Here is a 56,544-nt window from a genome sequence, read left to right as displayed (position 1 = left end):
TACTTCTCCAAGTTGATTCCCTCCATGAATCTGTTGAAAACCAACACCGGATCGCAAATATCCAGAAAATCTGAAATATATAGTGGCAAAATTGCCTGTTTTGGTTTAGAATAATTAGTGGTTGAATTTTTCATTGGTTATGTAAATTTTACCACAAAAGGAGGTCCGCTGACTCGAAAGAGTCGGTGGACCTCCTTTGTTATTTGGGTCTGTGTTATTTCACAGCCCCTTCTTTTCCATTATGAAGGATTACGCTTGTTTTTTATAGACAATAGAGGCTACGCCCAGGAGGATTAAGACCATGCCCAGGGCAATATTCCAGGTCAGCACTTCGCCCAGGCAGAGCACACCGCCCAAGACGCCGATGACCGGTACGACGAGGACGGCCACACCGGCCTTCGCCGCTTCCATATGCTGCAGGATATAATTCCAAAGGAAAAAGCCTGCTGCCGCTGCCAGAAGACCGTTGTAGAGGAGGGCTGCTATACTCATAGGCGTCCAGATAACTGTCGTCTGGCCGCTTCCTTCGGCCCAGAGAAAGAGGACGACGGCGCCAATGGCCATCTGCCAGGCCGTACATTGTAACACATCGCAGGCCGTCAATTTGAGCTTCAGGATCACGCCGGCAATAGCCCAGCCCAGGGCGCCGAGCAGGACGATACAGATAGCCTGGAAATTTGCGTCAAAATGGACATTCATGAGCAGGCACAGGCCGGCCATGGCCGTCGCGATGCCCAGGACCTTGCGGCGCGTGAGCCTTTCGTTCAAAAAGAAATGGGCCAGAATAGCCATAAAGACGGGCATCGTATAATTAAGGACTGCTACCAGGCCGGCACTGAGACTGACGATGCCGATCTGCATGGCCGCATTGTTCAATACGACCTGGGTCATGCCGGAAAGGAAAATCCAGGGCCAATACTTTTTTTTCGGAATCAGCAGATGCCGCCAGGCACAGACGGCGAGCAAGACGAGCGCACCCAGAACGGCCCTGTAGGAAACGAAGAGCACCGGCGGAAAAAAGGCCGTCGACAGTTTCATGACGATCCAGTTAAAGCCCCAAATAAAATACAGCAGCAGTAATGCCTTAATCATGTAGATCACGTCCCGTTTGATGTAGTAGGTAGTATGGAGAATACGTTTATATTATAGCATGGACAGCGGGAAAAGTTTTGCCTGTGCCACCGGGAATTTTGCGGTATAATAGAAGCAATAGCATCCATTCCTATTAAAGGAGATAAAAGACATGACACAGCATGTAACCTATCATACCCTCGTCGTAGAAGGAGCCCCTGTTTTTTACCGCGAAGCCGGCGATCCGTCGCTGCCCAAGCTGGTCCTTTTCCACGGCTTTCCTACGTCCAGCTCTATGTTCCGCGAGCTCATACCGCGCCTGGCCGACGCGTATCATATTATTGCGCCGGATTATCCCGGCTTTGGCCAGTCCGGCGATCCCGACAGGAAGACCTTTGCCTATACCTTCGATCACCTGGCCAAGGTCATGGAAGCCTTTCTCGTAGCGAAGGGCTTTACGGACTTTTCCATGTACGTCTTCGATTACGGCGCACCCATCGGCTTCCGCCTGGCCCTCTGGCATCCGGACTGGATCCGGGCTATCATCAGCCAGAACGGCAACGTCTATGAAGCAGGTCTTGGCGAGAAATGGGAGGCCCGTGCGGCCTATTGGGCCGAGCCGACGGCGGCACTGCGCGAGCAGTATAAGGCTGCCTTTCAGGCAGACGCCGTTATCGGCCAGTACACAGGCGGCGAAGTGCCCGGTTCCGTAAGCCCCGATGGCTATACGCTGGACCTGGCAGCTATGGCCAAGGCCGGACGGGACGAAATTCAGTCGGACCTCATTTGGGATTACCAGACCAACGTCCGTCTCTACCCGGCCTTCCAGCAGTACCTGCGGGAAAACCAGCCGCCCGTCCTCTGCGTCTGGGGCAAGAACGACCCGTCCTTCCTTCCCGCCGGTGCCGAGGCCTTCAAAAAAGATGTGCCCCGCGCCCAGGTGGAACTCCTCGACGGCGGCCATTTTGTCCTCGAAACGCATGGGCCGGAAATAGCAGACAAAATCCGTCATTTCCTGTCCCAGGTACTACATGAATAAGGAGCTGATTGTACGTGAAGTGTGTTGTTTTATTGAGCGGCGGCGTCGATTCGACGACCTGCCTGGCCATAGCCCTGGCCAAATATAAAAAAGAAGAGGTCCTGGCCCTGACGGTCTACTACGGCCAAAAGCACGATAAAGAGCTGCAGGCAGCCAGGGCCGTTGCGGCCCATTATGGCGTAGAGCAGCAGGAAATCAATCTGGCCCAGGCCTTTTCCTATAGTAATTGCTCGCTCCTCCAAAAGAGCGACCAGGCCATTGCCCATACGTCCTATGCAGACCAGCTGGCCGCCCAGGGCGGCGCAGGGACGGTCGCTACGTACGTGCCCTTCCGCAACGGCCTCTTCCTCTCCTATGCCGCAGCCGTTGCCGTCAGTGTCGGCGCCGAAGTCATTTATTACGGTGCCCATGCTGACGATGCCGCCGGCCGGGCCTATCCGGACTGCACGCCCGAATTCGAGACGGCCATGAACACGGCCATTTACGAAGGCTCCGGCCGCACGTGCCACCTGGAGGCACCGCTTCTGGCGTGGAACAAAGCCGGCGTCGTCAAGAAGGGCCTTGAACTGGGAGCTCCCTACGAGCTGACGTGGAGCTGCTACGAAGGCGGCGAAACGCCCTGCGGCGTGTGCGGTACGTGCCGCGACCGGGCAGCTGCCTTTGCGGCCAACGGCGTAGCCGATCCGGCCCTTACCAAGGAGGCTAAGGCATGAGCAAAAGGAGAATTCTCGTCTGCGCAGCCCTGGCAGCCGTCCTTGGCATGGGACTCATGACGCCCGGCACAGGCTATGCGGCAGTGAGCGAAAAAAATGATTTCTACCAGGCTGTGAACGAAAAGGTCCTGGCCGAAAAGAAGATCAAGCCTACGGAATCGTCGTGGTCGTGGTTTCAGGAACGGAACCGGGAAAACAAGGAGTTCCTGACGAAAAAAATAGAAGCCCTTGCCAAAAAGCAGGGCACCTACAGGGAAGGGTCGGAAGAACAAAAAATAGCCGACCTCTACCAGTGCATTACGGACCAGAAAACGCGCAACGCTACGGCGCCGGCGTACTTACAGAAACTCGTAGCGCCCCTGCAGGCGGCCAAGACGCCGGCTGAACTGACAGCGGCTGTGTGCGCCCTGCACGACCGGTATGGCATCGACGTCCTCATGGATATGTCCGTCCAGCGCCTACCCGACAAGCGCCGCTATATTGCCCGCTTTGAAGCGTCCGGCCCGGTCCTTTCCCGCTACGATCTGGAAAAGGAAGCCCAGCCAGGTGCCTGGCAGGACTATCAAACGTATGTCGCTAACGTCCTTACGGCCGGCGGCCTGGCTGAGGATGCTGCCGTCACGGCGGCAGGCCGTATTTTTGCCTTCGAGCAAAAGCTCGGCCCGACGCTTTTGACGAGCGAAGAAATGAACGATATTATGGTCCAAAACCGGCAGGTCTCGCAGCAGGAATTTATTGCCATGACGCCCCATTTGGACGGTGAAGCCTTGCTAAAGGCCTGGCACCTCGAAAAAGAGCAGACCCTGTATCTGGCCGATCCGGCCTATTTGCAGGCCCTTGATGCGGCCTATACGGCAGACAATCTGGACCTCTTCCGCCAGTACTTTACGTTCCGCGTCTATCACCAGCTGGCCCCGTATAGCGATATTCCCCTCCGCGATTTGCGCCAGCACTACCAGAACCACCGCTATGGCATCCGCGCCAGCCGCACGGAAAAAGAACAGGCCTCGTACATGCTCCAGTCCCTCATGCCCTATGAACTGGGCCAAATCTACCTGAAGGAACGCTGCACGCCGGAAACGCAGGCAGCCGTCCGGCAGATCATCGATGAAGTCCGTCAGGTCTACCGCAGCCGCCTGGAACAAAATACGTGGCTCACAGCCGCTACGCGGGCAAAAGCCATAGAAAAGCTCGACGGCCTGCGCGTCTTCGTCGGCGGCCCGGCTGCGGATGACAAGCCGCTCATTGAAGATATGCACGCTGTCGTACCGGAAGGGAAGGGCGGCGACTTGCTTACCAATATCCTGCAAAACGAAGCCTGGGCAGCCAAGGAAGAGGAAAAGCTCGTGGGGACAGACTTCAATCCCGATAAATGGTACGCCTTTAATCCGCAGGACGTCAACGCTGCCTACATTTCGGATAACAACAGCATTACCATTCCTGCCGGCATCCTGCAGGCTCCCTTCTACGACAGCCACGCATCGCGCGGCACCAATCTGGGCGGTATTGGCGTCGTCATTGGCCACGAAATTTCCCACGCCTTCGACCCGAACGGCAGCCATACCGATAAGGACGGCAATCTCATTGACTGGTGGACGCCGGCCGACTACGCGGCCTTCCAGAAGCGGGCTTCTGCCTTTGCGCCCTATTATAGCCGCTACCAGCTGGCGCCGGGCCTCTACGAAAACGGCCAGCTCGTCATGAACGAAGCCATTGCCGATTGTGGTGGCCTCTCCGTAGCCACGGCTATTGCCGGCACCGATGAAAGCGTACGGCGCGATCTGTATAAGAGCTTTGCCGCCATCTTTGCCTCGAAATATACGGACCAGCTCCTCTATCAGCTGGTCAAACTCGATCCGCACCCGAACGGCAAGGCCCGTGTCAACGGCGCCCTTTCTTCGACAGAGGGCTTCTATAAGGCCTACGACATCGTCCGCGGCGACGGCATGTACGTAGGGCCGGACCAGCGGGTCAGCCTCTGGTAAGCATATTTTGCAGAATACTGACAGTTTTATGCTTGCATTCTTGTGGTCGATACGATACAATCACAATGAAAGAAGGTCTTATCTTAGGGTAAGGCCTGCTCCCCAAGTGGGACAAAAAACGTACCCCTGGGACGAAAAATGAAAAGCTTAGTCTACGATCTGGTATTGTAAGGAGGATCTTATGAGAAAGTACATCGCACTCATTGCGCACGATGCCAAAAAAGACGCCATCGTCGCATTGTCAACTACATTTAAAGCTGTATTATCCCGCTATCCTCTCGTGGGAACAGGCGAAACGGGGCTCCGCATCGAAAACGAAACGGGCCTTTCCGTCCAGAAAATGCAGCCCGGTCCTATGGGCGGTGACCAGCAAATCGGCGGCATGATCGCATCGGATCAGGTCCTGGCCGTCGTCTTCCTGCGCGATCCCCTGACGGCGCAGCCGCACGAACCAGACGTATCGGCCTTTCTGCGCCTTTGCGACGTCCACGCCGTACCGGTGGCGACGAATGTAACCAGTGCCCGCATCCTTCTGACCGTGTTGGATACGCAGCCTGACTTGTTTTAATGTAGCGAAAAGGAGTCATTACCTATGTATAAAAAGACAAAAATCGTATGTACCCTGGGCCCTAGCTCGAATACGCCGGATATCCTGGCAAAAATGATTCAGGCCGGCATGAACGTCGCCCGCTTTAATTTCTCCCATGGATCCCATGCAGAACATAAACAGCGCATCGAAATGGTACGCAACGTAGCGCGCAACCTCAACGTTCCCGTCGCCCTCATGCTCGATACGAAGGGGCCGGAAATCCGCCTGGGCCTCTTCAAAAACGGCTCGGTAGAGCTCGTCGAAGGCCATGAATTTACCTTGACAGCCCGCGACGTCGAAGGCGATGAAACCATTGCCTCCATGAGCTACAAGGACCTGCCCAAGGAAGTCAAAGCCGGCGACCACATCCTCCTCTCGGACGGCCTGGTCAATCTCGTCGTCACGTCTGTCGAAGGCGACGACATTCACACGAAAATCCTCAACAGCGGCAAGATGAGCGACCGCAAGCGCGTCGCCGTGCCGGGCATTGCCATCAACCTGCCGGCCGTATCGGAAACGGACGAAGCGGATATCGAATTCGGCATCCACATGAACATGGACTGGATCGCCGCTTCCTTTATCCAGCGCGGCAAAGACGTCCTCACCATCCGCCGTATCCTGGAAAATCATGACAGCCACATGAAGATCATCTCCAAGATCGAATGCAAGGCTGCTGTCGACAATATCGATGAAATCATCAGCATGAGCGACGGCATCATGGTAGCCCGTGGCGACCTCGGCGTAGAAGTGCCGGCTGAAGAAGTACCGACCCTGCAGAAGCTCCTCATCCACAAATGCCAAATGGCAGGCAAGCCCGTCATTACGGCAACGCAGATGCTCGAATCCATGTGCAGCAATCCCCGTCCTACACGGGCTGAAACGAGCGACGTAGCCAACGCTATCCTCGATGGCACCGACGCCGTCATGCTCAGCGGCGAAACGGCCGGCGGTCTCTACCCGGTAGAAGCCGTACAGACCATGGCCCGCGTAGCTACCTATACGGAAAGCCAGTTCCCGCCCCGCGCCTATGTAGATGAAAATGCCGGCTCGGCAACGACGACGGAATCCATCGGCAAGGCCACTGTAAAGATTGCCCAGGACCTGCACGCTGCAGCCATCATCGCCTCGACCGAACGGGGCGGCACAGCCCAGATGGTGTCCAAATACCGTCCGACGTGCCCGATCATCGCCGTTTCGACTCATGAAAATATTGTCCGCCGCCTGCAAATGAACTGGGGCATCCAGGCCATTTTGGGCCAGGAAGGCAATACGACCGATGAAGTCGTCGACAACGCCATCTATGCCGCCTTAGATGCAGGCATTATCAAGGCCGGCGACCTCGTCGTCCTCACGGCCGGCGTACCTGTAGCCAAGGCCGGCTCGACCAATATGATCCGCGTCCAGGTCGTCGGCGACGCCCTCCTGCGCGGCACCGGTATTGGCCGTAACTCCGCTATCGGCTCCGTCTGCATCGGCACCAGCCTGGCAGACCTGCAGAAGAACTTCAAGGACGGAGATATTCTCGTCGTCCGCGCTGCCGGTACGGAATACGTAGACTATATGAAACGGGCCAGCGCCATCATTTCCGAAGAAGCAGGCCTGACCAGTGAATCGGCGATAGTCGCCATTACTTTCGGCATTCCGACCATCGTCGGCGCTGCCCATGCAGCAGACCTCCTGGAAAACGGGGAAGTCGTCACAGTCGATGCCGGCAGAGGCACTATTTTCCGCGGCAAAGCTAACGCCCGCTGATATATCATACAAAAAAACGGTTTCTTTCCTCAAAAGGGGAAGGAAACCGTTTTTATTTGTCTGAAATCAGAAGCAGACACTTTCGCCGTCTTCGGGCATGACGTAGTTTGTGACCTGCCGTTTGGCCAGGAGACCGCGCATGGTATAGCGTGTAATGGAGGCGTGGGAAACATTATCCATGTGCGTAATGAAAATCGTTGCGTCCGGTACGGTGGCAGCTACACAGGCGACGTCTTCGTCGTTCATGATCAGGCGGCCGCACGTGCTTTCTTCAGCAGCACAGGCGTTGACCGTGACGACGGCCGGCTGGAAACGGCGCAGCGTAGCCTGCACGTCCGGATACCAGATCGTATCCCCGCTGATGTAAAGTGTTTTTTCCTGCGCTGCCGTCAGGACGACGCCCATGGTGTTGCCACACGGCACCAGGGTGCCGTGGCGGGATGGTACGCGGGTCAGTGTAATAGCGCCAAAGGCAGTACCTGCAGCCGCTACGATGCGGACGTCTGTAAAGCCCGATTTCCGGCAAATGGCTGCGTCTTCTTCGTCCTGGACGAAGGCCGGCGTCCCTTTGTCCAGGGGCGCGCCGACAGTGCCATCGGCGGCGAGATCGATGTGGTCGGCATGGAGATGGGTAAAGATATAGCCGTCGACGCCGGCGAGGATATCCGTTACCGGCAGGGGCAGGTCAAAAATCGGCATGGCAATCTGCATCTTTACCGGATCCGGTACCTGGTAGGCGTGGCCGGGAATATCGGCCATGGCACCCATACCGCCTTTTTTTACCAGCCAGGGATCGACGAGAAAGGTCTTGCCGGCGTACGTGATTTTGTTGGTTGCATTGCGGATCTGCTGTATTTCCATCATAGTTCCTCCTAACGTAAATACTATACATATTGACAAATAATGAACACCTTGTATAGTATTTAGTATAGCGCGCGAGAGAATGCAATGGACAGATAGCGGGAACTGTCACGTTCCTGCACAGATAGAAAAAATTGTCTGAAATGAGGTGCTCATGATGGAAGAAAAAATACGCAAGACAGACCGGCGCAGCCGTTATACGTGCCGGGTCATTAAGGAAACACTGCTGGCCCTATTGAAGGAACGGCCTTTTACCAAGATCAACGTCTCCCAGCTTTGCCGTGCGGCCGATTTGACGCGGGGGACCTTTTACCTCCATTACCGCGATCTCTACGACGTCCTCGACGATGTTCTCGAAGAAGCCCTGCACCTGACCGAAGGGGATTTCACGGAAAATGAATTTTGGCAGCTCCTGGAGCTCGTCGAACATGATGCGGCAGCCCTGCCGGAACGGCTCCTGCAGCAGTATTCCCTCCTGCCTGTGTGCCAGCGCGTAACGGACATACCGGCCTACCGCGTCCTCTTTTTGGATGAAACCATTGCCTTGTACGTCCTGCAGTTTATTTTTCGCCGTGAAAAGAGCCGCTCCCTGCCGTTTTTGGAAAACTATTTGCACGTAGATGAAGCCATGGCCGAGCGTATTTTTCTCTTTTTCGTCGCCGGCGCCTTTGCCGTCAACCAGCACGGGAAATGGCAGAAGGATCCGGCCTGGTATGAGTTTCAAAGCCTCATCCTGCAGATGTTCAGCCGTATTCCCAAGGGAAACGAATAAGCAAAAAAACACCCCAGCCGTGTGACTGGGGTGTTCGTATACCGGGCTAAGGCTTAGCCGAGGATTTTCTTCAGGTCTTCTTCCGGAGTGCTGATCGGAGTGATGTTGAAGTTGTCTACGAGGTACTGCAGAACATTCGGGGAAAGGAATGCCGGCAGGGACGGTCCGAGGTAGATGTTCTTCAGGCCCAAATAGAGGAGGGTAAGGAGGATGCAGACAGCCTTCTGTTCGTACCAGGAAAGAACGAGGGTGAGCGGCAGGTCGTTTACGCCGCAATCGAAGGCTTTAGCCAAAGCGACAGCAACCTGAATAGCGCTGTAGGCGTCGTTGCACTGGCCCATATCCATGATACGCGGCAGGCCGCCGATGGTGCCGATATCGAGGTCGTTGAAACGATATTTGCCGCAAGCCAGGGTCAGGATAACCGTATCCTTCGGTGTCTGTTTTACGAATTCCGTGTAGTAGTTACGGCCCGGACGTGCACCGTCGCAGCCGCCTACGAGGAAGAAGTGTTTGATCGCGCCGGCTTTGACAGCGTCGATGACTTTGTCAGCTACGGAAAGAACCGTGCCGTGGCCGAAGCCTGTCATAACCGTGGAGCCGCCGTTGATGCCTGTGAAGTGCTGGTCTTCACTGTAGCCGCCTAATTCGAGGGCTTTGTTGATAACCGGTGTGAAGTCTTTGTCTTCGCCAATGTGTGTCAGGCCGGCATAGGAAACGACTTCCGTCGTGAATACGCGGTCTGCATAGGACGGACGGGGCGGCATGAGACAGTTCGTCGTGAAGAGGAACGCGCCGGGAACGTTAGCAAATTCTTTCTGCTGGTTCTGCCAAGCTGTACCGAAGTTGCCTTTCAGGTGTTTGTATTTCTTCAGTTCCGGATAGCCGTGGGCCGGGAGCATTTCGCCATGTGTATAAATGTTGATGCCCTTGCCTTCGGTCTGTTTGAGGAGCAGTTCCAGGTCTTTCAGGTCATGGCCTGTAACGACGATGAACGGTCCTTTTTCGATGGTCATGGAAACTTCCGTCGGAACCGGTGTGCCATACGTGGATGTATTGGCTTCGTCGAGCATTGCCATGCAGGCCAGGTTGGCTTTGCCTGTTTCCATGACGATCGGCAGGAGTTCTGCCATGCCCCAGTCTTCGCCGAGAGCAGCCAGGCCTTTTACGAAGAACGTATCGACTTCTTCGCTGGTCTTGCCGAGCATCAGTGCATGGTATGCATAAGCAGCCATGCCGCGCATGCCGAAGAGGATGAGGGATTTGAGGGAACGGATATCTTCGTTGGCATCCCAAATCTGTTTTACATCGTAGTCGGAAGCAGCGCTGCCGCCTAACGCAGCTGTTTCTGCATGTACTTTGTCCAGCATAGCCTGGATGGTTACGACATCGAAGTCAACGTTCGTAATCGTTGTGAACAGGCCTTCGAGGACGATGCGGTACGTATGAGCCGTAGCCGTTGCCGTCTTGCACGTACGTGCCAGGCCGATCAGGGCACCTGTTAATTTGTCCTGCAGGGCTGCAGCTTCTGCGGATTTGCCGCATACGCCGGCGCAACCGGTACAACCGGTACCGCGGGCTGTCTGTTCACATTGAAAGCAAAACATCTGTTGTTCCATCTTCATTACCTCCTGATGATCTATTCGTTAATTAAAAGAGAAAGCGTTCTGTAAGCGCAGTTCCTTACTGCTCTTACAGTATAGCCTGTAGAAATAATAAAGTCCGTTGCATATACAACAGCAGCAGATTTTTTCTATGAGTATATTATATCATATAATTGAATTTGTGATATGATGTGATTATAATGAAAGGGTGATCAACATGACCTGTAAAGAAAAAAAGGCCCTGCGCCAGGCTGTGCAGCAAGGTGTGCGGCAGCTGCCGGAGGACTATTGTAAAGCCGCTGATGCGGCCATTTTCGAGCATATCCGCGCCCTGCCGGAATACGCCGCCGCCAAGACCGTATTCGTCTTCGTCGGTATGGACTGGGAAATCCGTACGCAGCCCCTGATTGAAGACATGCTGCGAGCTGGGAAAATCGTCGGCGTCCCCTTATGCACAGGCAAGCGGACCATGGAAGTACGCCGCATTACGGGTATGGACGACCTGGAAAAAGGCTTCTACGGCCTGCTCGAACCGAAAGCCCATACAGCGCTCCTCCGTCCGGACGAAATCGATTTGGGCCTCATCCCCTGCTGTACCTGTACGGCTGGTGGTGACCGCCTGGGCTACGGCGCCGGTTTCTACGACGTCTATCTGGCCCAGAGCCACTTCCTGCGCGTCGTCCTCTGCCGCAGCCGCACCATGTCAGAAACAGTGCCTGTAGAAGAACACGACCAGCCGATGGACGTCGTCATTTCCGAAACGGGCATCAGACGCACAGGCCGCAACTCACGCTGAAAATAGGCAAGTGCCCAAGCGGGCAGGCGCCTGTTTCACTATATAATAGGGTAGAAAGAGGGATTTATATGACAAAATTTTCGAAACGCTGGTCTGATCCGGCACTGGTAGAAACGTGTGATGTCATGGACAGACTGTTTCAGCCCATGACCGCCGCCGATGGCATTGCCTTCAGCATTGGCTCACCGGCCCAGGAAGCCCTGCCGGTCGATGCACTGCGGGAAATCTCGCAGGACGTGTTCCGCCGTGACGGACGAGGGGTAGAAGCATTGGCGTACGGCACGAAAATGGGTATCCGCGATTTGCGCGAAATTATTGCCGCCCAGCTCTTAGCACCTAAGGGCGTACAGACGACGGCCGACAACATCCTCATCACGGCCGGCGGCCTGGAAACGATGAAGCTCATGTGCGACGTCTTCCTCGACCCGGGCGATGTAGTCCTCGTCGAATCGCCGACCTTCGTCCACTGCGTCATGATCTTCCAGATCTTCAATGCCGTCTGCATTCCCTGCCAGATGGATGACCAGGGCCTGATCCTGGAAGACGTAGAAGCAAAAATCAAAAAATACCATCCTAAGATGATTTATACGGTACCGACCTTCCAAAACCCGACAGGCGTCACTCTGGCCCAGGATCGCCGGCAGAAACTGGCCGAATTGGCAGAAAAATACGATATCCTCGTCCTCGAAGACGATCCCTACCGGGATATCCGCTTTAAAGGCAAGGACCTCTTGCCCATCAAAGCCTTTGACCAGACCGGTCACGTCGTACTGGCCAACAGTTTCTCCAAAATCTTCTCGCCCGGCAGCCGTCTGGGCTACGTCGTCGCACCGGACGATATTATGGAAAAGATTTCCTACGCCAAAGTGGCGACGAACTCCCATTCCAGCAAGATATCGGAAGTCCTGGCGGCAGAATTCTTCAAACGGGGCTACTTCCCGGAACACCTCAAACGCATTTGCGCCCTCTACCGGGAACGCTGTGCTGTCATGATGGACGCCATCGACACGTATTTCCCGGCCGGGACGAAGCATACCTATCCTGACGGCGGCCTCTTTACGTGGGCCGAACTGCCTGGCGACATCGATACGACAGAACTGCTCAAGGAAACGATGGACCAGCTGCACATTTCCTTCGTAGCCGGCAGCGGCTTCTATGTCGAAGGCGGTGATGCAGGCAAGCACTGCATGCGCATCAGCTTTGGCGCCGTTACACCGGAAAAAATCCAAGTCGGCATCAAACGCCTGGGCGACTACATCAAGACGAAACTATAAGCCATATATACAGAAAACGCACCCTTGCACGTCCTAAGGCCTTCCCTTAGACGCGGCACGTGTGCGTTTTTTTGTCGTACGTATTTATATTTTCAAAAGCTGGCGCAAACACGGCTCGAGCAAAAGCCCCTCCCGCAGGTCGCCACTCGTAGAACGCGTGTAATCGACAGCATAATCGATGAAATTCGTAGCCAAATCGGTGGCCCTGTGAATAGACACGCCCTTTAGCGTAGCCCCGGCGATGACACTGGAAAAAACGTCGCTGACACCGGGAATGGCCGTATCAATCTTTTGCACTTCCCGCTCATAATACGCAGCCGTTTCCTCTTGCAGACAAAAATGACGGCTTTTTTTCTGGGTCTTCGGAATATCCGTAATCACTACATCCTTCGGCCCCATACGCTTCAACAGCTGGGAAACTACCAGCACCTCGTTGAGGACAGAACCCTTGCGAAGATCAGCTTTGATCCCCGTCAAAACGCAGGCCTCTGCCAAAGTAGGCGTAATGATCGTAGCCTTACTGATGAGCTTCTTCATGAGCCGCAGCCGCTTAGCCGTACAAGCAGACGCTTTTTCATAAGGAGAAGGAGCCAGAATCGGATCGACAATAACCTTAGTATCAGCCTGGGACAAGGCCTCAATCGCCTCAAGGGCAACGAGAAAATGCGCATCATCAGAGAGCTTGCCAATATAAATGACCGGAAAAGAACAACCGGACTCCTTCAACTTGGCAATAAAACTCTTCATAACCCCGGACGTATCAGCCGATTCGTACTCCCTAAACGCCGGACTATGACTGTGCAGGGACAAAGGCATAGAGCAGACCTGAAAACCTAAGGTCGAGATGATTGGCACAACGGCAGATAAGGCACAACGGCCATAGGAATACAGGTCGTGGAGGGCTAAAACCCGCTTAGTAAACATGTAATCACCTCTTGATATAGTTGTTATACTTATGAATTATAACGTATTGCCTCACGTATTTCAAGCATAAAATTATAATATAAAAGTATAAACTTTCATTTTTATGCATTTGACTCATACCGAATCGCTTCTGTTCCCATGCGTGCGCCTATTTGGTATTTGACACTTGGGAAGTAATAAAGAGCCAGGAATGCCTTCACACAGGCATTCCTGGCTCTTTTTGCCTGAGAAAAAAGTGAGTACTTTTTTGTCTGTTTAGTCGCTTTTAAAATTTTTTCGTTTGTTTTTCATTGCGTATTTCGTAAGCTGTACAAAACCCCAAGGCGTTATGGATAGTGCCGGTAATCGTAGTACGTCTGTACGCCGTCACCTCATACTCTGTAGGTGGTTGCAGAAATACCATATCCCGGTACATAGCGAATTGCGTCTCTTCCCATGGCTGCGCCTATTTGGTAAAATAAATGAAAACATAATTTATCATAACAAGGAAATGAAGGAGTAGCGTATGGGACAAGAAGGAAATATCCATATGGGATTGAGCGTGAAGGCGATGATTTTCCATAATGGCAAGATGCTGCTGTTACAAAAAAATGATCCTGAAGGGAAGCATCCGTGGGAGCTGCCTGGCGGCGGCTTGTGCCGTGATGAGAATTTTTTGGCGGCTCTGCGCCGGGAGGTGCAGGAAGAGACGGGTCTTGCGCCGCATATTTTGGCGGCAGCCGGTACGTGGTGTTATCAGAAAAAGGACGGGCAGTTCCTCAATGGTGTCATTTTTACGGCTCTTTCCCAGACGGAAGACGTAGTGTTGTCTTCTGAGCATTGTGCGTATCGCTGGGTGCAGCCTGAAGAGGTAGGGTCGTATCCCTTGCAGGAATCGCTGCGCGCTTCGTTCCGGCAGATGCGCCGGTATGATTATGAACGGCAGGAGCTGCTCTTGCAGGCTGTCTTGGCAGGTGTAGCCGATGAATAAAGATGCACAGCAGAAGGCTCCCTTTGCAGACGCCTTGGACGCGTACTGCCGGCTCCACATGGTGCCCTTCCATACGCCGGGCCATAAATTGGGGCAAGGCGCACCGCAGCGGCAGCGGGAGCTTTTTGGCGAGGCCCTGCGCAGTGACCTGGGCCTCATGTATGCCTTGGATGACCTCTTTCAGCCGGAAGGGCCATTGAAAGAGGCCATGGAGCTGGCTGCCGATTTGTACGGTGCCGGGAGAACGTTTTTCTCCATCAACGGTACGACGGCCTGTATTGAGGCCATGATCCTGGCTGTCTGCCAGCCCGGTGACACCATCTTGATTCCCCGTGAGGCCCACCGCAGCGTCATAAGCGGCCTCATCCTGAGCGGCGCCGTGCCGGCCTATATGGAAAGCCGCTTTGCCCCGGCTGAGGAAGTGTCCCTCGGGCCGGACGCAGCCAGCCTGACGGCGGCTATGGAGGCCCATCCGGAGGCCGTAGCTGTCCTCTTTACGTATCCTACGTACGACGGCATTGCCGGCAAGCTGCAGGAAATGACGGCCCTGGCCCATGCCCGGGGCCTGACCGTGTTGGTCGATGAAGCTCACGGTGCCCACTTGGCCTTTCACGATGATTTGCCAAAGGATGCCCTGGCGTGCGGCGCCGACTGTGTGGCCCAAAGCACGCATAAGCTGGCAGGGTCACTGACGCAGACATCCATGCTGCACTGCCGTCAGGGCTTTGCCGGTACGGACCGCGTGGCCGCCGCTATGGCCCTGGTCCAGTCGACGAGTCCCCACTACTGGTTTTTGGCGTCCCTCGATTTGGCGCGGCAGCAGCTGGCCCTGTTTGGCGAGGCCGAAGAAACGCGCTTGCTGGCCCTGGCCAGGGAGGCCCGGCAGGCCTTGAACAGCCTGGCCGGTATTCGCTGCTTTGGCAAGGAAATCCTGCGCTACGATGCCGTCGGCGGCTTTGATGAAACGAAGCTGACCATCGATTTTTCCGGCCTCGGCCTGTCCGGCAGAGAAGCAGAGCTGCTCCTGCGCAAGGCAGGCATCGAAGTAGAGCTCACGGCAGGCAGTCACGTCCTGGCCCTCCTGGCTTTAGGCGACGACGACCGGAGCGTCCATGCCCTCGTCGGGGCCTGCCGGACGATTGCCGCCGGGCGGACTGTAGTAACAACGCAGGGCCTGCGGGACGAAGCACCCTTGCCGGTGCCGCACGTCGTGCTGCCGCCGCGGCAGGCCTGGTATGCCCAGCGTGAATGTGTATCCCTGGCGGACAGTGCCGGCCGTATTGCCGCCGAAAATGTGACCTTTTATCCGCCTGGGATTCCCGTCCTGGCAGCGGGTGAAGCCGTGACTACCGAGGCCCTGGCCTATATCCGGGGCAAGCTGGCTGCAGGCTATGAAACGAACGGCGCAGCCGATCCGTCCCTGCAGACGCTGCAGGTAGTCCGGGAGTAAAGAAAGGAAGAAGAGCATGTCTGGAAAATTATTCATTATAGAAGGGGGCGACGGCAGCGGCAAGGCGACGCAGACCCGGCTCCTGTACGAGCATTTACAGCGTGACGGACGCCCTGTCCGGGCCGTAAGCTTTCCCGATTATGACAGCGATTCGAGCGCCCTTGTGCGCATGTATTTGCGCGGCGACTTTGGCAGCGATGCCAACGCCGTCAATCCCTATGCGGCGTCGGCCTTTTATGCCGTCGACCGCTACGCGTCGTACCAGCGCGGCTGGAAGGATTTCCTCCACGACGGGGGGATCGTCCTGGCTGACCGCTATACGACGAGCAATATGCTCTACCAGATGATCAAGTTTGAGACGCCGGCAGAACGGGCAGCCTATCTCGACTGGCTGGAGGATTTTGAGTTTAACAAAATGGGCCTGCCCCGGCCGGACCAGGTCTTTCTCCTGGACGTTCCCTTAGCTGTGACGGAACAGCTCATGCAGGAGCGCCAAGGCAAGACCGGCGGGGCGACCGGCGATATTCATGAAAAGAATGAAGACTTTCTGCGCAAATGCCACGCTGCCTATGCGGCCCTGACTGACCGCTACGGCTGGCAGCGCCTGGCGTGTACAGAAGGAGGCCGTATGCGTACGCCTGAAGCGGTGCACGCAGAGCTGTACCGTTTGGTGCAGCGCGAGCTAGGCTGCTAACTAGGCGTGCCTGCCGTCCTGTCAGAGGGGCCGGCAGGCCTTTTCTTTTGCCTTGTCAAGGCCTTGCCTATGGACTTTACGGGCTTTTTTTTTTATAATAGAAAAGATTAGACAGTTTTTGCAGTAAGGAGGCGGAAACAGATTGGACAGAACCTATTTTGATGCTGTCATTGGTCATGAATCGATCAAAGAGCAGCTGCTCCGTTTTATCTCTTCCGGCCGCCTGCCGCACGCCATGGTTTTTGCCGGTCCGGAAGGGCTGGGAAAATTGCCCATGGCCCAGGCTGTAGCGTCGACCCTCATTGGGCGGCCGCTCTTTCCGGGACTTTCTGATCTGGTGTGTGATGAAGCACATCCCTTCTATCAGGACCGGGATGAAGCCTATTATCTGGATCTGATCGGTACGATGCTGCGCGTCAGCCAGTTCCGGCAGCTTCAGGAAAAGCTCATCCTGCATGCTGAGGGAAACAGGATTTGCCTCATCAACCACGGCGAAACGATGAACAAGGAATTCGCCAATTGTATGTTAAAGACCTTAGAAGAACCACCGGCAGGTGTTCATTTTATTCTCATTACCAATCAGCCGGATCTCTTGCTGCCGACGATCGTGTCCCGCTGTGCCATGGTGACCTTTGGCGCCGTCAGCGACGGGGAAATGCGGGACGGCCTCATCCGTACCCGCGGCGGTACGGCAGCTGACTATGAGCAGGCCGTCCTTTGGGGCGGCGGCAATGTGGCCCGCGTGCTGGAGCTGTTGGCCGGGCAGGGCCTTGAAAATGCCCGCCGGGCCTTGGAGTTTCTCCAGGTCATGTCCCGCCACGCCTGCCCGTACGCCAAGGGGATGACCCTGACGGCCTCGTTGACGGAGGCCGACGCGGCTGATATATACCGCTGGCTGAGCATGCTGCTGCGGGACCTGGTAGTCCTGCGCCGGGGCGTGCCGGCGGCACAGCTCCGCTTACAGCAATATGGAGAAGAATTGACGGCACTGCTGCCGTATTGGCCGGATGCAGGTATTTTCTCACTGCTGCAGGTGCTCGATGAAGCCGGCGAAGCACTGCGGCGTCACGTCAATGGACGTCTGGTTTGGGATTATGTATGCATTCGCTTTATTAAAGAACGAGGAGGGCATTAGGTGATAGTTGTTGGCATCCGTTTTAAAACGGCAGGGAAAATCTATTATTTTGATCCGACAGAAATTCCCTTGGCCGAAGAAGACGGCGTTATTGTAGAAACGGCCCGCGGTATGGAATTTGGCACGGTAGCTATTGCCCCGCGCAGTGTCGCCGCGTCGGAAGTCGTCCAGCCGTTAAAGCCGATTATCCGCAAGGCAACGCCCAAGGATTTACGGCAAGTAGAACGTAATAAAGAACGGGAAAAGAAGGCCTTTACGATTTGCCTGGAAAAAATCGCAAAACATAAACTGCCCATGAAGCTCATCGACGTGGATTACACCTTCGATATGGGCAAAATCATATTTTTCTTTACGGCCGATGGCCGCATTGATTTCCGTGAGCTCGTCCGCGATCTGGCTTCGGTCTTCCGGACACGCATTGAACTGCGCCAGATCGGCCTGCGCGATGAAGCCAAGATGATCGGCGGCGTCGGCTATTGTGGCCGGCCCCTGTGCTGTGCGTCCTTCCTGGGCGATTTCAAGCCCGTATCGATCCGCATGGCCAAGGGCCAGGGACTGTCCCTGAACCCGACGAAGATTTCCGGCATTTGTGGCCGCCTCATGTGCTGCCTGCGCTATGAAAATGATCTCTATACGTCAGGCGAGCTGAAGTGCCAAAATTGCCACAAGGCCTGTGAGCACCAAAAACCGCCTCAGGTGGGCCAGCGGGTCATTACCGATGACGGCCTGGGCACGGTCCTGCGCGTACACATGAAGGACCACACCGTCAAGGTACAGCTCGAATCGGGACACAACGTGAACGTGCCCTGGTCGGACGTAGCGGAAGTCGAACATGACAGTTGAACTGGCCGCGCATGAACGGCTCGACGACCTCGTCCTCGATGGCATGAAGCTCATTCAGCGGGATGACCAGTTTTGCTTTTCCCTCGATACGGTCCTCTTGGCCCATTTCGGGCCTGTACCGCACGGGCCGGCTCTCGACTTGGGAACGGGGACGGCGGCTATTCCGCTCATCCTCAGCGCCCGCGGCGCCAAGGACGTGACCGCTATGGAGCTTAATCCGGTCATGGCCGATATTGCCCGGCGCAACGTAGCCCTCAACCACAAGGAAGAGTGCATCCGGATCGTCGAAGGCGATTACCGCCGTATAGAGGACTATTATGCCAGCGGTGCCTTTGCTGCGGTCTACGTCAATCCGCCGTACCGGGAAAAGGAACGGGGCGCTTACAGTGAAAAGGACGGCGTCCGCCGGGCACGGCATGAAGAAACGGCTACCCTTACGGAGGTGCTGGCAGCGGCGGCGTATGCCCTCAAGTTTCACGGCCGCTTCCGTATGGTCCATATTACAGAGCGCCTGACCGATATCATGACGGCCATGCGCCAGGCCGCCATTGAACCCAAGGTGGTCCGCTTTATTCACGGCCGGCCGGACAAACCGGCCAAGCTCTGCCTCATCGAGGGCATCCGCGGCGGCAATCCGGGCCTCAGCGTCCAGCCACCGCTCATTGTGCATGAAGCAGACGGTGCCTATTCAGCGGACGTCCTGGCCATGTATGGCAAAAACTGACAGAGCCGCCACTAGGGAGGTTGTTATGGCAGAGGTTTTTCAAAAAGGAACATTATATTTATGTGCGACGCCCATTGGCAATATGGAAGATATTACCTACCGGGCCGTCCGCTGCTTGCGCGAAGCCGATCTCATCGCCGCAGAAGACACGCGGCATACGCGCTTACTGCTCGCGGCTTATGATATCGATACGCCTCTGACCAGCTATCACGAGCACAACAAGGCAGAAAAAGGGCCACAGCTCATCGCACGGCTCGAGGCCGGTGAGATGATTGCCGTCGTCAGCGATGCCGGCATGCCGGCTATTTGTGATCCCGGCAGTGACCTCGTCCGCCTGGCCTTAGAAGCAGGCGTACCCATCGTGCCCTTGCCCGGTGCCAACGCCGGCCTGACCGGCCTCATTGCTTCCGGCATGGATACGACGCGCTTTACCTTTGCCGGTTTTCTGCCGAAGACAAAGAAGCACCGCCTGCCCGTATTGGAGGAATTAAAGCCCTATACGGGGACGCTCATCTTTTACGAAGCACCGCACCGGTTGCTGACGGTCCTCAAGGAAATGCAGGCCGTCTTAGGCGATCGAAAGGCTGTGCTCTGCCGGGAGCTGACCAAGCGCTACGAAGAGTACCGGCGCGGTACGCTGGGCGAACTGCTCGAAGCCCTGGATAGTCAGGACATACGCGGCGAGTTCGTCGTGCTCGTAGCCGGCGCTGCGCCGCAGGCAGAGGCCGAGGGCGGACAAAGCGAACAAGATTATACATCCCTGGTCCGGGAACTGATGGCTCAGGGAATAGATAAAAAACAGGCTATACGCACGGTGGCGCAACGCAGTGGCGTCAGCCGCCGCACGGTGTATCAGGCTGTTCTGGCAACAGAAAACCAGTAAACCCTGCAGGAAATGCTGAGGCATCAGCGGTATGTCGGGTACACGAGCCGGCTCATTTGCCGGCAGAGGAGGATTTATCATGACAGAAAAGAAAAAGTATTTTATTACCACCCCCATTTACTATCCCAGTGCCAAGCTGCATATCGGCCATACGTATTGCACGACCATTGCCGATTCCCTGGCGCGTTTCCATCGTCTGCGCGGCGATGACGTATTTTTCCTTACCGGTTCCGATGAACACGGCCAGAAAATACAGCGCGCTGCCGAAGCCAAAGGCATGACGCCTCTCGAATACGTCGATGGCATCGTAGCACTGTTCCAGGATTTGTGGAAACGCCTCAACATTTCGAACGATGATTTTATCCGGACGACAGAAGAACGGCATAAAAAAGTCGTCCAGGCATTGATGCAGAAATCCTATGACAATGGCGATATTTATAAAGGCGAATACAAGGGCTGGTACTGCACGCCGTGCGAATCCTTCTGGCCGGAAAACAAGCTGCCTGAAGGCAAGCACATTTGCCCGGACTGTGGCCGCCCGCTGGAACTGGTTTCGGAAGAAGCCTATTTCCTCAAGATGAACAAGTACACCGACAAGTGGCTCCAGTTCATTGATGAACATCCTGATTTCATTCAGCCGGAAGCACGGCGTAACGAAATGATTTCCTTCGTCAAGAGCGGCCTGGAAGACCTCTGTGTATCCCGTACGTCCTTTGACTGGGGCATTCCCGTTCCCTGGGATCCGAAGCACGTCGTCTACGTCTGGTTCGACGCCCTGGCTAACTATGCGACGGCAGCCGGCTATTTGGACGATCCGGAAAAATTCAAGAAATACTGGCCTGCCGACCTGCACCTCGTCGGCAAGGAAATCGTCCGTTTCCATACGATTATCTGGCCGATCATGCTCATGAGCTGCGGCCTGCCCCTGCCGAAGAAGGTCTTTGGCCACGGCTGGCTCATCGTCGACGGCACGAAAATGAGTAAATCCCTGGGCAACGTCGTCGACCCCATTCCCCTCATCGACCGCTACGGTGCCGACTCCCTGCGCTACTACCTCTTAAAGGAAGTACGCCTGGGCCAGGACGGCAACTTCTCCCTGCCTTCCTTCATTGACCGCATCAACGCCGATCTGGCCAATGACCTGGGCAACCTCCTGCAGCGTACGCTGGCCATGGTCGAACGCTATGAAAACGGCGTCGTTGCCGGCCCGTCCGTAAAAGAACCGGTCGATGACGAACTGGCTAGCTGCGCCGTACAGACGGCAAAAGACTATGAACAGCTCATGGATGACATGAAGATCAACGACGCCATCAACGAAACGTGGGCCCTCATCCGCCGTTCTAACAAATATATTGATGAAACCATGCCGTGGGTACTGGCTAAAGACGAAGCGAAAAAAGAACGCCTCCAGACGGTCCTCTACAACCTCCTGGAAGCACAGCGCATTATCGCTATGCTCGTCAGCCCTGTCATCCCGAATGCAGCCGCCGAAATGTGGCAGCAGCTCGGCCTCGGCGACTTCGCCTCCCAGGCTCATTTGGCTGACGGCCAGGTCTGGGGCGGCTATCCGGCCGGTACGAAAGTGGCTAAGGGCGATGCCCTCTTCCCGCGCTACGATCCGAAGGAAGAAATTGCCGAAGCAGAAGAATACAAAGCAGCCCAGGCCGCTGCTGCTACGGCTTGTACGGCAGCGAAGGAACCGTTTAAAGACGAAATCACGATCGACGATTTCGGTACCATGGATTTGCGGGCTGCCAAGGTCCTGGCCTGCGAAAAGATTCCTAAGACGTCGAAGCTGCTCAAATTCCAGCTCGATCTGGGCGTAGAAAAACGGCAGGTCGTCAGCGGCATTGCTAAATACTATAAACCGGAAGACCTCGTAGGTCATACGGTCATCGTCGTAACCAACCTCAAACCGGTTGTACTCTGCGGCGTCGAATCGAAGGGCATGATCCTTTCTGCCTCTGACGGCGACGATCATTTGCAGGTCATCTTCGTCGATGGCGCTGCACCGGGAAGCCGTGTCCGCTAATGCTCTTTGACACGCATTGTCACGTCAACGACGAGGCCTTTGCAGCGGACCGCGAGGCCATGCTGCAGCGGGCCTTTGACAGGGGCGTGCAGTATCTGCTCTGCCCCGGTACGGACCTGCGCACGTCCCGCGAGGCCGTCGCCCTCAGCCGGCAGTACCGGCAGGTGTATGCTGCTGTGGGAATCCATCCGCAGGAAGCGGCACAGGTACAGCCCGGTGATCTGGCTGCCTTGCGGCACTTGGCCGAAACAGAAGCCAAGGTCGTAGCCATTGGCGAAGTGGGCCTCGATTACCACTGGCCGGAACCGGCCCGGGAGCTGCAGCAGCAGGTCTTTATCGAACAGGTCAAGCTGGCTGTAGAACTGGATTTGCCCATCGACATTCACGACCGGGAAGCCCATGGCGATACCCTGGATATTCTGCGGCAGTACGGCAAGGGCCTCAGGGGTGTCTTCCATTGCTATTCCGGCAGTCTGGAAATGGCAGAGGAGCTCATTAAAATGGGCTTTTATATCGGCTTTACAGGCAGTATGGTCTATTCCGGCTCGCGCAAGCTGAAGCGCATCGTGAAAGCCCTGCCGGCCGACCGGATCCTGGTGGAAACGGACTGCCCGTACCTGACGCCGCCACAGCATCGGGGCGAACGGAACGAACCGGCTTATGTGCACTATATGGCAGACGAAGTAGCCCGCCTGCGTCAATGGGACGCAGCGGAAGCCGGACGAATTACAACGGAAAATGGCAAACGTATTTTTAATATCCTGTGAGGTGATATGATGGCACGCGGCAAACGGCCGGATATCCGGCTTACGATTACGGGTAAACTGGGCCCTATGGGCTGTCACCGGGGACATCACGTAGGTGAAGTCTTTGATTATGATACAGAACGGGGAAAAATTTGTCCCATGGCAATGCACTGTGCCTTTCCCTATATCGATATTCTCCGCTACGGCGGTTCCCTGCCCGGACAGCCTGCAGGAACGGCGGAATTTTGCTGTTCTGATGCGGACGTGGCCATGGTTTTTAAGGCCGAAGTAATCGACGAAGATACGTAATAGAAACTGCTCCTTTCTTGGGAAGGGAGCAGTTTTTTTGTTGACACGTACGGGGGAGCTTGCTATAATGAACATAAAAGAACATAAAATAACATTTATTAACATTAGGAGGGGTACCCATGGCATCACAATTCGTTGGCATTACGATGGGCGATCCGGCCGGTATTGGCCCGGAAATTTCGCTGAAAGCAATTGACGCACGAGATGAATATAAGCAATCCGTTCTGATTTATGGCAGCTACAATGTCTTAAAATATTATCACGACCTGCTGGGCATGCAGACGCCGCTGGTTCAGATCGACAAGGTGGCTGATTTCCGGCCGGGCAAGATCAACGTCATTTCCGTCGTCGGCCTGACCCTGGGCAAGGACCTGGAAATCGGCAAGGTATCGCCTGTGGCCGGCGATGCAGCTTACCGCTATTTGGAACGGGCTATTGGTGACGCCATGCAGGGCGATCTCGAAGTCATTACGACGGCGCCACTCAATAAGGAAGCCCTCCACAAGGGTGGCCACATGTTTGACGGCCATACGGAAATCTTTGCGACGCTGACGCAGACGAAATCCTACACGATGATGCTCTGGAGTGAAAAGATGTCTGTCGTCCACGTATCGACCCACTGCTCCCTGCGCCAGGCCTGTGACCGGGCCAAAAAGCCGCGCATTCTGGAATGCATTCACCTGGCTCAGCAGGCGATGCAGCAATTGGGCGTAGAAACGCCGCGTATTGCCGTAGCCGGCCTCAATCCCCACAGCGGTGAAAACGGCCTCTTCGGTACGGAGGATTTGGAAGAAATCGCCCCGGCTGTAGCGGCTGCCCAGGCGGAAGGCCTGCACGTAGACGGGCCGGTACCGCCGGATACGGTCTTCCTCAAGGCCTACAAGGGCGTGTACGATATCGTCGTTGCCATGTATCACGATCAGGGCCATATTCCCATGAAGATGATGGCCTTTGACAGCGGTGTCAACGTGACGCTGGGCCTGCCCATTATCCGCACGTCTGTCGATCACGGCACGGCCTTTGATATTGCTGGCAAAGGCATTGCTAATGTAGAAAGTATGTTATATGCAGTCGATCTGGGCAAACGCTTTGCTTCAGGCCGGCACTGAAATTGATAATGTTCTGAGGCTTTGGGCCACGGCGCTAGGCGCGGTGGCCCTTATTTTTACTGTTTTTTGGCATACGTACGATAACAAAAGAGATATTCTCTTGATAAATAGTGAGAAATAACGTAGAATAACCATGAGAAAGATTTATTGATACTATGATAATTTATAGTGATTATTACTTACATAACCATACAGGAGGGGAGCATACTCGTGTTAGATTTTCGTATAAATACATTTTTATGTGTTTGCCGGTATATGAATTATACGAAGGCTGCGGCAGAGCTGCACATTACACAACCAGCCGTGTCACAGCATATTCGCTATCTGGAGAAAGAGTATAATGCCAGATTATTTATCTATACGGGGAAGCACCTGAGCCTCACGACGGCTGGGAAGACGTTGCTGAGCGCTGCCTTGACGATTCGTCACGACGATTTTATTTTAAAAAAGAAGCTGCAAGAGTTAAAGCGCAGTACGCGCGTCCTTTCCTTTGGCGCTACCCATACGATTGGCGAATTTATGCTCATCGATCAGCTGGCCCAGTACCTGCGGCAGAATAAGGATATGATGCTGCGCCTGGAAATTGCCGATACGGAAGAACTATTGAAAAAGCTCAACGACGGCAGCATTGACTTTGCCATCGTCGAAGGCTTCTTTGAACAGAAAGAATACGAAACCCTGCTGTACGCCAAGGAACCGCTCCTGGCCGTGTGCGGTATTGATTTTGACGCGCCGGAAGAAGTATCCCTGACGGATCTCTTGCACAAGCGGCTCTGTGTCCGCGAAAAAGACTCCGGTACGCGGGATTTGCTCGAACGGACCTTGTCGGAGTACAGCTTATCCCTGGAGGATTTCCCTTATCGTGCCGAAGTTGGCAGCCCCCAGGCCATCAAGGCCCTGGTCTGTCGCAACGCCGGTTTTGCCTTCTTCTATGAAAAATCCGTCCAGGACGAATTGCAGGCCGGTCTTATGCGGACCATTAAAATCCGGAACTTCCAGGCTCAGCACTCCTTTACGTTCCTCTGGCGCAAGGGCAGCATGTACGGCAGTGAATTTCGGGATATTTACCGGCAGTTGAAGTACTAGGAAGAACACGTTGGTTTCAACGGGCAGGCATAGAATGCCTGCCCGTATTATACTGAATAAAAGAAAGGATGAAACACATGATATATTCAACCGAAGTCAAGAACATGTGTCCCGTTGCCAAAGGCGCATACCACGGTCCGGCTCCCATACCGGAAGAAGGCGCCTGGGTACAAGTAAAAGAAATCAAGGATATTAGCGGTCTTACCCACGGTGTCGGCTGGTGTGCGCCCCAGCAGGGTGCCTGTAAGCTGACGCTGAACGTCAAGGACGGTATTATCGAAGAAGCCCTGGTGGAAACCATCGGCTGCTCCGGTATGACCCATTCGGCCGCTATGGCTTCGGAAATCCTGCCGGGCAAAACCCTCCTCGAAGCCCTCAATACGGACCTCGTCTGTGACGCTATCAACGTGGCCATGCGCCAGCTCTTCCTGCAAATCGTCTACGGCCGTACACAGACGGCCTTTTCCGAAGGCGGCCTGCCCATCGGCGCCAGCCTCGACGACCTGGGCAAAGGCCTGCGCAGCCAGACCGGTACCATGTTCGGTACGAAGGCCAAGGGCACGCGCTATTTGGAAATGACCGAAGGCTATGTAACGCGCATGGCCTTAGATGAAGAAAAACAGGTTATCGGCTATGAATTCATTCACCTTGGCAAGATGATGGAAGCCATCAAAAAAGGCGTCGATCCGGCTCAGGCCATGGAAAATGCCAAAGGACATTATGGCCGTTTTGAAGAAGCCGATTCGTACATTGATCCGCGACAGGAATAAGGGGGAGACGACTGATGGAATTATTCGAAAGCTATGACAGAAGAATAGATAAGATTCTCGGCGTGCTGAAAGAATACGGCATAGAAAACGTAGAAGCCTGCCGGGATATTTGCCAGAGCGCAGGCCTCGATCCCTACCAGATCGTCAAGGATATTCAGCCCATTGCCTTTGAAAATGCCGGCTGGGCCTACACCGTCGGGGCTGCCATTGCCATCAAACAGAACTGCCGCACTGCCGTAGACGCTGCCAAAGCCATCGGCATTGGCCTGCAGTCCTTCTGTATTCCCGGCTCTGTTGCAGAAGACCGCAAGGTCGGCCGCGGCCACGGCAACCTGGCGGCGATGCTCCTCGAAGATAGCACGCAGTGCTTCTGCTTCCTCGCCGGTCACGAATCCTTTGCCGCTGCAGAAGGCGCTATCGGCATTGTCCGTAACGCCAATAAAGCACGTAAGGTACCCCTGCGGGTTATTTTAAACGGCCTCGGCAAGGATGCGGCCCAGATCATTTCCCGTATCAACGGCTTCACCTATGTCCAGACCCAGTTTGATTACCAGACCGGTGAACTGCACATCGTCCGGGAAATTGCCTACTCCAAGGGCGAACGCGCTGCCGTCCGCTGCTTCGGTGCCGACGACGTCCGCGAAGGCGTAGCCATCATGCACCACGAAGGGGTCGACGTTTCCATTACGGGCAACTCGACGAACCCGACGCGTTTCCAGCACCCTGTAGCCGGGACCTATAAAAAGGAATGCATCGAAATGGGTAAAAAATACTTCTCCGTCGCTTCCGGCGGTGGTACAGGCCGTACGCTCCATCCAGACAACATGGCTGCCGGTCCTGCTTCCTATGGCATGACGGACACCATGGGCCGTATGCACAGCGACGCCCAGTTTGCCGGCTCGTCGTCCGTACCGGCCCACGTCGAAATGATGGGCTTTTTGGGTATGGGCAATAACCCCATGGTCGGTGCGTCCGTTGCCGTTGCCGTCGCTGTAGAAGAAGCAGCCAAGGCCGGCAAGTTCTAAGGCCGGTCACTACGGGCAGGCAGTCCGACATATGCCATTTATTGACATTGCCTTCATCCTGTGGTAATCTAAATTAGGATATTTTTTAGTTAGTTACGCTCAAACGGCGATCCCGTTTGAGCGTTTTTTTATGGGAGGCGGAAGCAATGAACGCAATTAAAACGTATGATGTTATTATCATTGGTGCCGGTCCGGCCGGGATTTTTACGGCTTTGGAGCTGGCCGATAAAGGACTCCGGATTCTCATAGTAGAAAAAGGCCAGGACATCCGGGCCCGTATTGCCACCAGCCAGAATCCGAACGCGCGCAAGGAAGATAAAGTGCGCAACGTCGTCTGCGGCTGGGGCGGTGCCGGCGCCTTCAGCGATGGCAAGCTGACCTTGACGACAGAATTCGGCGGCAATTTGGACGACTACATGTCCCAGGCCGAACTGCTCGAAAAAATCAATTACGTCGACGACGTATACTGCCGCTTTGGCGGTGCCGACCGCAAGGTCTATGGCGATGAAAACCTCGACGACATCCGCCAGATCAAACGGCGCGCGGCCGCAGCGGACCTGCGCTTTATTCCGGCCCGCATCCGTCACCTGGGCACAGACGTAAACGCCCAGATTCTGACCAACATGCGCGATTTCCTCGACGGCAAGGTAGACATCCTCTCCGATACGGCAGTGGAACACATCGTCGTCGAAGACGGCGCCATCAAGGGCGTCCGCATCAACGGCCAGGACTATGCCTGCCAGTATCTGGTCAGCGCCCCTGGCCGGGAAGGCTCGGAATGGTTTGTCAGTGAAGTAGAAAAGATGGGCCTGCGCCTGACGTCGAACGCCGTCGATATCGGCGTGCGCGTCGAAATGCCGGCGGAAGTATTCGAACCGATTACGGATATCGTCTACGAATCGAAGCTCATTTACTTCAGCAAATCCTTCGACGACCGCGTGCGCACGTTCTGCATGAACCCGTACGGCTTCGTGGTTACGGAAAATAACGACGGTCTCCTCACGGTCAATGGCCACAGCTATGCCCACAAGCGCAGTGAAAATACAAACTTTGCCATCCTCGTATCGAAGAAGTTCACGGAACCCTTCCACGAACCGATTCGCTATGGCAAATACATTGCCCGCCTGGCCAATATCCTCGGCGGCGGTGTCATCGTCCAGCGCCTGGGTGATTTCCTCGACGGCCGCCGTTCCACGCCGGAACGGATTCAGCGCGGCCTCGTACGGCCGACTATGCCCAGCGCTACGCCGGGGGATTTGTCCCTCGTCCTGCCGTACCGCCACATGATGGATATTAAGGAAATGTTCGAAGCCCTCGATAAGGTAGCGCCCGGCGCCAATTCCCGCCACACGCTCCTTTACGGCGTAGAAGTCAAATTCTATTCGAACCGCCTGGATCTTTCCAACAAGTTAGAAACGAAGATTCCCAATTTCTTTGCCATCGGCGACGGCGCCGGCATTACGCGCGGCCTCGTCCAGGCTTCGGCAGCAGGGGTCACGGTCGGTCAGGAAATCCTGGCCCGGACCCAGCAGGTATAGGAAGAAGGCCCTTCGGGCGGCGTAATTTGTTGACGCCGGAAACGATAGAGGCTACAATGGGTGAAAGGGCCGTCTGTTGCCGCACGGAGCGACGGTCCCGTAACCAATGAGGAGGTTTCATTTATGTTAGCATCAAAGTTGTACAGCCCGACGCTGCGCGAAATTCCGTCTGATGCGGAAATTGCCAGCCATCAGTACATGTTGAAGGCCGGCATGATCCGTAAAAACGGTAACGGCCTGTATTCGTTCTTGCCCCTCGGCCGCCGTGTCGAACTGAAGATAGAGGCCATTGTCCGTGAAGAAATGGATAAGACCGGCGCTCAGGAAATCATGATGCCGATCGTACAGCCAGCAGAAATCTGGCACGAATCAGGCCGCTGGGATGCCTATGGCCCGGAAATGTTCAAATTGACGGACCGCCACGACAACAAGTACTGCCTGGGACCGACACATGAAGAACTGATTACGACGCTCGTCCGTAATGAACTGCGTTCCTATAAGCAGCTGCCGCTTACGCTCTGGCAGATGCAGAATAAATACCGCGACGAAATCCGTCCCCGTCTGGGCCTCATGCGCAGCCGTGAATTTGTCATGAAGGATGGCTATTCCTTTGATGCTGACGAAGCAGGGCTGCACCAGAATTACCAGATCATGTACGACGCCTATACGCGCGTCTTCACGCGCTGCGGCCTGCAGTTCAAGCAGGTCGAAGCCGATAGCGGTCAGATCGGCGGCAGCCATACGCACGAATTCATGGCTCTGGCCGGGGCTGGTGAAGCAGAAGTCGTATCGTGCTCTCAGTGCGACTACGCAGCGGATATCGAAAAAGCCACGCCGGCACCAATCGAAATGGCAGCCGAAACGCCGGGGAATGTAGAACTCATCGAAACGCCGCACTGCGCAACCATTGCCGATTTGGCCGAGTTCCTGCAGATTCCTGTAGAAAAGACCATCAAGGCCGTTGCCTTCAATATTGACGGCAAAAAGACCGTCCTCTGCATGGTCCGCGGCGACCACGAAGTCAATGACGTAGCCGTCCAGAACTTCGTCGGCGGCAACGCCATCGAACCGGCAACGGAAGAAGAACTGAAGGCCCATGGCCTGCAGCCGGGCTACATGAGCCCTATGGATGCCGATACACCGGACAACGAAACATTCTTCGTCCTCGTCGATCCGACGGCTATGAACGTTCCCAACGGCGTGACCGGTGCCAACAAGCTTGGCTACCACTATAAGAACGTCAACGCCAAACGGGACTTCAAGAACGTCACCGTGACGACCATCCGCAACATGACCGAAGGCGACTGCTGCCCTAAATGCGGCGCGCCCGTCAACATCATGCGCGGCATCGAAGTAGGCCAGGTCTTTGAACTGGGCACGAAATATTCCGAGTCCCTCCAGGCGACCTTCCTCGACCAGGACGGCAAGGCCAAGCCCTTCTACATGGGCTGCTACGGCATCGGCGTAACGCGCACCATGGCCGCCATCATCGAACAGTACCACGACGAACACGGCATCATGTGGCCTGTTGCCGTGGCTCCGTATAAGATCGCTGTCCTGCCCCTCAACATGAAGGATGAAGAAATGGCCTCCGTCGCTACGGACCTCTATGAAACGTTCCTGGCACAGACGCCGGACGTCGTCCTCGATGACCGTAAGGAACGGGCCGGCGTTAAATTCAACGATGCCGACCTCATCGGCTACCCCGTCCAGGTCGTCGTCGGCAAGGATACGAAGACGAACGGTACGGTCGAAGTCAAGGTACGCCGCACGGGCGTCAAGGAAATCGTGCCGAAGGAACAGGCTGTCGCCCGGGTACAGGAAATCCTGGCCGAATTACAGGCAAAAAATATGTGAGTTACCCGCTCTTTTCGGGCCCTGTGCATTGCAGGGGCCCGAAAAGATAGTGTATAATAAAAATTGATTTCTTTTTTCTTTCAACTATCCATAGGTGTGCAAAAGGAGAGATACAAGTGATAGAACGTTATACAAAAGAAGAAATGGGTAAGATTTGGTCAGAATATAACGAATGGGATACGATGAAGCAGGTCGAAATCCTGGCCAGCGAAGCGCAGGCCGAATTAGGCAACGTGCCTAAGGAAGCTGCTGCGGAAATCCGTGAAAAAGCGGCCTTTTCCGTAGACCGTATCCACGAAATTGAAGCGGAAACGCATCATGATATTGCCGCTTTTGTATCTACTCTTTCGGAAAACATCGGCGAAGCCGGCAAGTACGTTCATTTGGGCCTGACCTCGACAGACGTCAAGGATACGGCTCTGGGCTACATGCTGGGCCAGGCTTCGGATATCCTCATCCGTGACCTGGAACAGTTCCGCGACGTCCTGCGCCGCCGGGCCGTTGAATTCAAATACACACCGTGCATCGGCCGTACCCATGGCATTCACGCAGAAGCCACGACCTTCGGCCTCAAGCTGTGCAACTGGCTGGCAGAAACGGAACGCAACATCGAACGCATGAAGCGGGCTAAGGAAACCATTGCTGTCGGCAAGATTTCCGGCGCCGTCGGCACCTACGCAGACGTCGATCCCTTCGTAGAAAAATACGTGTGCGACCATCTGGGCATTGCCGCTTCGCCTATTTCCTCGCAGACGCTGCAGCGTGACCGTCATGCCGAATACGTGACGACCCTGGCCGTCATTGCCAGCTCCATCGATAAATTTGCGACGGAAATCCGTCACCTCCAGCGTACGGAAGTCCGTGAAGCAGAAGAATACTTCAGCCCCAAGCAGAAGGGTTCTTCCATTATGCCCCATAAACGGAACCCCATTACGTGTGAACGCATGTGCGGCCTGGCCCGCGTCATCCGCGGCAACGCCCAGGCAGCCCTCGAAGACGTAGCGCTCTGGCACGAACGGGATATTTCCCATTCTTCCGTAGAACGGGTCATCCTGCCGGACAGCACGATTGCCCTGGACTACATGCTCCAGACCTTCACGCGCGTCATCGACAAGCTCCTCGTCTATCCGGACAAGATGCTTCAGGACCTGAACCTCACAGGCGGCCTCATTTACAGCCCGATTCTCCTCAATACGCTCGTAGAAAAGGGCGCTGTCCGTGAACAGGCCTACCGCTGGGTACAGCGCAATGCCATGAAACGCTGGCTCGAAGGGGAAGATTTCCTGGAAAACCTGAAAAAGGATGAAGATGTGGCCCGCTACATGACGCAGGAAGAAATCGAAGCCTGCTTCGACGTTCACAAAATGCTCAGCCATGTAGACACGATCTTTGCCCGTTTCGGCATTTGATATCAGGCACGATCATTCGGCAGCCCTTTACGGGGCTGCCTTTTTTTTGGAGGTGAGATGATGTATTATTTCGATAACGCCGCGACGACCGTACAAAAGCCTGCCTGTGTCGCCGACGCTGTCTCTAAGGCCCTGACGAGCGGCCTCTATGGCAATCCGTCCCGGGCGGCCCACGGCTATTCCCTGCGTTCCTACAGGGAAGTAGAGCAGGCCAAGGACCTCGTACGCCGGCTCTTCCACGCCGGTGACGACTACGGCGTGGCCTTTACGCACAATTCGACGCTGGCCCTCAACCTGGTCCTCAAGGGACTCATCCGGCCCGGTGCCCACGTCCTGACGACTATGTGGGAGCATAACGCCGTCCTCCGGCCCTTGTACCAGCTCGAAAAGGAAGGCGTCACCATCGACTACGTACGGGCCGACGCCGGCACGGCACGCCTGCATTACGAAGACCTGGAACAAAAGCTGCGGCCGGAAACGCAGCTCGTCGTCTGCAACCATGCGTCTAACGTGACGGGCAACGTCCTCGACCTGACGCGGGTGAAGGAATTTTGCCGCCGCCACGGCCTGCTCCTGGTCCTCGACGTATCCCAGTCGGCCGGGGTCATTCCCATCGACCTTTCAGATGGCAGCGTGACGGCCGTCTGCTTTACAGGCCATAAATCACTTTATGGCCCTGGCGGTACAGGCGGCATCTGCATCCGCCGCGATGCGCCGGCCGTGCCCGTCGTGACCGGCGGCGACGGCGTCCATCCCTTTGAGCACGAACAGCCCGGCGGCGTACCGGCGATTTTTGAAGCCGGCACGGCCAACGTGTCCGGCATCATGGGCCTGGCCGCCGGCATCGCATACAGCCTGAGCCATGAGCAGGACCTGAAAAAACGCCAAAATGCCCTGTCAGAGCAGTTTTTAGCAGGCCTTAGGCAAGTACCCGGCCTGACCGTCTACGGCGACTTTACAGGGCCGCGGGTGCCTGTTTTTGCCATCAATTTTGCCGGTGCCGAGTCGGCTACGGTAAGCGACATCCTCTGGAACACGTATGAGATGGCCACGCGGCCGGGCTTTCACTGCGCCCCCCTGGTCCATAGGGCCTTAGGTACGACGGACATCGGTGCCGTGCGCTTTTCCTTCTCGTCCTTTACGACGGCTGGGGACATCGATGCGGCCCTCAAGGCACTGCATGAGATAGCGGCGCTATAGTGATAATTATATTGCAAAAATGGTATAGAAATGCAGCGTGTCTTTTTCTAAAGAACACTTGACTATCCCTAATGGAACATGTATCCTAGTATCGTGTTCAAGGGTAAGCGCACGTGTTCTCACAGTACGACGTACGCTGGTACATGTCCTGGTTCGCGCCAGGGCATGTTTTTTATTTTTGGGGGTGTTCAGCATGAGTAAAGAAGCAGTGACAGGAGCCGTCCAGGAAGCGGCTACTATCCGTATTTTGCAGAAGATGGTGCAGACCAATACGGTGAATCCGCCGGGCAACGAAAAACAACTGGCCCAATGGATTGCCGACGAGCTGGCCCGGGCCGGTATTGACGTCGAATTCCGCGATATGGGGGATAACCGGGCCAACGTCATTGGCCGCATTAAAGGCACGGGGGAACGAAAGGCCCTGCTCTTCGACGGCCATCTCGATACGGTGCCGCCGGGAAAATGGACGGAAGATCCCTGGGGCGGGATCATCAAAGAAGGCCGTTTATACGGCCTGGGCACGTCGGACATGAAGGGCGGCCTGGCGGCGATGATGCAGGTCTTGCTGGCAGTCAAAGCATCAGGGGTGGTGCTGAAGGGGGATTTGATCCTGGCTGCCTCCATTGATGAGGAAACGGACAGCCTCGGCGCCTGGGATTTATTGAAATCGGGCGGCCTCGACGACGTAGGAGCCATCGTCATTGGCGAACCGAACTACAACGAAATTACGATTTGCGAAAAAGGCGCCCTGTGGCTGAAGGTAACGCTCCATGGCAAGACGGCCCACGGTGCTATGCCGGAAAAAGGAATCAATGCCATCGTGCACATGAACGCCTTTTTGAATGAACTCCTGGCCTGTCAGTTCGCCTATGAGGAAAATCCCCTCTTAGGGAAACCGACCATGAATATTGCCACGCTGCACGGCGGCCTGAAAACGAATGTCGTCCCTGATCAGTGCGAGCTGACCCTCGATATCCGTACCGTACCGGGCCAGTCCCACGCAGCCATCCTCGACCAGCTGCAGGGCATTTGCCGGAAGCTGCAGCAGGACGTACCGGGCTTTTCCGCCCAAATCGAGGTCATCAGTGACCGGGCGCCGGTAGAAACGAAAGGGACCGATCCCTTTGTAGCCCTGTGCCGCAGTGTCCATGAAAAGGTGACCGGCCGGACGACAGCGCCCAATGGCTTTATGTGTTATACCGATGCGGCTGTCTTTTTGCCCCATACGGATATTCCGCTTATTGTCTATGGCCCGGGGGAACAGCATATGGCACATCAGCCGGATGAATATATCGAATTGGATCGCCTGCACGAAGCGACACGGTTTTATGCAGAGCTGGTCCAGACGTACCTGGTTGACTAACGAAGAGGGGGCAGTGTGCCATGAATAGGAATTCCGCTTGGAAGCACAGGAATACAGTTATTATCATTTTATTTATCATTTGGGTTACGGCTTATTTGGACCGCATGGTAATGGCTACGGCCATTCCCTATATTGCCGATGAGTTTAACCTGACACCGCTGGCCATGGGCGGCGTCATGAGTGCCTTTTTTGTGGGCTATGCCTTATTCCAGATTCCCGGGGGACTTCTGGCAGATAAATTCGGTGCCCAAAAGGTCATGCTGACGGGCATTGCCTGGTGGTCGGTCTTTACGGCCGTGACCGGTATGGCCTCGAATCTGGCCCATATGCTGATCGTCCGCGTAGCCTTCGGCGTCGGCGAAGGGATCTTTCCGGCTGCGTCGTACCGGACGATTTCCAATTGGTTTCCCCATAAAGACCGGGGAACCGCTACGGGACTCATGATGTCCTCGAATGCCTTTGGCCCGGCCCTGGCACCGCTTTTTGTCGTGGCCATTATGGCTGCCTGGGGCTGGCGGATGGTGTTTTATTCCCTTTTTATTCCCGGCGTGATCATGTGCCTTCTCATTTGGCGGCTCATTCCGGACAATCCGGCTCATAGCAAGGGCATCAGCCAGGCCGAATTGGCTGAATTGCAGGCAGATCAGACGGCGCAGGTTGAAACCAGTCACGTGTCCTTTTGGGAAATCATTAAAGTACCGGCTGTGTGGCGTACGTTTGTGAGCTTCTTCTTTTTTGATATTACCCTGTGGGGCTTTTTGTCGTGGCTGCCCAGTTATCTGGTCAAGGCCAGAGGCTTTGAGCTGACGAAGATGGGGATTACGGCGTCCCTGCCTTTCTTTGCCGGTACGGCTGGTATTATCCTCTTTTGCTGGCTTTCGGATACGCGCTTTGCCCACAACCGGAAAATCCCCGTCATTATGACGCAGATTCCCGGGGCAATCTGCCTCTATCTGACCTATGCTGTGGCCGATCCGTCTTTGGCTATTGCCTTTGAAACGCTGGGCGGATTCTTCCTCTTTGGCGCCTTTGGCGCACTGATGGCGCTGCCTATGAGTGCCATTTCCAGTGCGATTACGGGCCGGGCCATGGGCTTCGTCAATATGGCCGGCCAGACGGCCGGTTTCTTATCGCCTATCCTCATTGGCTATCTGGTACAGCTGTCCGGTGGCAGCTTTGGTACGAGCTTTGCCTGCCTCGTCGGGGCGACGGTCCTTTCCGTATTGGTCACCATGACCATTAAGGAACAGGCAGCCGAACCGGAAGCGGCAGCGGTAGAAGAAATTGCCTAAAAAGCGAATAAAAGATATACTAAAACCCAGGCCTGTGCCTGGGTTTTTTGCTGCCATAACGGTATAATAAGAGAGAAGAAAAATGAATCCATAAGGAGGCAGTCTATGGAAGATATGGAACAGCTCGTCGTTTGCGGCGGCTGCAATGTTAAAATAGGTGCCGGCAATCTGGGACGGCTGCTGGCAGATTTGCCGCGCCGGCAAAGCCCGGATTTATTAGTCGGCTACGATTCGTCTGATGACGCGGCAGTCATTCAGCTGCGGCCTGATCTGGCCCTCATACAGACGGTGGATTTTTTTCCGACTATGGTGACCGATCCCTATCTCTTTGGCCGCATTGCGGCGACCAACGCCCTGAGTGACGTCTACGCCATGGGCGGGGATGTCCTCGCGGCCCTCAATATCGTCGCCTTCCCGGAAGAAAAGGATTTTGGTATTTTAAAGGAAATTCTGCGCGGCGGCGCGGAAACCGTACAGGAAGCAGGTGCGCTCCTTTCGGGCGGCCATTCGATTCACGACCGCACCGTCAAATACGGCCTGGCCGTGACCGGGACGGTCCATCCCCAGGCAATCCTGCGCAACGATACGTGCCAGCTGGGCGATCACCTGATCCTGACGAAGCCCTTGGGTGTGAGCATCCTGACCATCGGCTACAGCGCCGGTGAAATCAGCCGGGAAGGCTTTGAGGCGGCCGTAAAGAGCATGTGTACCCTCAATAAATACGCCATGGATATTATCCGCCCCTATGGCGTACACAGCTGCACCGATGTGACGGGCTTTGGCCTGTGCGGTCATTTGCACGAAATGCTGCACGGTGCCTTTTCGGCCCGCGTCGATGCGCGGCGCCTGCCTTATTTTGAGGAAGCCTATGCCGGCGTGAAGAATTTCATCCTCACGGCCGGCGGCCAGCGCAACCGCGATTATCTCCAGGCGCAGGTGGCCTTTGGCCACGACGATTTCGGCCTGGAAGAAATTGTCTTTGACCCGCAGACGTCGGGCGGCCTCTTGGTAGCCGCCGGGCCGGAAAAAGTAGCAGCCCTGACGCAGGATCTGCAGCGGGCCGGCATTCCGGCAGCCGATTTCGGCGTGATCACAGAAAAAGCGGAAAAAGAAATATATATTGATTAGGGAGTGTGAAGCATATGTTTACGATTGATGCATTGGGCAAAGCCTGCCCCTTACCGGTCATTGAAACGCGCAAGGCCCTCAAAGAGCACGACGCCGTAACGACCGTGGTAGATAATAAAATTGCTACGGAAAACCTGAAGAAAATGGCCGACCAGCTGGGCTACACGTATGCCCTGACGGTAGATTCGCCGACCCATTATACGGTCATCATTGCCAAGACGGACGCAGCTCCGGAAACGACTGCTGCGGCAGCTCCGGCTGTGCCGGAAGCGACGTCGGAGGCGTATATCGTCGTCATTAATTCGCCGATGATGGGCGTCGGCGACGAAAAGTTCAGCCGCAACCTCTTGAAGACCTTTATTTACACCCTGACGGAACAGGACGTCCTGCCCCAGCGGATTATCTTTTATAACGGCGGCGTCCCCTTGGTAACGAAGACGTCCGAATCCCTGGAAGACCTGCAGAAGCTGGCTGCAGCCGGTGTGGAAATTTATGCCTGCGGCGCGTGCCTCAATTATTACGGTCTCACAGACGACGTAGCCGTCGGAGAAATTACCAACATGTTCCGGATCATTGAAATGATGCGTACGGCAAACCGCATCGTCCGGCCGTGATGACGGAAACTTTTGGCGTAGCCCTCTTTGCGTCAACGCGCATTGCCATGCGGGCAGAAGATACGGGCAAGGCTGCGGGCCTGCACGTGCGCATTATCCCGACGCCGGGGCGCATCGTGTCGACGTGCGGTTTTTCCCTGCGCTATGACCTGGACGAAGAAGGACCGCTGCAAGCGTGCCTAGCGGACGCCGGCGTTGCCGTCGACGCGTGGTATCATGCCGAGCGGCACGGCCTCATCGCCACCTATACGAAGCACTAAAAAAGCCTGATGAGCGCGGCTCATCAGGCTTTTTCTGCGTTGGTTCAGCCAAGGGGGGACGATTGGCCAATAATTTTTTTGCCTTCCAAATATTCTACTGTCGGCATGGGCTGTTTCTTTTCGATGAGATCGACGACCAGATGCAGACAGTCTTCGCCGATTTCCCCCATGGGAATATCGATCCGCGACAGGGACGGTACGGTGTAATCGTTGATTTCCGGCATATTGATACCGACCGTAAAGACTTCTACGGCGTCAGGAATGGCGATGCCCAGCTCGTGACAGGCGAAGAGCATGCCGTGGGCCAGTACGTCGGATTCACAAAACATAGCCCGGGGCATGCGGCGTTCGGCGTGAATGCGCTTGCAGACTTCAAACGCACTGGCTGAGGATGTCTGGCAGAGGAAAATGTTTTCTTCGCCAATGGCATGGCCGGCGTCGCGGTACGTGTCGAGAAAGCCCTGCATCCATTGACGCATAATGGGGAAGGTCGTATCATGTGTGAGAACACCGGCGTCAAAGAGTCCCTTGTCCAGGAAATGACGGGCGACGCTCTGGCCGACCTTGTAGTTGTCCATGGTGACGCTGCTGAATTTGGGCGATTCCCGGTTGAATAAGACGATGGGACAGGGTGGTACGAAATCTGTATTCAGGAACTCCATATCCTTATCTGACATGTTGGCAATGATAATGCCGTTAAAGAATTCATTTTGTGTCGATTTCATCAGCTTTTCCAGCTGATCTACCTTATAGGGCATGACCGTCAGGCGGATATTTTTATTTTGCTTCATAATGCCTTCCTGGATCCCTAAGGTAATGCGGGCCAGATAATTGATGCGGAAGTCTGTTGCCCAATAAAAGGCGATGGCGTAACTGTCTTCCTGGGCGACACGCAGCTTTTTGGCGGATTGGTTGGGGACATAATTCAGTTGTTGTGCAATTGTATAAATACGGGTCTGCGTTTCCTCAGAAATCTTACGTTCTTTGCCCTTCCCGTTGAGTACGATCGATACGGTGGCAATGGATACGCCAGCCTCTTTGGCAATATCTTTTATAGTAGACAATGGAGAACCTCCTTTTAACCTACACTATATTATGACGCAAAAGAATATATTTTTCAAGCATTCCTAAGGCACTATATAGTATAATATACATAGTATGTACAGACAGGAGGAATCGTCCGTGGCAGGGAAAGATCAGCACGTTTCAGCAGCTCATATGGTATTGGGAAAAGATTTGAATCCCCATGGTACATTGTTTGCCGGGCAGGCAGCAGCGTATTTCATCGAATGTGGTTTTTTGGCAGTACAGGCCTTTTTGGGACACGGCCACATCGTCTGTCTGTCCTTGGATGGCCTGCGCTTTTTGCGGCCTGTGCACAAGGATCAGACGATCCGCATTGACAGTACCCTGGTCTATGCCGGTACGAGCAGTGTCGGCGTCTACCTGGCCATGCAGCGGCTGCCCGGTGAAGAAAAAGCGGCAGAATGCTTTACTTCCTTTGTGTCCATTGAGGAAGCAACGGGGAAGGCCGTGCCCCATGGGCTCAGCCTGGGAGTACTCAACGACGAAACAAAGAGGCTGCAAGACCTCTATCTGGCGTATAAAGGAGTTACTGTAGTATGACATTTGTAGAAGAAGTAGATGAACGGCTGCGCAACCTGGCCCGTCCGCCCGGCAGCCTGGGCCTTTTGGAACGACAGGCCCGGAAGGCCATTCTCGCCTGGGGCCGCTGGGAAACGTCCTTCCGTCCCAAGCACCTGATCTTTGCCGCCGATAATGGCGTGTGCCGCTCCGGCGCGGTGGCGCAGCTGGCAGAAATTACGTATATGCAAAGCAGCCACATGGTGGCCGGCACGTCGGCCGTTACCTGCTTTTGCCGGTGTAACGGCATTCCCTGGGAGGTTATCGATGTGGGCATTGATAGCGCCGACAGTGTCGGGCTCGATTATAAAATTGCCCGGGGCACGGCTGATTTTGCCTACGGCCCGGCCATGACGCGGGACCAGCTGGAAGCGGCCTTTGCTGCCGGCCGGGAACGCGTAGAAAAAGCCGTGGCAGAAGGGTATAATTTCCTTTCCTTTGGCGAAATGGGCATTGGCAATACGACGACCTCTGCTGCCGTGCTCCTGGGCCTTACCCGGGGCGATGTGGCCAGCCTCACGGGCTACGGCTCGTCCCATGGGAATTTCCGCCTGGCCCTGCGCAAGCAGGAGCTGATCCGCACGGCGCTTACACGCTATGCACCCCAGCTCCACGATGGGGCAGATATTTTGCAATACGTAGGCGGCTTTGACCTGGCAGCCCTGACGGCGGCCATGCGGGCCTGTGCCGACAAGGGCATACCCTTTTACATTGACGGCTTCATTACGGCTGCCGCCTTGGCCGCTGCCGTGCAGTTGCAGCCGGACGTACGCGACTACGCCTTGCCGTCGCATATGAGCAAGGAACCGGGCATGAGCGCTGCCCTGCGCTACGCCGGCTTTGATGAATATGACGTGCCCTTGTGGGCCGATTTATCCCTGGGCGAAGGGACTGGTGCCGTCCTGGCCGTGACTCTCTTGCGCTCCCTCTTTTATGCCATTTGGCATATGGACACGCTGGACGGGATCAACGCCGACGCTGCCCGCCGTCATGAAGAACAAAAAGGAGGCATGGACCATGGAAATTGAACTGGATGAAGGCGTCCGTAAGGAGGCCAAGGCCGTATTCGACCGCCTGGGCCTGAGCGAAAGCGAAGCCATTACCCTGTTTTATAAACGCACGGCCGCAGCAGGCCGCCTGCCCTTTGGTGAAGGGAAGAAGGATGAAACGAAATTCAAGAAAAAGCGCATGAACGAACGCTTTGCCGAATGGGATGCATTCTAAGGAGGCACATATGGAATATACACGCACGTATACGACGCCTATCGGCCCGGTTCTCCTGGCCAGCAATGGTACAGGCCTGACGGGCCTCTGGATAGCCGGACAAAAATATGAAAAGGCCACCCTCGGCGCGCAGTGGGAAGAAAAACCGGATCTGCCGGTCCTTGTGGCGGCTGCGGACTGGCTGGACCGCTATTTTGCCGGTGCCCGGCCGGACCCGTTGGAGCTGCCCCTGGCGCCAGCGGGCACGCCCTTTCGTAAGGCCGTTTGGGACATTCTTTGCCGCGTCCCCTACGGTACGACTGTGACCTATGGCGACCTGGCTGCGGCCCTTTCGGAAAAAACGGGGAAGAAAGAAAATCCCCACGCCGTCGGCGGTGCTGTAGGCCATAACCCCATTACGATTATCGTGCCCTGTCACCGCGTCGTCGGTAAGAGCGGCAGCCTCACAGGCTATGCCGGCGGCCTCGCCAAGAAAATCTACCTCCTCCGGCACGAAGGTGTCGATACGGACCGCTTTTTCGTGCCTAAGCGGGGGACGGCACTGTAAAATCAGACGCTGCTGTTTACAGCAGCGTTGGTTTTGCGTATAATCTCATGTAAGACAAGATAGCATATAGAGTCAAATCGATGAGTGAGGAGATACAATGGAAGAAACAAATTTTGATTGGAGCGCCCTGAACGTTCAGCCGGCGCAGAATATGTCTGACCGCCTCTTCAACAGGATCAGCCAGATGATTATGTCCGGGAAACTTCCCGAAGGGTATGTATTTCCTAACGAAGCCGTTCTTTGTGAACAATTGCACGTTGGCCGCAGTACTATCCGCGAAGCCTATAAGGCTTTGGAATTATCCGGCTATGTGACGCGCTCCAAGCGGGGCACCTTCGTCAACAGCAAGCTCGATATTCTGAGCGCTACACCCATGAAAGAAGCCTTTGCCGCGGCCAGTACGTCTGATTTCAATGAATTTCGCGAAATGATGGAAGTGAAATGCGCCGCCTTGGCAGCACAAAAGGCAACCCCTGCGGACATTGAAAACCTGCGCGCCATTAGCGAACGCATCCAGGCCCTCTACGAGCTGGGCGATATGCTACAGGTAGCTGCAGGTGATGCAGAATTTCACCGCCAGATCAGCAAGCTTTCCGGCAATAAGCTCATCGCCTCGACCATGCTCATCATGACCCTGGCCTGGGATGAAGGCGTACGCCGCAATTTCCTCCATGCCGCAAAAAATAACCGGCAGATCTTCAGGGATATGCATGGCCAGCACGAAGCCATCATTACAGCAATTGAAGACCATGACCGCGAGGCTGCCGAAGCGGCCATGAAAACCCATATCCGCTTTGTCACAGCGCCCGTGTAAGTACGACTGCTGATGATCGCCCCAGGACGGGGCGATTTTTTTTTGCCTTTTTGGATTGACAAAGGGCGATTCTCCTGCTACAATTACATCATAAAACGTTGTCAGACAAGGTGTAACTAAAGAAAAGTGAAGGATGTAACGAAATATGTCGTTTGTACAGTAAGAAGGGAGAGAGTATCTTGAATTCGTATCCGATGGACAGCAAGGGTACAAAATACCGCTGGCCTGTCTTCATTTCCACCTTTTTGGCATATATCCTTGACAATTATGACAATGTCATCCTTGCCATTTCTATGCCTGTTCTGATCGGAGTACTTAATATTTCCTATACCCAGGGAGGGCTGCTCGTTTCTATTACCATGATCGGCGCGGCGCTGGGCAGCATTATCCTGGGGACCGTTGCGGAAAACAGGGGCCGCCGTTTCGCCCTCATCGTCAGCCTCATCGCCTTTGGCCTCGGTACAGGCATCGTCATCTTCGTCGATTCCTGGGCCCACTGGATGATCCTGCGTTTCTTTACGGGGATTGCCATTGGCGGTGTCTGGGGACCGTGTGTCGCCCTGGTCATGGAGCATTGGGCACCGGCCTACCAGAGCCGGATTACATCTCTCGTCTTGAGTATGTTTTCTGTAGCCTTTGTCTTTGCCTCCTTTGCCGGCCGCATTTTCCTGGCCATTGACTGGCGCATCCTGTTCCTCTTGGGCATGCTGTCATTGCCCATTGCCCTCTATACGTATTTTGCTGTTCCGGCCGATAGCGTACAGAAGGCAGCCAAGAAAGAACATGTCAGCATCTTCAACAGTTTCGTCGGGGAAACGCTGCACCGCGTTATCATGGGTACGGCCCTGGTATTCTTCAGCCTCGGCGCGTTCTGGGGGGCTGCTACGTGGATTCCCACCTTCCTCATCAAGGAACGGGGCCTGAGCCTGGTCATGATGGCTAATTTCTCTATCGTCATGTATGTAGGCATGTTCATCGGCTATCAGGTTTTTGGCTTCCTGGGTGATAAGATCGGCCGCAAGAAATCCATTGCCATTTCCCTCGTCTTATGCGTCATTGCCATTCCCATCTACGTTTTTGTCCAGCATGGCACCTTCCTCTTCTGGTGGGGCTCTGTCGTCGGCTTTGCCATGTCCGGACCGTTTGGCGTCGTCGGCGCGTACTTCTCGGAATTGTTCCCGGAAAACATCCGCGCCTTGGCCGGTGGCTTCTGCTTCAACATGGGCCGCTTCGGTTCTGTCCTGGCGCCGATGACCGTCGGCATGCTTGGTCAGGTTTATGGCCTCGAAGTAGACATTGGCATTACGGCCATTCTCTTCGCCATTTGTGGGATTATTCTGAAATTTATGCCGGAAACCTATGAGGGGACAGAACCCGTGCCTGTTGCAGCTTCACAGGATACGCTGGCAGACTAAGGCTTCTAATTTTTTTACCATATATTGTCAGACAACGTACAATAGAATATCATACAATATTTAGTATACGAAAGGGGTTTTTCATCATGGCAGAACAGACTATTCCTAAGTACGATGGCAGAGGTATCATTTCCGGTACGTATGTAACGGCCAATCAGGACATTGACCGGCAGCAGTGGCTGGAAGATTGTTATCCCGAATGGGGTACCTTCCTGAATCAGGAAATAGCGACCTATAAGGTACCGCAGGGCCAGGTCGGCCTTTGGTGGTGCGGCGGCCCGAGCTGGGTCTTGAAGACCGACGAAGGCGGTATTTACTGGATCGATCAGTACTGCGGCCCGTCCCTCTACACGGAAGCCGTCGGCAACTGCGGCGTTTGCAAGCAGGCCGGCGCCAAATCCATCAACTGGCTGCGCCTCAATCCGCAGGTCATCGATCCGTGGCAGTTCAAGGGCCTGGACGGCGCTTTCATTACGCACATGCATCAGGACCATTGCGATTTGTATGCCGTCAAAGCAGCCCTCAAAACGACGGATGCCAAATTCTATGCGCCCTACATGGCCTGCAAGAAGCTGAAGGGCTTTGAAGTACCGGATGACCGCATCCACCTGGCCCGCGTCGGCGAAAGCGTCGTTCTGAAAGGGGCAACGGTCGAATTCCTCATGTGCTACGATGACACGGCCATCCGCACGACGGACGGTCCGGATATACTGCCCTACGAAATGGCCTGCGTCAGCTTCCTCTTCCGTACGAGCGCCGGCAACATCCTCTTCATGGGTGATACGTGGTTCAACGATGGCTACACGCAGATCGGCAACGATTATGATATCGACGTAGCCATTGCCGATATGGGCTTCAACGCACCGGGGGCAACGGATAAGATGACTCCCTATGACTGCGTCCGCGTCAGCAAAGCCCTGAAGACGAAGGTCTTTATTCCCGACCATTACGATAACTGGGCCAACTGCGCCGGTGATCCGTCCGTGCTGCCGCGTGAACTGGAATACCTGGCCAAAGACGTGTGCCCGGATACGCACATTACCATCATGGGCTGCGGCGGCCGCTATGTCTATCCGCAGGATAAGAACATTACCCGCTATGCCTATCCCGATGGCAGTGAAGATTATCATTTCGAACGGGGCGAAGTATACAAACGCATTCAGCAGCAGCATCAGGCTGTCAGTGAAATGCTGAAAAATAAAGAATAATTTTTGTATTGCATAAATGGAGATGGATAGAGTATGAGTAAAAAAGAAAGAAAAATCATTGTCACAGCAGCTGTTACCGGAGCCATCCATACGCCGACTATGTCGCCGTACCTGCCCTGTGGCGTCGCAGGGATTTCCCAGGCTGCTATTGATGCGGCCAACGCCGGTGCTTCTATGGTTCACGTACACGCCCGGGAGGACAATGGCAAACCGACGTCGGATATCGATACGTACGGCGCCATCCTGAGCCGTATCCATGCCAATACGGACGTCATCATCGGTATTTCTACGGGCGGCGCCATCGGCATGAGCGTTGAAGAACGGCTGGCTACGATTCCCGTCTTCAAGCCGGAAATCGCTTCCTTCAACAGTGGTTCCATCAACTTCAATCTGTCCGGTCTCGTTAAGAATATTGAAGGCAAGGCCAAGTACGATTGGGAAGTGCCTTTCCTCCAGAATTCGGAAAAAAACGTCTTTCAGAACACCTTTGCCGATATGAAAAAGTGCTTCCAGATCATGCACGATGCCGGTACGGTGCCGGAATTTGAAGTCTTCGACTTAGGGCAGCTGAATAACATTCATACGCTCTACAAGCAGGGCTATGTACAGACACCGCTGTACTTCCAGTTTGTGCCGGGCATTATGGGCGGCATTCCTATGAAGGAAGAAAACCTCCTCTATTTCGTCAACCACATCAAAGCCGATTACGGCGACCAGGCTAATTTCTCCATGGTAGCCGGCGGCCGCCGGGCGTACCGCTTCGAAACCCTGTCGGTCATCATGGGCGGCAACATGCGCGTAGGCCTGGAAGACAGCCTCTATATCAAACCGAACGGCGAATTGGCCGTCAGCAATGCCCAGCAGGTAGAAAAGGTCATCAAGATCCTTCACGATCTCGATTATGAAATTGCGACACCTGACGAAGCACGGGAAATCCTGCACACGAAGGGCAAAGATAAGGTAAATTTCTAAACGCAGCAACTAGAGTCAGCAAAGGAGACAGGATACAATGACAAAAAAAGCAATCGTTGCCGGTGCCGGCGTAATGGGAGCCTCGTTGGCCCAGGTATATGCAGAAGCAGGCTATGACGTAGTATTGTATGATTTGGCTGAGAAGTTTTTGGACCGGGGCAAGCATCTCATCGCCCTCAATCAGGAAACGCTGGTCAAGGCCGGTCTGATCACGGCAGACGACTCGGCAGCCCTGGTACAGCGGATCAGCTTCAGCTGTGACGATGCCTGCTTTGCCGCAGCCGATGTGGATATCATCTTGGAATCTATTGTAGAAAAACTGGAAATCAAACAGGGCTTCTGGGAAAAGGTATCCCGCTTGGCCAACGCGCACTGCCTCTTGGCTACGAATACGTCGGGCCTGCACATTTCGGACATTGCCGCCAAGATGGACCACAAGGACCGCTTTATGGGCCAGCACTGGCTTAATCCGCCGCACCTCCTGCCATTGGCTGAACTGATCATCGGCGCGGATACAGCAGCAGAAACGGTAACGCGCATGAAAGACCTCGTCCGGGGCTTAGGCAAGAATCCGGTCTGCGTCAAGGATATCAACGGCTTTATCATCAACCGTCTGCAGTTTGCCATCCTGCGGGAAGCCATGCACATCGTCGATTCCGGTGCCGCCACGGTAGAGGATATTGACGACGTCATGAAATACGGCATGGGCCTGCGCCTGGCAGCGCTGGGACCTTTCCGCATTGCCGACCTGGGCGGACTCGATACGTTCGATCATATTTCCCAGTATCTCTTTGCTGACCTCGATAATAGTAAGGAAGGAAATTCTTATTTGCACAGCCTCGTGGAAGATGGTAAATTGGGAGTAAAGAGCGGCCAGGGCTACTACGATTATTCCGGTGATAAGGCGGACGAAGCCATTAAAGAACGGGATGAATTGTTTATCAAACTGGCCAAATGCCTGTACAAATAGGAGGTATGTCGTATGCGAAGTGATTTGATGAAGAGCGGTGTCGACCGTATTCCCCATCGGGCCCTGTTCCGGGCTTTGGGCCTGACGCAGGAAGAATTGGACCGGCCCCTCATCGGCGTGGTCTGCGCCAAAAATGAAATTATTCCGGGCCATATGCACCTGGACCGCATTGCCGAAGCCGTGAAGGCCGGCATCCGCCTGGCCGGCGGTACGCCTATTGAATTTCCGTCCATCGGTGTCTGTGATGGCATTGCCATGAACCATGAAGGCATGTTTTATTCCCTGCCCAGCCGGGAACACATTGCCGACTCCGTAGAAATTATGGCCAATGCCCATCCCTTTGATGGCCTGGTCTTCATTCCGAACTGTGATAAAATCGTGCCGGGCATGCTCATGGCAGCCCTGCGCGTCAATATTCCGTCTATTTTCTGCATCGGCGGCCCGATGCTGCCCGGCCGGGCCAACGGCAAGACCGTCGCCCTGACGGACGCCTTTGAAGCTCCCGGTGCGGTCCGCACGGGCAAGCTGAGCGAAAGCGAAGCGGCCGACATTGTAGAACACTCCTGTCCCGGCTGTGGCAGCTGTGCCGGTATGTTTACGGCCAACTCCATGAACTGTATGACGGAAATCCTCGGCCTGGGCCTGCCGGGCAACGGTACGATTCCCGCTGTCGACAGCCAGCGCATCATCCTGGCTAAGCACGCCGGCATGAAAATCATGGATCTCGTACGCGACCAGGTGCTGCCGCGGCAGATTGTTACGGCTGCGTCTATCCGCAACGGCCTGGCTGCCGATATGGCCCTGGGCTGCTCGACCAATACGATGCTCCACTTGCCGGCGATTGCCCATGAAGCAGGCTTGGCCTTTGACCTCAATCACGTCAACGATATCAGCGAAGCTGTGCCGCACATTGTCAAGCTTAATCCGGCAGGCCATCACTTCCTCGTCGACCTCAACAATGCCGGCGGTCTCAGTGCCGTCATGAAACGGCTGGACGAAATGGGCCTCATCGATACGATGGCCCGGACCGTTGAAGGCACGTGGGCCCAGCGTCTGGAACGCGCGGCTATTAGGGATGACGATGTCATTCGTGACCGGGAACATGCCTATAGCCAGACTGGCGGCTTGGCCGTCCTTTATGGCAACCTGGCTCCTGATGGTGCCGTCGTCAAAAAGGGCGCTGTCTTGCCGGAAATGATGGTCCATACGGGGCCGGCCAAGTGCTTTGACAGTGAAGAAGCGTGCAGCCAGGGCCTGCGGGAAGGCCGTGTCCAGGCCGGCGATGTCGTCGTCGTCCGCTACGAAGGACCTAAGGGCGGTCCGGGTATGCGGGAAATGCTTGGCCCTACAGCGACACTGGCCGGTATGGGTCTTGATAGTACGTGTGCCCTCATTACAGACGGCCGTTTCTCCGGTGTCAGCCGCAGCGCCTCCATTGGTCACGTGTCGCCGGAAGCGGCTGCCGGCGGCCTCATCGCCTATGTAAAAGATGGCGACCAGATTGCCATCGACATTCCGAACCATAAAGTAGAGCTCCTCCTTTCGCCGGAAGAAATCGCCCTGCGGCGCCAGCAGGTCGTACCGCAGCCACCGAAAAAGGTGACGGGCTACCTGAAACGCTACCGGGCTATGGTTACGAGCGCAAACTTCGGCGCTATCTTGAAAGACGAATAATTCCTGTATGCTGCAGCAAAAAAAGACGGTCCCTGCCTTGGCAGAGGCCGTCTTTTTGACTGTACTGTGAGAGCATACAACGGTTTTTATAAATAAGCAAAAATAATGATGTTAGTAATGAAACCTATGCAATATAGGTATTTTGACGTATAGAAGGAAGTTGTGGTATAATATACGACGGATTTGAATGATACGCATGTAACAGCAAGCTATCCTGTGGGCCTTCTCACAGGATAGCTTGTTTCATAGAGTGCCCTATTATGGGTACGTACTAAGAGCAGGTAAGCAGACAGCTGCAGGGCCGTCCTGCTGTACTGTCAGAAAAGAGGGATACAATGCTTCAGATAAAGAAATTAGCCGGCCTTACGTGCGTCTGCTTTTTGGCTTCCGTCTCTTTTGCCGGAGCAACCTTCCACCCCGGTGACCGGGGCAGTCAGATTGTGGCGGTCCAGCAGCAACTGGCGGCAGCCGGGTATAGTGTTACGGCTGACGGCGATTATGGTACAGCCACGACAGAGGCGATCAAGGCCTTTCAGCAGGCGAACGGCCTTACTGCCGATGGTATTTTGGGGGCGGCCACGTACCGGGCCCTCATGGGCAGTGATATGCCGGATAATACGAGCAGCCGCTTCGTGCAAAAGACGAGTGCTCCGGCGCCGGCCGCTACGGGTGTCCTGGGGATTCAGCAGGCGTTAGCCGCCCAGGGCTACAGCGTCGATACAGATGGTGTGTTTGGCAAGGGGACGGAGGCTGCGGTCAAGGCCTTTCAGCAGGCCCATGGCCTGACGGCGGACGGTGTCGTCGGACCGGCTACGTATGCCGCTCTCGTAGGCTCTCCCATGCCGGACGGCCAGTCTTCGTACCGCCTGGCAGACCGCTTCCGCAGTGATGCGGCCGCAGCGCCGGCAGCCTCTGCCGTAACGGCTACGTCCGATAATGCCATCGTCCTCTTGCAGCAGGCTCTGGTCAATCAGGGCTACAATATCGATGTAGACGGCTCCTTTGGCGTCGGTACGGAAAATGCCGTCCGCGATTTCCAGGCTAAGCATGGACTCGAGGTAGACGGTGTTGCCGGCCAGGCGACCTTTTATGAGCTGACGGGCAAGTTTTTGCCATCCGGTCCCTTGCGCCGCTTCGGTAACGGCGGCTATGGCGGTATGACCATGGTAGCGGACCGGGCGCAGCGGCTCATGGGGATTGCCAACCAGTACATTGGCGTGCCCTACGTCTTTGGCGGCAATGACCCGTCGGGCTTTGACTGCTCGGGCTTTACGCGCTACGTCTATTCTGCCGTCGGCATCGATCTGCCGCGCATGGCAGATGAACAGTATAACGTAGGCAGTTATGTAAGCCGTTCGTTCTTGCAGCCCGGCGATCTCGTATTCTTTACGACCTATCTGCCCGGTGTTTCCCATGTAGGCATCTATATTGGCAATAACCAGTTCATCAATGCGTCCAACAATGGCGTCAGCATAGACAACCTGGACAGCCGCTATTGGTCCAGCCGCTACGTAGGCGCCCGCCGCGTCATGTAACGGAATACAAAAAAACTTCTTTTGACAACGTGTCAAAAGAAGTTTTTTTTATTACCGGCCGGCGTACGCTGCGTCAATTGCCTGCAGCTGGTCGGCTGTAAGCTGCGGTGCCGTGCCTGCTGCATAGGCCTGTCTCACGGCCCGGTCATCGATCAGACAGGTACCGGCGGCGAAGTCCCGACGGTGCTCATAGAGCCAGGCGGCCGTGCAGGCGGCCATGCGGCTTTCGGGCAGGGCTTGTTTCAGGTAGCGGAAGTGCCTGCGGGGCAGGGCCTTTTTGGCGTCCCTGACGAGGTCTTCCAGCTCCAGCGTAAAGTCGCATTCGTGATAGCCGTTGGAGACGGCTTCTCTGCCTACGTATTGGCTGTTTTCGAGAGTCATGTCGTAGAGCAGGTATTCATCGAGCAGGCGGGTTTCCAGGTGCTGGGCCAGAGCCTCCCGTTCGGGCAGCACCTGACATGGATCTTGGTGGCAAAAGCGCAGGATTTCCAGCAGGAAGGCCAGGCGGTGCCGCGTAAAGGTAAAGCCTGCGGCATCGAGCCAGATGAGGCGCAGCCGTACATAGTGCTGCACTTCCTGGGCATAGGCCGCGTCGTACAGGCTGAGGGGCGTTTCCCGCCGCGTGTACTGATATAATTTTTGTTCCAGCTGCAGCCATTGGCGCCGGGCAGCGGCCTGCGTGTCTTTACCAGCTAAGATATCCGAGGCGGTTCTCTTCAAGGTATCCAGATAATTCAGGCCTGCGGCGACGAGCGCCAGGGAATAGCCTTGGGCGCCCTGTGCCTGATGGGAAAAAATCTCTCCTGCGTCTGCCTGTGTTAGCTCCTGTGTCTTCAACGTGATCATTCCTTGCTTTCTTCAGTTTGCCGGCCTTTTTCGGCATTCCGTTTTTCATAATACTGTTTAAATGATTGTACCCAGGTCCGCGCCGGATGGGGCAGGAATCCCTTGCTCTTCCAGACCATCGCCAGGGTCCAGGGAATCTGTGGTTCCACTAAGGGAATGTGGACGTATTTCTTTTCATCCAGGCGCTGGCAGATCGTGTGCGGCAAGAGGGCAATACCCAGCTGGGTGCGGACAATTTCTGCCTGGAAGTCCCAGTTGCTGCTTTGACAGACGATCTTCGGATGGGCTGTCAGACGCTGATAGAAGGTCTTAATGAAGGGATTGAGGGAAAAGGATTTGGGGTAATAGACGAGCGGTTCGTCTTTGATTTCTTCCAGGGTCAGCGTTTCCTTATCGGCCAGGGGATGGCCCGGCCAGAGGACGACTTCCAAGTATTCTTCGTTAAAGATGAAAAAGTCGTAGGGCATTTCTGTCGATACAGGCAAGGCGACGAAACCGGCCTGTATGAGGCCTTCATCGATGGAAGAAATGATGTCGTTGGAGCCGACTTCCAGCAATTCCAGCTCTATTTTGGGGTACGTAGAGATGAATTGCCTGACAAAAGGGGAAATAAAAGAAGAACCGATCATCGGCGGAATGCCGACGGCAAGCTTGCCGGAATTGAGAAAATCAGGGGAGCCGATTTGTTCATTGAGCTGACTCATATCTTTAATCAGCGTTTCGATCCGGGGCAGCAGCCAGGCCCCCATTTCCGTCAACTCCACTTGCTTGCCGCTGCGGTTAAATAATGTTACGTTCCAATGTGTTTCCAGTGATTTAATGCCTTTGCTGATCGATGGCTGGCTGATGTGCAAGGATTTCGAAGCCTTGGTAAAACTTTTCTTATGCGCCACCTCGACAAAGTACGTTAATTGGAATAGATCCATGGCCTGCGTCACCTCTCTTTATATATTGTAATCTTACCATATTTCAAGACATAATAGAATGTTCTTGTAGCGTAAGGGCATAGGTTTTTTTGTTTTCCTCTATATTTGTGAATGGAAATCGTTGTATAATACAATAAGTGAAAGGGAGGGAACGGCTTATGGGAACGCGTTGGATTATGCATGTCGATATGGATGCCTTTTATGCATCTGTTGAACAACGGGATAATCCGGCTTTACGGGGACAACCGGTCATTGTCGGGGGCTTGAGTGAACGCGGTGTCGTCGCTACGGCCTCGTACGAAGCGCGCCGCTATGGCGTGCATTCGGCCATGAGTATGCGCCAGGCCCGGCGGCTCTGTCCGGATGGCGTATTTTTACCGGTACGCATGGCCTATTACCGCCGCATATCCCATCAGATCCGCGTGATTTTGTCCCGCTATTCGCCCTATATTGAGCCCTTAGCCCTGGATGAGGCCTTTCTCGATGTGTCGGGCATGGAATTGCACTATCCGGAAATTATTACGATTGGTGAAGCTGTCAAAGCGGATATTTTGCGTATTACCGGCCTTGTGGCGTCGGCCGGTATTGCGCCGAATAAGTTTTTGGCCAAATTGGCTTCGGATTTGGAAAAGCCCGATGGCCTGGTTTGGATTCCCTACGGCAAGGAACAGGAAATTCTCGCGCCGCTTCCTGTGTCCCGCCTCTGGGGTGTCGGCAAGGTGACCGAAACGGCCTTGCGTAAAGCCGGGTTTGAAACGATTGGCGATATTGCCCGGGCCGGCCAGGATGCATTGCGTCCCGTCGTGGGCAAGCAGGCGCACCGCTTGTATGAACTGGCCTGTGGCCGTGACAACCGGCAGCTCGATGTAAGCCGCCGGCCCCAGTCCGTAGGCAACGAGCATACGTACCTGCACGACCTGATCCGGCCGGAGGAAATTGATGAACAGTTCCGCCTCTTGGCGAATGAAGTGGCCTGGCGGTTACGGCAAAACGGACTCATGGGCCGGACGATTACGATCAAAGTGCGCTATGCGTCCTTTGAGACCATTACCCGGTCACTGACCTTAGAGGATATAGGCACGTGCGCAGAAGAACAGTTATATTTTTCTGCGAAAAAATTGTATAATAAAGAGAAGGTAACCCATCCGGTCCGCCTGCTGGGCCTGACCGTGAGCCAGCTGTGCCCGTATCAGGTGCAAGAGGATCTCTTTTCTGATGATGCGGAAACGCAGGCAAAGGTGACAGAGGCCATCGATAAATTGCAACAGCGCTTTGGCCGGCAGGCAATCATGAAGGGGTTCCTTTGGGAAATGTCTCATGAAAAAAAATAAACACTATAGTATATAATTCTGGTGAGGAGGAATACATAATGGCATTATTTACAGTGGCTGCACATACGGCAGGCCATAACGACGGCTTCATCCGCTACAATACGGAAACGAAAGAATTGCAGCTCATGCTTCATGATGAAGAAAAGGAAAAGGAAGCCCGGGAATTTTTGACCAAAGTACATCCTTGGCATCGCTACGTGACCCTTTCCCAATACGAAACGGTCAATGCGGCGGCTACAGATAATTTGGAAACGCTGAAGCTGGCCCTGGGCTATATCTGGTTGCCCCTCGGTGTACATATCGATTGGAGCCGTCCCGTAGAAGACATGTAGGAAAAGTCAAACAGTGTAAACTAAAGCAGATTTCAGGTACTATGAATAGGATCTGAAATCTGCTTTTTTAGTATGTGTATAGCTTTTTTCCGGTTATCCACAAGTTGTGCACAATAATGGTGCATAACTTGTGCACGTTTGTGGATATATTAAAAAAATGGCGTAAATAGGCCAACGATGCCTGTGTATAGCTTTAGGGGATTTCTGGAAAAAATGTGGATAACTCGATAAAAAACACTTGCTGACATAAGTGAATAACCTCTATAAATGGCTTAACCATGCACTTTAATAGATTGTGAAAGAAGGGAATATAGCGGGTGCATAACTTGTGTGAAAATGTGGATAACTGAAACGGCAAAAGTTATCCACAAGAAAAGGATATATACCTTGTCCCCACGTGTCCGGGCAGAGGATTTTCCATTTTTATCATAGTTATCCACAAATACAAAATCCTCCAGGGGAAAAGCCTGGGAATGCCCAGAAATAGGGATTTGTAAAGGAACCGTAAAGGTTTGGTAGAAAGAAAAACGAAGTGCCGGTCCTTTGTACAAGGACAAATGTATAGCCTGACAGACAGGCTGTGCCGGCAATCTGCCGGGCCGGAAAGGCTACTGACACGGCCGCCTTTGTGATATACTGTAAACAGCATCTTGGCAGGTCTGGCCTGCCGGAATTTTCTTAGCAGGAGTGATAACAAGTGAAAGCAATTATCGATGGCATGATCGTCTTGCCTGATTCTATTGTAGGCGGCCATATTTTGCTCTATGAAGACGGAAAAATTTTGGATATTGTACCGCGTAAAGGCTTCCGCCTGGGCCATTGTACGGAATTAATCGATGCCAACGGCGGGTTTGTCGTGCCGGGCTTCATTAATGAACATATTCATGGTTGTGCCGGTGCGGATGTTATGGATGAAACGCCGGAGGCCCTGCAGACGCTGCAGCAGGCCTTGCCGGCTACAGGCGTTACGGCCTTTGTGGCGACGACCATGACCTATGACCGGCCCCGTCTGGAACGGGCCTTGGAGCGGATTCGTGCGGCCCGGGGCAAGGGCAGCGGCGCCCGTATCTTAGGGGCCCATCTGGAAGGACCCTTTATCAGCCCGGCCTATAAAGGCGCCCAGGCTGACACGCATATTGTACGGCCTGATTTTTCCTGGCTCCGTCCCTATGCCGATACGATCTGCATCATCACGCTGGCACCGGAAGAAATCGTCCACAAAACGTTCCTGAAGGAATGTCACGACGCGGGCATCCTTGTTTCTCTCGGCCACAGCGCGGCTACCTATGAAGACGTACAGGACGCCATGGCAAAAAGCGGCGTCTACCATGTGACGCACTTATATAATGCCATGACACCGTTCCATCACCGCCAGCCCGGCCTCGTCGGTGCGGCTCTCCTCGACAGGCGGGCTCATTGCGAACTTATTTGCGACAATCTCCACGTTCATCCGGCAGCGCAGCAGCTGGCTTGGCGCATGAAAGGCCGGGACGGCCTGATCATCGTGACGGATTCCCTGCGGGCCTGCCTGCAGGGCGACGGGCCGTCGGAATTAGGCGGCCAGCAGGTGCTCGTTCAAAACGGCGAAGCCCGCCTGGTCGATGGTACCCTGGCCGGCAGCGTTGCGACAATGAATGAATCGCTCCTGCATTTTATGGTCAATACAGGGGCGTCCCTGCCGGATACGATTGCCCTGGCGACGGTGAACCCGGCCAAAGACCTTGGGGTGTACGACCGCCTCGGCTCGCTGGAAAAAGGCAAGGAAGCGGATATAGTTATTTTGGACAGCGACGATTTCCACGTCAAGCAAACGGTCATTCATGGAGATCTCGTCTATAATGAGGAAACGAAATGATACTAAAAGAACATAAACGGGCCCTGGCCTTCTTGGGATTCCTGGCGGCACTGCTGCTCGTGGCGGGCTGCCTCTTTGCCTGGTACGAGCACACGGGCCAGGGCAATACGAAAACGACTGGTATGAAGCAAAGCGGCACTGTAGAAGAACAGGCCGAAGCTATAGTAGCCGCCATGACACCGGAGCAGCGCGTCGGCCAGCTCATGATGGTGGGCATTCAGGGGACCAGCGTAGATCAGGACGCAGCCTATCAGATTGCCCAGTACCACATGGGCAATATCATCCTCTTCGACCGCAATATGCAGTCGACGCAGCAGGTAAAAGACCTGAACCGGACGCTGACCCGGCAGATCCGTAAGGAAAGCGGCGGCGTTGCGCCGTTTATTGCCGTCGATCAGGAAGGCGGCTTTGTCATGCGAATGCGCGAGGCCTTCCCGCGCATTCCCAGTGAACAGCAGCTGGGCGAAAGCGGTGATCCCGCAGCGGCCAAGGAATGGGCGAAAAAGACAGGCAAGCAGTTAAAGGATATGGGCTTTTCGATGAATTTTGCGCCTGTCGTCGATCTGGGCTCGGCGTCGGAACGGTCGTACAGCAAGGACCCTGCTGTCGTCACCGCCTTTGCGGCAGAGGCCATCGCCGGATATGAAGAGGAAAAGATTTGGTGTTCCCTCAAGCATTTTCCCGGTATTGGCCGGGTTAAGACGGACCCCCATATTGATGGCGACGTCGTGACGGCCAGCAAGGAGGAACTGCTGGCACAGGATATGAAGCCCTTTGCCGAGCTGATCCATACGGAGTCGCCACAGCACATGTTCATCATGGTCTCCAATGTCACCTTCCCGGCCTTAGATCCCAGCCTGCCGGCCTGTGTTTCCGAACCGGTCATGACGGGCATTCTGCGGCAGCAGTTTGGTTATCAGGGGCTGATCATTTCCGACGATATGGAAATGGGCGCCATGGCCAAGCACTATGCCTTTGCCGATATGGGCGTCATGGCTATCAAGGCCGGCGCCGATCTGGTGCTCGTGTGCCATGAATATGCGCACGAACAGGAAACGTATGCAGGCCTCTTGAAGGCCTATAAGCAGGATGCTTCCTTCCGCCGCCTGGTCGATGAAAAGGTCGTACGTATTGTCCGTACGAAGCTTGCCGGCGAGCAGCAAGGCTATCTGCCAGCGGCCCAGTGAAGAAATACATAGAAAAACGGGGCTGTGAAATAACACAGACCCAAATAACAAAGGAGGTCCACCGACTCTTTCGAGTCAGCGGACCTCCTTTTGTGGTAAAATTTACATAACCAATGAAAAATTCAACCACTAATTATTCTAAACCAAAACAGGCAATTTTGCCACTATATATTTCAGATTTTCTGGATATTTGCGATCCGGTGTTGGTTTTCAACAGATTCATGGAGGGAATCAACTTGGAGAAGTA

53 protein-coding genes and 1 pseudogene are annotated in these 56,544 nt (G+C 54.9%); 47 read left to right on the top strand and 7 right to left on the bottom strand.

Annotated features, from left to right (window positions below; all coding sequences use genetic code 11):
* Positions 1-249: 249 nt before the first annotated feature.
* Complete coding sequence (locus H8J70_RS08150) at positions 250-1,092, bottom strand: DMT family transporter (RefSeq protein ID WP_186503455.1); 843 nt, start codon at positions 1,090-1,092, stop codon at positions 250-252.
* Positions 1,093-1,243: 151 nt separating this feature from the next.
* Here H8J70_RS08150 and H8J70_RS08145 point away from each other — a divergent pair, with 151 nt between their 5' ends.
* From H8J70_RS08145 to pyk, 5 genes are all read left to right on the top strand, one after another.
* On the top strand, positions 1,244-2,110 hold the full coding sequence (locus tag H8J70_RS08145) for an alpha/beta fold hydrolase (protein WP_186503454.1): 867 nt from the start codon (positions 1,244-1,246) through the stop codon (positions 2,108-2,110).
* A gap of 14 nt (positions 2,111-2,124) precedes the next feature.
* Positions 2,125-2,823 (top strand): 7-cyano-7-deazaguanine synthase QueC, encoded by a 699-nt coding sequence (gene queC / locus H8J70_RS08140; RefSeq protein WP_186503453.1) that lies wholly within the window; start codon positions 2,125-2,127, stop codon positions 2,821-2,823.
* On the top strand, positions 2,820-4,808 hold the full coding sequence (locus H8J70_RS08135; RefSeq protein ID WP_186503451.1) for a M13 family metallopeptidase: 1,989 nt from the start codon (positions 2,820-2,822) through the stop codon (positions 4,806-4,808). The genes queC and H8J70_RS08135 overlap by 4 nt, the downstream gene beginning before the upstream one ends.
* A gap of 181 nt (positions 4,809-4,989) precedes the next feature.
* Positions 4,990-5,376, top strand: coding sequence for a methylglyoxal synthase (gene mgsA / locus H8J70_RS08130; protein ID WP_186503449.1), 387 nt, complete (start codon positions 4,990-4,992; stop codon positions 5,374-5,376).
* 24 nt (positions 5,377-5,400) lie between these two features.
* Positions 5,401-7,149, top strand: a complete 1,749-nt coding sequence (pyk, locus tag H8J70_RS08125) for a pyruvate kinase (RefSeq protein WP_186503447.1) — start codon at positions 5,401-5,403, stop codon at positions 7,147-7,149.
* 66 nt (positions 7,150-7,215) lie between these two features.
* On the opposite strand, the gene H8J70_RS08120 is transcribed toward pyk, so the two are convergent.
* Complete coding sequence (locus tag H8J70_RS08120; RefSeq protein WP_246415314.1) at positions 7,216-8,013, bottom strand: MBL fold metallo-hydrolase; 798 nt, start codon at positions 8,011-8,013, stop codon at positions 7,216-7,218.
* Between the two features lie 151 nt (positions 8,014-8,164).
* Between H8J70_RS08120 and H8J70_RS08115 the strand changes: the two genes are divergently transcribed.
* The gene (locus tag H8J70_RS08115; protein ID WP_186503446.1) at positions 8,165-8,782 is read left to right on the top strand and encodes a TetR/AcrR family transcriptional regulator; all 618 of its coding nucleotides are present in this window, start codon (positions 8,165-8,167) and stop codon (positions 8,780-8,782) included.
* Between the two features lie 53 nt (positions 8,783-8,835).
* On the opposite strand, the gene hcp is transcribed toward H8J70_RS08115, so the two are convergent.
* Positions 8,836-10,407 carry a hydroxylamine reductase gene (hcp, locus tag H8J70_RS08110; protein ID WP_222433640.1) on the bottom strand — a complete coding sequence of 524 codons (1,572 nt, stop codon included), beginning with the start codon at positions 10,405-10,407 and terminating at the stop codon, positions 8,836-8,838.
* 196 nt (positions 10,408-10,603) lie between these two features.
* Between hcp and H8J70_RS08105 the strand changes: the two genes are divergently transcribed.
* Complete coding sequence (locus H8J70_RS08105) at positions 10,604-11,182, top strand: 5-formyltetrahydrofolate cyclo-ligase (protein WP_186503444.1); 579 nt, start codon at positions 10,604-10,606, stop codon at positions 11,180-11,182.
* A gap of 68 nt (positions 11,183-11,250) precedes the next feature.
* Positions 11,251-12,456 carry an aminotransferase-like domain-containing protein gene (locus H8J70_RS08100; RefSeq protein ID WP_186503443.1) on the top strand — a complete coding sequence of 402 codons (1,206 nt, stop codon included), beginning with the start codon at positions 11,251-11,253 and terminating at the stop codon, positions 12,454-12,456.
* Between the two features lie 84 nt (positions 12,457-12,540).
* On the opposite strand, the gene H8J70_RS08095 is transcribed toward H8J70_RS08100, so the two are convergent.
* A complete protein-coding gene (locus H8J70_RS08095; RefSeq protein ID WP_186503442.1) occupies positions 12,541-13,380 on the bottom strand; it encodes a bifunctional hydroxymethylpyrimidine kinase/phosphomethylpyrimidine kinase in 840 nt (279 codons plus the stop codon).
* Positions 13,381-13,885: 505 nt separating this feature from the next.
* On the opposite strand from H8J70_RS08095, the gene H8J70_RS08090 reads away from it, so the two are divergent.
* From H8J70_RS08090 to H8J70_RS07980, 23 genes are all read left to right on the top strand, one after another.
* Positions 13,886-14,350: an NUDIX domain-containing protein gene (locus H8J70_RS08090; protein ID WP_186503441.1), complete on the top strand. Its 465-nt coding sequence runs from the start codon at positions 13,886-13,888 to the stop codon at positions 14,348-14,350.
* The gene (locus H8J70_RS08085; protein ID WP_186503439.1) at positions 14,343-15,800 is read left to right on the top strand and encodes an aminotransferase class I/II-fold pyridoxal phosphate-dependent enzyme; all 1,458 of its coding nucleotides are present in this window, start codon (positions 14,343-14,345) and stop codon (positions 15,798-15,800) included. The genes H8J70_RS08090 and H8J70_RS08085 overlap by 8 nt, the downstream gene beginning before the upstream one ends.
* A gap of 16 nt (positions 15,801-15,816) precedes the next feature.
* On the top strand, positions 15,817-16,494 hold the full coding sequence (locus H8J70_RS08080) for a dTMP kinase (RefSeq protein ID WP_186503437.1): 678 nt from the start codon (positions 15,817-15,819) through the stop codon (positions 16,492-16,494).
* A gap of 142 nt (positions 16,495-16,636) precedes the next feature.
* Positions 16,637-17,629, top strand: coding sequence for a DNA polymerase III subunit (locus H8J70_RS08075; protein WP_186503435.1), 993 nt, complete (start codon positions 16,637-16,639; stop codon positions 17,627-17,629).
* A complete protein-coding gene (locus H8J70_RS08070; RefSeq protein WP_186503433.1) occupies positions 17,630-18,472 on the top strand; it encodes a PSP1 domain-containing protein in 843 nt (280 codons plus the stop codon).
* Positions 18,462-19,196, top strand: a complete 735-nt coding sequence (locus H8J70_RS08065) for a tRNA1(Val) (adenine(37)-N6)-methyltransferase (RefSeq protein WP_186503431.1) — start codon at positions 18,462-18,464, stop codon at positions 19,194-19,196. The genes H8J70_RS08070 and H8J70_RS08065 overlap by 11 nt, the downstream gene beginning before the upstream one ends.
* Positions 19,197-19,221: 25 nt before the next feature.
* Positions 19,222-20,079, top strand: coding sequence for a 16S rRNA (cytidine(1402)-2'-O)-methyltransferase (gene rsmI, locus H8J70_RS08060; protein WP_186503429.1), 858 nt, complete (start codon positions 19,222-19,224; stop codon positions 20,077-20,079).
* A gap of 79 nt (positions 20,080-20,158) precedes the next feature.
* Positions 20,159-22,111 carry a methionine--tRNA ligase gene (metG, locus tag H8J70_RS08055; protein ID WP_186503427.1) on the top strand — a complete coding sequence of 651 codons (1,953 nt, stop codon included), beginning with the start codon at positions 20,159-20,161 and terminating at the stop codon, positions 22,109-22,111.
* Positions 22,111-22,878, top strand: a complete 768-nt coding sequence (locus tag H8J70_RS08050; RefSeq protein WP_186503425.1) for a TatD family hydrolase — start codon at positions 22,111-22,113, stop codon at positions 22,876-22,878. Before metG ends, H8J70_RS08050 begins: the two co-directional genes overlap by 1 nt.
* Before the next feature lie 6 nt (positions 22,879-22,884).
* Complete coding sequence (locus H8J70_RS08045) at positions 22,885-23,166, top strand: TIGR04076 family protein (RefSeq protein ID WP_246415313.1); 282 nt, start codon at positions 22,885-22,887, stop codon at positions 23,164-23,166.
* A gap of 119 nt (positions 23,167-23,285) precedes the next feature.
* Positions 23,286-24,275 (top strand): 4-hydroxythreonine-4-phosphate dehydrogenase PdxA, encoded by a 990-nt coding sequence (gene pdxA / locus H8J70_RS08040; protein ID WP_186503423.1) that lies wholly within the window; start codon positions 23,286-23,288, stop codon positions 24,273-24,275.
* Positions 24,276-24,443: 168 nt separating this feature from the next.
* The gene (locus tag H8J70_RS08035) at positions 24,444-25,361 is read left to right on the top strand and encodes a LysR substrate-binding domain-containing protein (RefSeq protein WP_343068702.1); all 918 of its coding nucleotides are present in this window, start codon (positions 24,444-24,446) and stop codon (positions 25,359-25,361) included.
* Between the two features lie 77 nt (positions 25,362-25,438).
* Positions 25,439-26,131, top strand: coding sequence for an iron-sulfur cluster assembly scaffold protein (locus H8J70_RS08030; protein WP_186503419.1), 693 nt, complete (start codon positions 25,439-25,441; stop codon positions 26,129-26,131).
* Between the two features lie 14 nt (positions 26,132-26,145).
* On the top strand, positions 26,146-27,156 hold the full coding sequence (locus tag H8J70_RS08025) for a GGGtGRT protein (RefSeq protein WP_186503417.1): 1,011 nt from the start codon (positions 26,146-26,148) through the stop codon (positions 27,154-27,156).
* A 146-nt stretch (positions 27,157-27,302) separates the two neighbouring features.
* On the top strand, positions 27,303-28,694 hold the full coding sequence (locus H8J70_RS08020) for an NAD(P)/FAD-dependent oxidoreductase (RefSeq protein ID WP_186503415.1): 1,392 nt from the start codon (positions 27,303-27,305) through the stop codon (positions 28,692-28,694).
* A gap of 123 nt (positions 28,695-28,817) precedes the next feature.
* Positions 28,818-30,551 (top strand): proline--tRNA ligase, encoded by a 1,734-nt coding sequence (locus tag H8J70_RS08015; protein ID WP_186503414.1) that lies wholly within the window; start codon positions 28,818-28,820, stop codon positions 30,549-30,551.
* A gap of 116 nt (positions 30,552-30,667) precedes the next feature.
* On the top strand, positions 30,668-31,960 hold the full coding sequence (gene purB, locus H8J70_RS08010; RefSeq protein WP_186503413.1) for an adenylosuccinate lyase: 1,293 nt from the start codon (positions 30,668-30,670) through the stop codon (positions 31,958-31,960).
* A gap of 60 nt (positions 31,961-32,020) precedes the next feature.
* Positions 32,021-33,160: an aminotransferase class V-fold PLP-dependent enzyme gene (locus H8J70_RS08005; protein WP_222433638.1), complete on the top strand. Its 1,140-nt coding sequence runs from the start codon at positions 32,021-32,023 to the stop codon at positions 33,158-33,160.
* A 193-nt stretch (positions 33,161-33,353) separates the two neighbouring features.
* The gene (locus tag H8J70_RS08000) at positions 33,354-34,523 is read left to right on the top strand and encodes a M20 family metallopeptidase (RefSeq protein ID WP_186503411.1); all 1,170 of its coding nucleotides are present in this window, start codon (positions 33,354-33,356) and stop codon (positions 34,521-34,523) included.
* A 20-nt stretch (positions 34,524-34,543) separates the two neighbouring features.
* Positions 34,544-35,815, top strand: coding sequence for an MFS transporter (locus H8J70_RS07995; protein WP_186503410.1), 1,272 nt, complete (start codon positions 34,544-34,546; stop codon positions 35,813-35,815).
* Positions 35,816-35,920: 105 nt separating this feature from the next.
* A complete protein-coding gene (selD, locus tag H8J70_RS07990) occupies positions 35,921-36,943 on the top strand; it encodes a selenide, water dikinase SelD (protein WP_186503409.1) in 1,023 nt (340 codons plus the stop codon).
* Between the two features lie 14 nt (positions 36,944-36,957).
* Entirely contained in the window at positions 36,958-37,557 is a 600-nt protein-coding gene (gene yedF / locus H8J70_RS07985; RefSeq protein ID WP_186503408.1) for a sulfurtransferase-like selenium metabolism protein YedF, read from the top strand.
* Positions 37,557-37,817: a putative Se/S carrier protein gene (locus H8J70_RS07980; RefSeq protein WP_186503458.1), complete on the top strand. Its 261-nt coding sequence runs from the start codon at positions 37,557-37,559 to the stop codon at positions 37,815-37,817. Before yedF ends, H8J70_RS07980 begins: the two co-directional genes overlap by 1 nt.
* 44 nt (positions 37,818-37,861) lie before the next feature.
* On the opposite strand, the gene H8J70_RS07975 is transcribed toward H8J70_RS07980, so the two are convergent.
* A complete protein-coding gene (locus tag H8J70_RS07975) occupies positions 37,862-38,881 on the bottom strand; it encodes a LacI family DNA-binding transcriptional regulator (protein ID WP_186503407.1) in 1,020 nt (339 codons plus the stop codon).
* A 118-nt stretch (positions 38,882-38,999) separates the two neighbouring features.
* Here H8J70_RS07975 and H8J70_RS07970 point away from each other — a divergent pair, with 118 nt between their 5' ends.
* From H8J70_RS07970 to H8J70_RS12710, 12 genes and pseudogenes are all read left to right on the top strand, one after another.
* On the top strand, positions 39,000-39,443 hold the full coding sequence (locus tag H8J70_RS07970; RefSeq protein WP_186503405.1) for an acyl-CoA thioesterase: 444 nt from the start codon (positions 39,000-39,002) through the stop codon (positions 39,441-39,443).
* Positions 39,440-40,489 carry a nicotinate-nucleotide--dimethylbenzimidazole phosphoribosyltransferase gene (locus tag H8J70_RS07965; RefSeq protein WP_186503403.1) on the top strand — a complete coding sequence of 350 codons (1,050 nt, stop codon included), beginning with the start codon at positions 39,440-39,442 and terminating at the stop codon, positions 40,487-40,489. Before H8J70_RS07970 ends, H8J70_RS07965 begins: the two co-directional genes overlap by 4 nt.
* Positions 40,479-40,685: a type II toxin-antitoxin system RelB/DinJ family antitoxin gene (locus tag H8J70_RS07960; protein ID WP_246415312.1), complete on the top strand. Its 207-nt coding sequence runs from the start codon at positions 40,479-40,481 to the stop codon at positions 40,683-40,685. The genes H8J70_RS07965 and H8J70_RS07960 overlap by 11 nt, the downstream gene beginning before the upstream one ends.
* A 10-nt stretch (positions 40,686-40,695) precedes the next feature.
* A complete protein-coding gene (locus H8J70_RS07955) occupies positions 40,696-41,232 on the top strand; it encodes a methylated-DNA--[protein]-cysteine S-methyltransferase (RefSeq protein ID WP_186503402.1) in 537 nt (178 codons plus the stop codon).
* A gap of 97 nt (positions 41,233-41,329) precedes the next feature.
* Entirely contained in the window at positions 41,330-42,046 is a 717-nt protein-coding gene (locus tag H8J70_RS07950) for a FadR/GntR family transcriptional regulator (RefSeq protein WP_186503401.1), read from the top strand.
* 179 nt (positions 42,047-42,225) lie between these two features.
* Entirely contained in the window at positions 42,226-43,461 is a 1,236-nt protein-coding gene (locus H8J70_RS07945; RefSeq protein WP_186503400.1) for an MFS transporter, read from the top strand.
* A gap of 86 nt (positions 43,462-43,547) precedes the next feature.
* The gene (locus tag H8J70_RS07940; protein WP_186503399.1) at positions 43,548-44,669 is read left to right on the top strand and encodes an MBL fold metallo-hydrolase; all 1,122 of its coding nucleotides are present in this window, start codon (positions 43,548-43,550) and stop codon (positions 44,667-44,669) included.
* Between the two features lie 33 nt (positions 44,670-44,702).
* Positions 44,703-45,641 carry a beta-keto acid cleavage family enzyme gene (locus H8J70_RS07935; RefSeq protein ID WP_186503398.1) on the top strand — a complete coding sequence of 313 codons (939 nt, stop codon included), beginning with the start codon at positions 44,703-44,705 and terminating at the stop codon, positions 45,639-45,641.
* Positions 45,642-45,678: 37 nt separating this feature from the next.
* Entirely contained in the window at positions 45,679-46,611 is a 933-nt protein-coding gene (locus H8J70_RS07930; RefSeq protein WP_186503397.1) for a 3-hydroxyacyl-CoA dehydrogenase family protein, read from the top strand.
* 12 nt (positions 46,612-46,623) lie between these two features.
* Complete coding sequence (ilvD, locus tag H8J70_RS07925) at positions 46,624-48,285, top strand: dihydroxy-acid dehydratase (RefSeq protein ID WP_186503395.1); 1,662 nt, start codon at positions 46,624-46,626, stop codon at positions 48,283-48,285.
* Between the two features lie 335 nt (positions 48,286-48,620).
* Positions 48,621-48,866, top strand: a pseudogene (locus tag H8J70_RS12860) (peptidoglycan-binding domain-containing protein); the annotation flags it as partial.
* Positions 48,867-48,890: 24 nt separating this feature from the next.
* A complete protein-coding gene (locus tag H8J70_RS12710; RefSeq protein ID WP_425489122.1) occupies positions 48,891-49,820 on the top strand; it encodes a C40 family peptidase in 930 nt (309 codons plus the stop codon).
* Positions 49,821-49,871: 51 nt separating this feature from the next.
* Here H8J70_RS12710 and H8J70_RS07915 read toward each other — a convergent pair whose 3' ends face one another.
* Both H8J70_RS07915 and H8J70_RS07910 read right to left on the bottom strand, forming a co-directional pair.
* Entirely contained in the window at positions 49,872-50,666 is a 795-nt protein-coding gene (locus H8J70_RS07915) for a hypothetical protein (RefSeq protein ID WP_186503391.1), read from the bottom strand.
* Positions 50,663-51,592 carry a LysR family transcriptional regulator gene (locus tag H8J70_RS07910; RefSeq protein ID WP_186503389.1) on the bottom strand — a complete coding sequence of 310 codons (930 nt, stop codon included), beginning with the start codon at positions 51,590-51,592 and terminating at the stop codon, positions 50,663-50,665. Before H8J70_RS07910 ends, H8J70_RS07915 begins: the two co-directional genes overlap by 4 nt.
* Before the next feature lie 158 nt (positions 51,593-51,750).
* On the opposite strand from H8J70_RS07910, the gene H8J70_RS07905 reads away from it, so the two are divergent.
* The 4 genes from H8J70_RS07905 to nagZ all read left to right on the top strand — a co-directional run bounded on the left by H8J70_RS07905 (position 51,751) and on the right by nagZ (position 56,297).
* Positions 51,751-52,923, top strand: a complete 1,173-nt coding sequence (locus tag H8J70_RS07905) for a DNA polymerase IV (RefSeq protein ID WP_186503387.1) — start codon at positions 51,751-51,753, stop codon at positions 52,921-52,923.
* A 38-nt stretch (positions 52,924-52,961) separates the two neighbouring features.
* Entirely contained in the window at positions 52,962-53,255 is a 294-nt protein-coding gene (locus tag H8J70_RS07900) for a hypothetical protein (protein ID WP_186503385.1), read from the top strand.
* A gap of 697 nt (positions 53,256-53,952) precedes the next feature.
* Complete coding sequence (gene nagA / locus H8J70_RS07895) at positions 53,953-55,110, top strand: N-acetylglucosamine-6-phosphate deacetylase (RefSeq protein ID WP_186503382.1); 1,158 nt, start codon at positions 53,953-53,955, stop codon at positions 55,108-55,110.
* Complete coding sequence (gene nagZ, locus H8J70_RS07890) at positions 55,107-56,297, top strand: beta-N-acetylhexosaminidase (RefSeq protein WP_246415311.1); 1,191 nt, start codon at positions 55,107-55,109, stop codon at positions 56,295-56,297. Before nagA ends, nagZ begins: the two co-directional genes overlap by 4 nt.
* Positions 56,298-56,544 lie beyond the last annotated feature (247 nt).

The sequence above is a fragment of the Megasphaera hominis genome (assembly GCF_014269395.1).
Taxonomy (GTDB): Bacteria; Bacillota; Negativicutes; order Veillonellales; family Megasphaeraceae; genus Megasphaera; species Megasphaera hominis.
The sequence above is the reverse complement of the archived record's forward strand: the minus strand, read 5'-3'. Positions and strand labels throughout refer to the sequence as shown.

Excerpts from the sequence above, each read along its gene's own strand:
- H8J70_RS07955 (WP_186503402.1), top strand. The coding sequence starts at position 40,696 with ATGGAATATACACGCACGTATACGACGCCTATCGGCCCGGTTCTCCTG.
- H8J70_RS08090 (WP_186503441.1), top strand. The coding sequence starts at position 13,886 with ATGGGACAAGAAGGAAATATCCATATGGGATTGAGCGTGAAGGCGATG.
- H8J70_RS07960 (WP_246415312.1), top strand. The coding sequence starts at position 40,479 with ATGGAAATTGAACTGGATGAAGGCGTCCGTAAGGAGGCCAAGGCCGTA.
- ilvD (WP_186503395.1), top strand. The coding sequence starts at position 46,624 with ATGCGAAGTGATTTGATGAAGAGCGGTGTCGACCGTATTCCCCATCGG.
- mgsA (WP_186503449.1), top strand. The coding sequence starts at position 4,990 with ATGAGAAAGTACATCGCACTCATTGCGCACGATGCCAAAAAAGACGCC.
- H8J70_RS08085 (WP_186503439.1), top strand. The coding sequence starts at position 14,343 with ATGAATAAAGATGCACAGCAGAAGGCTCCCTTTGCAGACGCCTTGGAC.
- H8J70_RS08005 (WP_222433638.1), top strand. The coding sequence starts at position 32,021 with ATGTATTATTTCGATAACGCCGCGACGACCGTACAAAAGCCTGCCTGT.
- H8J70_RS08045 (WP_246415313.1), top strand. The coding sequence starts at position 22,885 with ATGATGGCACGCGGCAAACGGCCGGATATCCGGCTTACGATTACGGGT.
- H8J70_RS08115 (WP_186503446.1), top strand. The coding sequence starts at position 8,165 with ATGATGGAAGAAAAAATACGCAAGACAGACCGGCGCAGCCGTTATACG.
- H8J70_RS08020 (WP_186503415.1), top strand. The coding sequence starts at position 27,303 with ATGAACGCAATTAAAACGTATGATGTTATTATCATTGGTGCCGGTCCG.
- H8J70_RS08030 (WP_186503419.1), top strand. The coding sequence starts at position 25,439 with ATGATATATTCAACCGAAGTCAAGAACATGTGTCCCGTTGCCAAAGGC.
- H8J70_RS08120 (WP_246415314.1), bottom strand. The coding sequence starts at position 8,013 with ATGATGGAAATACAGCAGATCCGCAATGCAACCAACAAAATCACGTAC.
- H8J70_RS07965 (WP_186503403.1), top strand. The coding sequence starts at position 39,440 with ATGACATTTGTAGAAGAAGTAGATGAACGGCTGCGCAACCTGGCCCGT.
- H8J70_RS07900 (WP_186503385.1), top strand. The coding sequence starts at position 52,962 with ATGGCATTATTTACAGTGGCTGCACATACGGCAGGCCATAACGACGGC.
- rsmI (WP_186503429.1), top strand. The coding sequence starts at position 19,222 with ATGGCAGAGGTTTTTCAAAAAGGAACATTATATTTATGTGCGACGCCC.
- H8J70_RS08050 (WP_186503425.1), top strand. The coding sequence starts at position 22,111 with ATGCTCTTTGACACGCATTGTCACGTCAACGACGAGGCCTTTGCAGCG.
- selD (WP_186503409.1), top strand. The coding sequence starts at position 35,921 with ATGGAAGATATGGAACAGCTCGTCGTTTGCGGCGGCTGCAATGTTAAA.
- H8J70_RS08080 (WP_186503437.1), top strand. The coding sequence starts at position 15,817 with ATGTCTGGAAAATTATTCATTATAGAAGGGGGCGACGGCAGCGGCAAG.
- H8J70_RS08025 (WP_186503417.1), top strand. The coding sequence starts at position 26,146 with ATGGAATTATTCGAAAGCTATGACAGAAGAATAGATAAGATTCTCGGC.
- H8J70_RS07915 (WP_186503391.1), bottom strand. The coding sequence starts at position 50,666 with ATGATCACGTTGAAGACACAGGAGCTAACACAGGCAGACGCAGGAGAG.
- H8J70_RS07905 (WP_186503387.1), top strand. The coding sequence starts at position 51,751 with ATGGGAACGCGTTGGATTATGCATGTCGATATGGATGCCTTTTATGCA.
- H8J70_RS08000 (WP_186503411.1), top strand. The coding sequence starts at position 33,354 with ATGAGTAAAGAAGCAGTGACAGGAGCCGTCCAGGAAGCGGCTACTATC.
- H8J70_RS08145 (WP_186503454.1), top strand. The coding sequence starts at position 1,244 with ATGACACAGCATGTAACCTATCATACCCTCGTCGTAGAAGGAGCCCCT.
- H8J70_RS08100 (WP_186503443.1), top strand. The coding sequence starts at position 11,251 with ATGACAAAATTTTCGAAACGCTGGTCTGATCCGGCACTGGTAGAAACG.
- H8J70_RS08135 (WP_186503451.1), top strand. The coding sequence starts at position 2,820 with ATGAGCAAAAGGAGAATTCTCGTCTGCGCAGCCCTGGCAGCCGTCCTT.
- H8J70_RS12710 (WP_425489122.1), top strand. The coding sequence starts at position 48,891 with ATGCCGGATAATACGAGCAGCCGCTTCGTGCAAAAGACGAGTGCTCCG.
- pdxA (WP_186503423.1), top strand. The coding sequence starts at position 23,286 with ATGGCATCACAATTCGTTGGCATTACGATGGGCGATCCGGCCGGTATT.
- H8J70_RS07995 (WP_186503410.1), top strand. The coding sequence starts at position 34,544 with ATGAATAGGAATTCCGCTTGGAAGCACAGGAATACAGTTATTATCATT.
- pyk (WP_186503447.1), top strand. The coding sequence starts at position 5,401 with ATGTATAAAAAGACAAAAATCGTATGTACCCTGGGCCCTAGCTCGAAT.
- yedF (WP_186503408.1), top strand. The coding sequence starts at position 36,958 with ATGTTTACGATTGATGCATTGGGCAAAGCCTGCCCCTTACCGGTCATT.
- H8J70_RS07930 (WP_186503397.1), top strand. The coding sequence starts at position 45,679 with ATGACAAAAAAAGCAATCGTTGCCGGTGCCGGCGTAATGGGAGCCTCG.
- H8J70_RS08105 (WP_186503444.1), top strand. The coding sequence starts at position 10,604 with ATGACCTGTAAAGAAAAAAAGGCCCTGCGCCAGGCTGTGCAGCAAGGT.
- H8J70_RS07940 (WP_186503399.1), top strand. The coding sequence starts at position 43,548 with ATGGCAGAACAGACTATTCCTAAGTACGATGGCAGAGGTATCATTTCC.
- nagZ (WP_246415311.1), top strand. The coding sequence starts at position 55,107 with ATGATACTAAAAGAACATAAACGGGCCCTGGCCTTCTTGGGATTCCTG.
- H8J70_RS08065 (WP_186503431.1), top strand. The coding sequence starts at position 18,462 with ATGACAGTTGAACTGGCCGCGCATGAACGGCTCGACGACCTCGTCCTC.
- metG (WP_186503427.1), top strand. The coding sequence starts at position 20,159 with ATGACAGAAAAGAAAAAGTATTTTATTACCACCCCCATTTACTATCCC.
- H8J70_RS07980 (WP_186503458.1), top strand. The coding sequence starts at position 37,557 with ATGACGGAAACTTTTGGCGTAGCCCTCTTTGCGTCAACGCGCATTGCC.
- H8J70_RS07910 (WP_186503389.1), bottom strand. The coding sequence starts at position 51,592 with ATGGATCTATTCCAATTAACGTACTTTGTCGAGGTGGCGCATAAGAAA.
- H8J70_RS08095 (WP_186503442.1), bottom strand. The coding sequence starts at position 13,380 with ATGTTTACTAAGCGGGTTTTAGCCCTCCACGACCTGTATTCCTATGGC.
- H8J70_RS08015 (WP_186503414.1), top strand. The coding sequence starts at position 28,818 with ATGTTAGCATCAAAGTTGTACAGCCCGACGCTGCGCGAAATTCCGTCT.
- H8J70_RS07935 (WP_186503398.1), top strand. The coding sequence starts at position 44,703 with ATGAGTAAAAAAGAAAGAAAAATCATTGTCACAGCAGCTGTTACCGGA.
- H8J70_RS08150 (WP_186503455.1), bottom strand. The coding sequence starts at position 1,092 with ATGATTAAGGCATTACTGCTGCTGTATTTTATTTGGGGCTTTAACTGG.
- H8J70_RS07950 (WP_186503401.1), top strand. The coding sequence starts at position 41,330 with ATGGAAGAAACAAATTTTGATTGGAGCGCCCTGAACGTTCAGCCGGCG.
- hcp (WP_222433640.1), bottom strand. The coding sequence starts at position 10,407 with ATGAAGATGGAACAACAGATGTTTTGCTTTCAATGTGAACAGACAGCC.